A 46,655-nucleotide genomic window follows, 5' to 3' on the forward strand; every position below is an offset into this window, starting at 1 on the left:
AGTCAGAGTTAAGTCCATATCGCTTCATCTTTCGCCACAGGGTGGTGGGACTGATGCCCAGCATCACGGCGGCCCGGGCGCGATCGCCACCGGTTCTGTTGATCACCGACGCGATCAGTTTCCTCTCCTGCTTCTCCAGTAAATTCACCTCGTCACTGAGCGTGCAGGGTAGCGCCTCACGCTCAACGGCTGCCGAAGAAAGGTGGCAGAGTGACTGCAATGCATCGGCATCGACTGTGCTGCTCTTATGCAGCACCACCAGCCGCAGGATAGCGGCTTTCAGCTCACGGATATTGCCCGGCCACGCCGCATTATTGAGCAGGGCAACCGCTTCGTCGCTAAACGTCAGCGTCCGGTTCTGGCTGGCCAGCAGCGCGTCGACAATCAGCATAATGTCGCCCCGGCGCGCTCTCAGCGCCGGCAGCCGCAGCTCCAGAATATTGATGCGGTAAAAGAGATCCTGGCGGAACTGTCCTGCGGCCACCATCTGACCCAGGTCTTTGTTACTGGCAGTGATCAGGCGGAAACTGGCGGTGATGAGCCCCTCGCCCCCTACCCGGCTGAACCGTTTTTCCTGCAGAATACGCAGCAATTTGATCTGCACGGCGGGCGGGGCTTCGCTGATTTCGTCGATAAACACCGTGCCGTTCATCGCCATTTCGAAAATACCGGGTTTGCCGCCCCGCCGGGCACTGGTAAACGCCCCTTCAGCGTAGCCGAACAGTTCACTTTCCAGCAGGGACTCCGGGATTGCCGCGCAGTTAAGCGCAATAAAAGGCCCTGCGCTGCGCGCACTGGCGTGATGAATACTCTGGGCAAACAGCTCTTTGCCCGTGCCCGTCTCCCCGAGAATATTCACCGGCAGATCGTGAGCCGCATAAAGTCTGGCCTGCTCAATCACAGACACCATTTCAGGCGAGCGGCCCACGATGTCCGAAAAGGTGTAAACCGTGGTGAAGCTGCTGCCTGCAGGCTTTCTCGCCGGGACCGGAGCGCATCCCTCGTGCTGTCCCGCTCTGACGGCGGTGATGAGGGTATAAAAATTTTGCTGACCGGGGATATGTTTCACCGTCAGCCGGAGGGCGTCGCCCTTGATCTCATGTACCTCGTCGGTGATATCCCGCTCATTGATGATGCAGCTGAACAGCGTTTTAAACGCGTCGTTTTTTAAAATCTTATCCCCGATCCGGCAGGGAAAAAGCGACAAGCCCCGGGCGTTGATATTGATGACTTCACCGGACTGATCCAGCCACAGGATCCCTTCCCGCGACTGATTGAGGGCTGACCAGGCCATCGCCAGCTTCGTGCTCTCCCTGTTGATATATTTCAGCGTGCTCGCCGCGACATCGAGAGCCTGCTCGATCGCGATATTATCGGTATCCCCCATGATGACCTTCAGATCGTACTTTCTGGCCATTTCCGCGACGGTCAGGCCGCCAATCACCAGATCATAATCATTATCTGCCAGATTTTTGACGACGTTATCAATGTCGTAGTGGTTGTAGACCTGACAGATTTTGAACTCTTCATGCGTCATGTTCTGGTAATGACGAAGAACATGGCAGAACTGCGGAAACCCGACTGCGGCGATTTTTTGTGACTTCTTGCGCGCTTCCATCAGGATACGAAATATGCCGTGCAGGTCGTGGGCGATTTCAATGACCGGAACCGCCACGTTATTCCGAAGCAGTGCCGCGGTGCCACCCCGGCTGATGAGGATGCGGGTTCCTCCCTGAATCAGCTGCTGCGCTTTTTCAACCACGTCAAAATAGCGATATTCGTAAACCGGAATATCGATTTTTTTCTCAAGCAGGACATTCGAGATGCGTTGCGTGATGGTTTGTGACACCGAGAGGATCGCAATTTCGTTGTTTTTCATAGGCCATTCTGCGCCATCGTTTTACCGGAAAAGCGGCAACTTTCGTCACGCTGACAGCAACCGATGCCGCGTGACGAAACGAACAACGCCTGCGCAGGGCAATACGCAGGCAGATTTTTATGAGCGGGATTCTCAATCAGAAACGCTGGCGACGATAGACAATCTGTCCATTGCTGATGGTCGCACAGTTGTCGAGATAGTGATCGCCCGTTAAGCGTTCACCCCGGGTGTCTTCAAACACCACTTTCTCCTGCCGCAGTTTCACGATAGCGATATCGGCAAAGGCGCCGGAAGCCAGCGTGCCTGCCTCGCCCTGCATCTTCATCAGGCGTGCAGGCGTGGTGGTGACGGCGCGCACCACATCGAACAGTGACATTCCCATGTTCAGGTACTTGGACATGATAAAGGGCAGACTGAAGACCTTATCGGTGCGCAGGCTATTTCGCAGGGTGAGATCGGTGCTGATGATGTCCGGATTAAACCCCTGCTCCATCGCCTTCCGCGCTACGGCAAAGTCGAAGTGCGCCACACCATTCGAACAGTCGAAAATGACGCCGCGATCCCTGGCCGCTTTGATGTCCGGAAAGAGGTCGCCGTTATCCTGCAGGATGGCATGGCCGGTGCCGTGGAAACAGTGCGCGAAGATATCATCAGCCTGGAAATGCGTAATCAGTTCATCGGCGGGCAGACGCGAATCTGTCACATGCACGCACAGCCCGGTGTTCAGCTGACGGGCCAGTTCCACGGTGGCGAAGAAGGGATCGCCACTAAAGTGACGTCCTCTGGCGATATCCTGGCTGTAACGCAGCTTCAGACCGAGAATATTGTCGCGATGTTCATTCACCGTCCGGGCAATCTTTTCCACGTTGAAGTTGGCCGGGTTGGTATTTTCCAGATACCCGGTCGGCCCACCGCCCAGTGTGGAGAGGCCGACATTGACGACGTTCAGATAGCTTTTTATCCGCGTCTGTGCCGTGTTGATGACGTTGTTACGGAACAGCCCGTAGTTCACCCAGCCGCTGCTGCCCGCATCCACCACCCCGGTCACGCCATTGGGCAGGCCGATCACATCGGGGTTAACGCTGATAGCTGTGCCCCCATGAAAAACGTGGGCATGAAAGTCAATCAGGCCCGGCAGCACCAGGCAGCCCGCCGCGTCGATGACGGTCTCCGCCTCCGGGTTGTCAACCGACTGCAGATCGACGATACGGTTGCCTGCCACCCCAACGCTCTGGTCGAGGAAGATGGCGCGTTCCGGGTCCACTACCCGGCCATTTTTAATCAGAATATCCAGTTTCATTTTGCTTTTTCCTTTAACCAATACCGATCATTTTCCAGTAGGGGATCCCTATGAGAAAAAAGACCAGCACGTTGACCAGCACCATAGCGCTACCCAGTAACCAGAAGGTTTTTTGCGGGACATACCCACTTGAGAAGGTGAAGACACCCGCGCCGTTGCCGTAATGGGTCAGGAGTGCGCCATACCCGGCAGAGAAGGCCAGTGACAGTGCGATGTACATCGGGTGGGCCTGCGTGGTCATGCCCAGCGTGAATAACACCGGATAGAAAGAGACCACAAAGGCACTGTTAGAAACGAAGAAGTAACGCACCGCGAGGCTGATAAAAACCAGTACGCCAAGGGCACTGATTTCGGTGAGTTGCGACAGGTCCAGATAGTTTTTGATAACGTCGACCAGAAAGACATAGAAACCGCCTTTGGAGAGCGCGACCGCACAACCGTAAAACGCACCGTACCAGACAAAGGTCTGCCAGGCCGATTTTTCACTGGCTACATCGTTCCAGTTCAGTACGCCGAACAGCAGCAGACAGGCCAGGAATGCCAGCCCCACCGGAATGAAGGGGATCCCCGTTAAAGAGCCGGTCATCCAGCCGAGAATACCCAGCACAAAGAAGACCATCAGCAGTTTCTCTTCACGCTTTACCGGGCCCAGCTCGTGCAATCCCTGAACGGCAATGTCATTGACGTTATCGATGCTCTTCAGTTCAGGCGCATAGAGTTTATAGAGGATCCAGGGGGCCGCCAGCAGCACCAGGCCCGCCGGCAGGATGGCAGCCTTGAACCAGACCATCCAGCTGAGATTCACATTCATGATCTCATTCGCCAGCGAGACGGTAATCGAGTTGGTTGCCATCCCGGTCAGGAACAGGCTGGAGGTGCCCATCGAGACGACATACATCAGAATCGTGAGATAAGCGCCAATCCTGCGACTGCCCTTATCGGGCGTTGATCCCAGTGCTTCGGCGATGTTGCGGAAAATGGGATAGGTGATGCCGCCGGAACGCGACATGTTTGAGCCTGTGGCCGGTGCCAGCACCGTGTCGGTTACCATCATCAGGTAACCCAGTGTCAGCGTATTTTTGCCATAGCGCTGAAGCAGCAGGTAAGCAATACGTTTACCTAAGCCGGTGATCACGAAGGCTTTGCAGATGATAAAGGCACTGATGATAAACCAGACCATCGGGCTGCCAAATCCGGCAAACAGCGGGCCAGGCGCAATGAACAGTGACGCAAAGCCCAGAATAATCAGCATAATCACGGCGTCGGTGAACGGACGCAGAACCAGACCGCACAGCATCGCCAGATAGATGCCGACTAAGTGCCAGGTCTGGGCGGAGAGGCTTTCCGGGGGCGGGATAATCCAGAACAGAACGGGGAAAAAAAGGATGGGTAAGAGCTTCAGATAAAGCATGATGATATTACCTCTGCTTAGCAGCCGCGCACCGGAACGCCGGGACGCGGCTTTTCATTATTTTTTAGAATTAGCGGTAAACGTCGTCGATGAACTCAACGCCTTTTTCATCTAATGATTTTCTGACCCATGCCCGGTTTGCGGTGCCACGCTTCGCTGCGGCAACTTTACCGGCGTCAAAACTGGCGTATTCCGTCGCTTTTTCGAGCAGCGCCGCGGCATCGTTCAGCGGGACGACAATCACCCCGTCCGCATCGCCCACGATCAAATCCCCCGGACACACCGCGACACCGCCGACGGCGATGGGGGTATTGACCTCTCCCGGTCCCTCTTTAAACGGACCGGCGGGATTTGAACCGGTGGCGAAGATGGGGAAATCGAGCACCGAGAGGGCATCAATATCCCGGACAGGCCCATCCAGCACGATGCCGGCAATTTTGCGATCGTAGTGAGCGTAAGCGATCATGATCTCCCCCATCAGCGCACGGGACCGATCGCCTTCGTTAGAGACCACGATGACATCGTTTTCTGTTGCCATATCCAGCGCCGCATGCAGCATCAGATTGTCACCGGCGCGCGCCTTCACGGTAATGGCATAGCCCGCCATGACAGGTCTGGCCGGTGAAGAGATGCGCCTGATGCCGTTACCGAGTACAGCAATCCGGTTCATGGTGTCAGCAATGTTGGCCACAGGCAGCTGCTGATAGGCTTCAAGTAACGCCACGTCAAAAGCGGGACGCTGTGTGAAAATACGGTTACCAATAGACATACGCTTCTCCTTAAAAGCCCGGCACCGGCCAGGATGGTTTTTTGCCCGATAACACTTCATCAATGCCGATGGCGGAATGCAGCGAGGCACGGTCCGTGGCTTCTTTCGTGGCGGCACCAATATGGGGGGCAATTACGACGTTACTCAGTGCAAAAATGGGATCGGCGGGGTCGAACGGCTCTTTCTTCAGGACATCCAGCCCGGCTCCGGCAATCTGAGAGGTCGACAGCGCGTGATACAGCGCTTTTTCATCGACCAGCTTGCCGCGTGCGGTATTGATGAAGTAAGCCTCTGGCTTCATCAGTGAAAACTGCTTTTCACCGACAAAGTCAAAGGTCTCTTCTGACGCCGGGCAGTGCAGCGAAACAAAATCACTCTCCCGGAAAATCCGGTCAAAATCCTGAGTTAACTCAACACCGTCCGGCACCTGAGCAGCTGTTTTGTAGGGGTCAAAAGCAATGACTTTCATGTTGAAGCCATGCAATGCCTTCATGGCTACGCGTGAACCGATATTGCCGACGCCGATAAGGCCCAGGGTTTTCCCGTCCAGCTCTACTTTTGGCGTGCGCAGTTTTGCCCAATAATAATCTTCCAGCATTTTCTCTTCGACGAGACGGAAGTTACGTGAGCAGTGCAGCATGAAGAAAAGCGCCAGTTCAGCCACGGACATACTGTTGGCGACAGGCGCATTAAGAACCGTGACGCCGTGGCGTTTTGCCGCCTCTAAGTCAACGGTGTCATAGCCTGCGCCATGGCGTGCAACCACTTTTAATTTTTTTGCTGCGGCAAATACGCGCTCAGACATTTTTGAAAGTCGAACAATAATTCCGTCACAGTCAGGGATATCGCGAATGATATCCTCCTCTTCCATGCCGGAACCGGTAATGAGTTCGTAGCCACGACTCTCCAGATAGTCCCGCCCTTCCTTCATGATCTCCTGCGGAAGCAGAATTTTATAGCTCATTTAAGGTACTCCCTTGTGGTTTCTTTCCCCGGCTGTTGCAGAGGTCATGCCAGAATGAAAAAGACAGCCAACAGGAAATAAATAAGATCATGAAAAATAATATTTTTTTATTTTAATGTTAGCTGACACGCCGCTTTAAAAGAGTGACAACAGTCTCACCCTGCGCAATGGGAAAATAAGCACATTTCAGAGTGAAAAGAAAAAATTTCAATATGAAATAACCACTACGTTAATAGCTGGTTAATTAAGTTTTCTTGTTTTTTCTGACTGGTTAAAGGAAGGTAGATCAGATTAATGAAGGGATAAATTATAACGCTGTTAATGTTATTTCCAGATCACCGACAACAGGAAAGAAATAAAGATCTCTTTTTGCTGCAATAATGAAAAGGAAAGGTTTTTTTCGTTCCGGGTTGCGCTCAGAGGTGACAGATAAAAATTTTCATTCCGTTCAACTTTTTTGAGCGCTGATGACAGGCGCTTCATTGAAAAATTGGATGGGGCTATTTCTGCCCCACCCATCATTTTTTCAGATACAGATGAACGGTACTGGCTGGCGAGAGCGTGATAACGTCATCAATCAGGTTACGTTAACGCCAGAATGACTTAATATAAGAACGGCTGCTGAGTCTTTTAATAAAATGGTAGGGACAGGTAAAACGCTGCCCGTCCCACTCAAGATTAAACCACTGAAACTCATCATCTTTTATTTTATCTACCAGGCTCATCGCCTGCATCGGCGTCTGAAAAGCATAAGCTTTCATCACGCCCTCTTTGGTGCATAAATCAATATGAACCATGGAACCCCCTGCTGTGTAAAAAAGGCACGCTTTATAATTATGGAATAGCCTTTAAAGCATAATGCAGGATCCGCCCGCCGATTATCTGAATCTGTAATATTTACGTAAAAGATAAAACAAAGTATTTTTTTGGGCAAACCCGCCTTATTGCATCAATTAATTTGACGATGCAGACATAACAGGGCCGGATGTGAATAGACGCCCCTTGTCGCGATTGACGACAGCACAGATAACACGCTCATCCGCGCATTTTTTTGGCCTGCCGTTCCGGCTTCAGATGCGCGCCCGCTCGGGCAGAGCGTCACCGATGCTGTCGGGATGGTCAAAAACAGAGCATATCGTTACACTCTCAGCAGCCTTCTCTGCGAACCGGCACGGCTCAGACGTTCCCTTACGGCAGGCAATAAGGACTCTTATGCTGGATTACATGGTGTCGCTCTACCGTACTGTTCCTGTCTCGTCGGACTGTCTCAGCGCCTGGCTTGCCCGCTGGCTGGCCCGGGAGCAGAGTCGCTGCCACGATCATCACTTTTCCGCCGCGTTTCCCTGGCGTGAAACCGGCCTGCCCCAGCACACCTTTTTGCAGCGGGAACTGACGATAAACGGCCAGCGCTATCTCACCGGACCGCGCTATCTGGGAGGAGACCTGGCTCAGCCCTTCATTGATGTCATCGCACGTGATGGCGCGCTGGATTATGTGGCGGCTGACGCCATCATGCGGGCGTGGCAGGTGCTGAATCCGCTCAGGCTGCGGGTCCTGTTGCCTGTGACTCACGCTGAAATCGGCGTTACTGACCAGCTGCTTTTCCTCAGCGATCCCGCTTCGCTGCCGGAGCCTGTCACAGGCGAACTGTCTCTGGTCACCGCCAGCCGGCGCGATTTTCCCGCCTGTCTCGCGGCGATCCATCATGCCTATCGCGTCAGCAGGCAGACCCTGCCGCATCTCCGCGATCAGTTACAGGCTACCAGCAGGCAGGAGTTACGGGAGGATATCGCTGACGGGCACGTCCGTCTGATTGTCTGGCAGGAGAGGATGGCTGGACTGATTATTTGTGTGCCACGGCAAACGGCGTTTATTGAAGGCTTCCAGATTATGGATGAAGTTATTATCCCTGCCTGTCAGGGCCGGGGGCTTGCCGCGAGCGCGCAGCGGCTTTTGCTGCGGCAGCTTCATCTGCACCATGGCGAGCGCGCGCTGCTGACCGGCACGATTCTGCCAGGCAACCTTCCTTCTTTACGAACGGCCTGCAATGCCGGACGACGCTGCGTGCTGAAGTATCAGTTTTTTACCCCCGCCGATTTACGTACAGGCGGTCTGATCGGCTGAGGTCACCACAAGGCGAGCGCAATCAGCTTATCCTGCAGCCGGTAAACCCGCTGCTTCAGACTCAGGCTCTCTTCAGCACCGATCAGGTTAGCCTCATAAGCCGCATTGATTTTTTCCAGCGCGCTTTTGGTGCTATTTTTCAGTCCTTCATGCCAGTTCGCTTCTGAGCGGCTGGCTGCCTGCTTCTCCAGCTTTCTCACATATTCCGCGACGTTTTTGTTCGCGGAGAACAGGTTACTCACGGCCCTATCTCCCTCTTTTTGCTGCTGTAAATGTCCCTCCTGGCGGCGCCAGGTCTCTCTGTTCCGGCATGCCAGAGTGCGTCTCTGCACTGGCTATCCGGCAGGCATCCTAACCTCTTTCTGAGATTGCAGCTTTGATCTGACTGACGCGGCTTCGCTCGCATAATCCCCCGCACTGTCCTTAACTCAAATCCTGTAATCCCGTTCCACTGAGAACTCCCGGAGGACGCTTTGACAACCACATCTGAGACAACGACCAGTGACAATACCCTCACGCTCCGGCGCTGGATAACGATCGGCCTGCCCGCCACCGAGCTTTTTGCCCTGTGGCTTGAGCCGGATACCCTGCCCCGGATTATGAGCCACTTCGCCAGCGTGACACCGGTGAATAAAAGCGATGCGCACTGGCAGGTTAAAGGGCCTCTCAGCAGGCATTACCGCTGGGAAAGCCGGATTGTTGAAGCGCAGCCGGGCGAAGTCATTGCCTGGCGTTCGCTGGACGGCGCGGACATTCCTAACGAAGGTGAACTGCGTTTTCGCCCCGCGCCGGGTGAATGGGGGACCGAACTGGCCCTGACGCTGCAGTTCACCCCACCGGGCGGGGCACTGGGGAAAAAGGTGACCACGTTATTCGATCTGCTGCCGAAAGAGGTGGCCAGCAAAGCGTTACATCGCTTCAAGAGCCTGGCTGAAACCGGTGAAATTCCCACGCTGGAGGGGCAGCCTGCGGGCCGCCATGCCAGCCGTAAGGATAAGGAGAAATAGATGCGCGCACTCTGCTGGAATGGCGTCAACGATCTCAGCGTTGAAACGGTGGCCGATCCTGGTCTGATTAACCCTCATGATGCCATCATACGGGTCAGGCTTACCACGACCTGCGGCTCCGATCTCCACGTCATTGACGGTCTGATCCCGACGATGCGCGAGGGAGATATCCTGGGCCATGAATTTATGGGCGAGGTCGTCGAGGTCGGCAGCGCGGTGAAAAATATCCGCCGCGGTGACCGGGTGGTCGTACCCTCATTCATCTCCTGCGGCTCCTGCTGGTATTGCCAGCAACAACTCCCCTCCTGCTGTGACAACACACATCCGCAGTGGGAAAAAGGGGAGACGGCGCTGGGCCATCCGACCGGCGGAATTTACGCTTACAGCCATGCCTTTGGCGGCTATGCGGGCTCGCATGCGGAGTATGTCCGCGTCCCCTTTGCCGACAATGACTGCTTTGTCGTTCCCGAAGGTGTCACCGATGAGCAGGCGCTGTTCCTCTCCGATGCGACACCAACCGGCTACATGGGTGCCGATTTCTGCAACATCCATCCGGGTGACACGGTGGTGGTCTGGGGCTGTGGCGGCGTCGGCCTGATGGCTCAGCAGAGTGCCTGGCTGATGGGTGCACATCAGGTCATCGGTATTGATCGCTATCCTGAGCGGCTGGCGATGGCGCGGGACTTTGCAGGCAGCATCGCGCTGGATTACACCTCGGTCGATATCCACGAAGCCCTGCTGGAACTGACCGGCGGCCGCGGCCCGGACAGCTGTATCGATGCGGTCGGCATGGAGGCCAGGGGGGAAGGCTTAAGTCAGGTCTACGACAAGACGAAACAGATGCTGCATCTTGAAACGGATGTGGGTGCCGCCCTGCGTCAGGCACTCTACAGCTGCCGCAAAGGCGGCAACATCGCTATCCTGGGCGTGTATGGCGTGATGGATAAGTTTCCGCTGGGGCTGATGATCAACAAGAGTCTGACCATCCGCACCGCCCAGCAGCACGGGCAACGCTATATGCACAGGCTGCTGGAGCATGTTGCGCAGAATGAACTCAATCCGGCGTTTATGGCGACGCATCGCTTTCCACTGGAAGAAGCGCCGCGCGGCTATGAGATGTTTAAGCATAAAGAAGATGGCTGTGTTCGTGCCGTCTTTGTTCCCTGAGAACAGGATGCCCCTGACCGATCCGGGCGGCTGAGCCGCCCTTTTCTCTTTGTCCCCCGCGCTTACCTCAACGTCAGATTATCCGTTTATGGCAGCCCGTTCCCCCTGAGCAGAGCGGAGGCCGACCGATCAGGATGGCAGGATCATATGAATTTTTTATGAACCTGAAAGCCAAAAAACGATGTTAAATGAATAACCTGCCTGAATGTTGCCGGTACCGCCATTATTCACATTTTGTAAAAATATTAATCACACTACGTTATCGTTTCATGCATAAATTAGTGCCACCTTTCACTCATGGAGCAGGCAAATGACGCAGTTTGTAGCGATTTTTTTCTCTTCACTCTTTATGTGCAGCAACGTTTTCGCCGGGTCGGTCTCTTCCGTCTCACTCGGGGCCATTTCAACCGCCCTGAATGAACGTATGCAGGTCATGAAAGCCGTGGCAGGTTATAAAGCGCAGCATCATTTACCCGTGGAGGATCTGCCCCGGGAGCAGGTGGTACTGGAGAACATGCTGCACAATGCGCAGCAGGAAGGACTTGAGCCGGAATCGGTGGAACCTTTTATTCACGCCCTGATGAATGCCAGTAAAGCCATTCAGTATCGCTATCGGGCTGACTGGCTTTCCACGCCGGATAGCCTGCAGGCTGTTCCGGATCTGGCAGAGACCCGGCAGCAGATACAACGGCTGGATACACAGTTACTGACGGCGATCAGTCAGCGGCTGATGGCAGGCACCCTGGCTGACGCCGACAGAGCCTGGCTGCTCTCGCAGCTCGCGGCCCCCCACCTCAGTGAGGCGGACAAAAACAGCCTCGTGACCTCCCTTTCCCGCATTCAGCGCAGGCATTAGGCGGAGGGCATCACGCAGACCCTGCAGAACGTTCTGCCCCCAAGGGCGAATCTCAGGATGCGTCACCGGTCAAAAGTGAGAACGTTACAGGCAACAGCCCTGTTGTGACTTTTCACTCTGAAGAATAGCGGCAAATGCTGTTCGCGAAAGGATGCGTTTACATCAATGCAGGCATAAGAGCCTGTTGTCCGACAGGCTCTTATGCAGAGTGTTAGCAATGCCAGGATCGATGATCAGTGCAGGAGTGAATTAATAATCAAACATCCCGGCGGGGATTTTATGACTCTCTTTTGTATCAGCGTAAGTTCGCGCAGTCTGGTAATCAATCACTGGGATGGGCCAGGTGGGGGCCTTACCTTCATACATCTCGGCAACCCCCATAGCAGCCATGTAAGAAGCCCGGATGGCGGCTTCAGCCGTATTGCCTCCCACGTGCGGGGTGATGAGCACATTATCCAGTGCCGCCAGAGAGTTATCCGGATGCATCGGCTCATGAGCAATGACATCCAGTCCTGCGCCAGCGATGATGCCATTTTTACAGGCTTCAACCAGATCGTCTTCATTGACCAACCCACCGCGCGCGGTATTGATCAGAAAAGCACCCGGTTTCATCATCGCTAACTTTTCTTTGTTAATCATGTTATGCGTCACTGAGGTATCGGGGGCGTGCAGTGAGACGTAATCACTCTCCGTAAAAATTCTCTCCAGGTCTCTTACGACCTCAACCCCATCGGGAAAATCTTTAGCAGGCTTGTAAGGGTCGTAACAAAGCACGTTCATTTCCATTGCCAGACAACGTTTAGCGGTCCGGCTGCCTATGTTTCCGCACCCGATGATCCCCACGGTTTTGCCGTTTAAGGTTGTCATCGGCGTTTTTAATTTTGCCGCATAGTAGTCGACCGGCAGCATGGCACGAAGTCGGCTGACATTGCGGCTCATATAAAGCATGAGTAACAACGCCGTCTCCGCAACGGATGTACTGTTCGCAACAGGCGCATAGAGGCATTTAACACCAAAGTCCTCAGCAGCCTTCAAATCAACCGCATCAAACCCGGCACCATGCCGGACAAGAACTTTTAAATTCGGTGCTGCCGCCTCAAACACTTTGCGAGACATTTTGGTCACACGAACAATGATGGCATCCGGCTGGTGTAACTGCATGTCTGCAATCACGTCGTCGGTTTCAAAGCCACGCCCGTCAATTAACGTATGCCCCTGCCGTTCAAGCAGAAGTCGTCCATCCTGTTTCAATTCCTGGGGCAAAAGCACTTTCCATCCCATAATAAAACCTCGTTATTTATAGATTACAGTATGCCTATCAATTTCCAGTAGGGAAGACCGACAGTAAAGAGCACTAAAGAAATAAGGATGAGTATTATCGTGCCTTTTGTATACCAGTCCTTTTGGCTGACATAGCCGTTCCCGTATAAATAAATACTTGCCCCGTTTCCGTAATTACAAAGCAGAGCACCGTATGCGCCAAAGAAGACCAGCATTAACGACAGGGCCATCATATTGACCTGGGTCGCTTTGGCTAAGGTCAGCACCACTGGATAAATGGAAACGATATAAGCGGAGTTCGAAACAAAAAAATATTTCACGACCAGACTGAGTAATACCAGAATCACCAGAACCAGAGAGCCGCTAATCGCGTTAAGATTCAGATACAGCTGAAGCTGTGACGCAATCCAGGTATAGAATCCGCCATCATTTAACGCCACGGTCAGACTGTAAAAAGCACCAAACCAGGTAAACATGTTCCAGGCGCCTTTTTCAGCCATCAGGTCATCCCAGTTTAACAATCCAAACACCAGCTCCAGCGCTAACCAGATAAAGGCAACAATATAGAGTCCCATGCCAATCTTATAGCCAATACTCCATCCCAGAATGGCACAGATAAAAAGCACAAACATGATCTTTTCATCCCGCTTCATGGGGCCCATTTCCGCAATCTTTTGCAGAACGATGGGTTTTATATTTCCCAGGTCACGCATTTCGGGAGGGAATAACTTGTAGACCACAATGGGGCTGAGAAAAAGAATCAGTAAACCGGGGACCAGAGCGGCTTTGAACCACAGCGCCCACGTTAACTCAATCCCAACGACATTGTTTATCGTCGATGCAATCACGGCATTGGATGCCATTCCGGTTAAAAACAGCGCCGCTGTTGACATGGTAACGACGTGCTGTAAGAGCTCAAGATATGCGCCCAGTTTTCGGGGATTTTTGTCGGGATGGGAATCCAGCGCTTCCGATAAGCCCCTGAAAATCGGAAATACAATCGCAGACCGTGATGTATTAGATCCCGTTGCCGGGCTCAATATCAGATCGCATATCAGCATGACATAACCCAGGCCAAGCGACGAACGGCCAAAGGAGGTGTTGCCGAATTTAGAAAGTAAAATGTATGCCATACGTTTACCCAGCCCATTTTTCCTAAATGCGCTGCAAGCCAGTAACACGGCCAGGATAAACCAGACGTTCTGTTGTCCCCATCCGTAAAAAAGCGCGTTGGGATCTTTCACGAAAAAAGCCCCAAGCCCTACGATAATCAGGCTGATAATGGGCTCGGAAAACGGTTTCAGAATGAGTCCACACATCAGCGCAAGGCATAAGCCCGCCATATGCCATGTATTAATATCCAGTCCGTCAGGACAGGGTAGCGTCCAGAATAACGCAGGGAAAATAACGACCGGAATAAGCTTTGCTATCTTGCTTTTCATTTTTCGTTCTTCCTGGTTTTATTTTATTACTCATAGTGATTATCAATAATCTCTACATTCTTTCTTTCCATTAAATCGTCTACCCATTGACGATTAACCGTACCGGCTGCGGAATTGACGGCTTTTTCTTTATCTTTCTCAGATAATATTTTTGATTTTTCCAGAACAGAGTAAGCATCGTCCTTCGGAATGACGATGACGCCATCCCTGTCACCCAGAATGATATCGCCAGGATTGACCATGATACCGCCACAGGAAATCGGGACATTAACTTCTCCGGGGCCCTCTTTGTAAGGTCCCGAGGGGGTGGTTCCGGTTGCATAGAGAGGTAATGTTCCCTGAGAGAGAATATCTATGTCTCTGACCGGGCCATCGATAACAATCCCCTCTATTTTTTTGAAGCCCTGTAAATAATTAAACATGATTTCACCCATGATAGCCCGGCTCCGTTCCCCCTCATTGGAAACCACAATGACATCGCCAGGTTGTGAAATATTCATCGCTTTATGGAGCATCATGTTGTCACCCGCTCGGGCTTTGACCGTCAATGCAACCCCGCACATAATTCTGCCGGAGGGGTTCGACATCAGTCTGATTTGCGGGTTCATTCCGCATAATCTCCCCATGCAATCCGCCACATTTGCGGCTGCAATTTTACTGAAAGCTTTAACCAGTTCAGGATCCGGCAATTTTCTCCTGGTGAAAACGCGATTACCCACTGACATGAGCGACTCCTTATTAATATGATCTGTTTCTGACGTTTTATTTTTCAGTAAGACAAATATCTGTTCCGGCATGAACAAAATGGACATCAGCATCCATCATGTCTGCATAGAATAAAATCATCCCCTCAATGCCCTGAGGGATAACTTTGGATTGTCCTGAATGCGCGACGACCAATGCCGTAACTGCTTCCGGAAGTCGGTATTTATGGGTGTAATACCCACTTAAAAAGCCATGCTGATAAAGCTTACCCGTTTGACTTTTTTTACTGGTGCCCGGCCCACCCGCCCCCATCTCCATCTCTTCCAGCTTGCATACGTCATGCAGTACAGCGGAAACAATCAGAATATCGGTGTCAACTTCATACCCGAATTTTTTCTGGATATTCCGGGCAATAAGCAGGACATTGTCCGTGACATTCTCGGTGTGCTTAACCAAAGAAACATCTGGTGCTCTGATCGCAAACTGTGCATCTTCAATGTTCTCCCATGCACTGTTCCGAAATGCCTCAACCCAGATTTCACATGCAGCATCCGCAAGCCTTCTGTTTTTGACTGCTGCTAACTGAGGGAAAAACTCTTTTATCTTTTCAATGGTGATTTCGCGCATTTCCTGCCTCACAAAGTCCTGTCAGATAATAAAGAAGAACCTTCACCCTATCGGAAACCGGGTGAATATGATGACCTTGCGGGCATTCTATTTTTTAATACGCACCAACAGAAACAATATTTTATTTATTTCCGACAAAGAAATGTTGTTTATGCATTATTTAAAGTTAATTTAACTATCCTGCAATAAGGCCTTCGTTAATTACTCTTAAGCCGTCAACTTAAAACGGTGAGATTTGCAATTAACCTCACAGAAATTCCGGAGTCTGGTTCATAATAAAACCGTCAACTCCGTTACTGGAAGGCTTATCACCACGCGGGTTGCGTCAGCGATGCCGTGAAAAAGGTCCGGGCGTACCAAATAGCGCCGTTGTCCGGGAGATGAAGTCACGCGCATAGCGTGATAGATAGCGGTTTTTGTGGTAAATAATGCTCAGCGGACTGAAAACATAGTCATTCTGAAGAAGAACGGGCAGAAACACACCTTCCGGATAGCGTTCCTGTAAGGAGGGTATTCTTATTTCAGTCAGAAAAAAGACACCAAATTCAAACAGGGCAAGCATAACATCGATAGAGTCAACCTCAAATATTCTCCGCGGTTCAAATCCCGCCTCCTCAAAGCATGCGTTAACAATTTTGTGCAGCCGGTAATCCGATTTAAAACAGATAAAGGGAAAGTCTTTGAATTTATCAAGCGTCGTGCCCTGCTGGCATCCTGCGATAAAATTATCCGTGTCACTGCCAAAATGCTCAATCAGCAGATTTTTATTTACGGCAAGATAGAGCCTGTCGTTCATCAATGGGATGGTTTTTAACAGGGGATCATCCCCTTGTTTTATCCCGACAAAAAAATCCAGCTCTCCGGACATCAGCATCTGTTCCATCCTGGCTGATTTTTCGTTTGTCAGGTTTATCGTAATGTTGGGCCATTTTTTAATATAGTCCGGCAGAACCATAGGAAGCCAGTAACTTCCTCTGTAGGGCGTCGCCCCGATATATAACGTGCCAATGTGATGATGTTTAATATCGCTTAATCGCGATGAGATATTGTCACTCTCCATCAGTATCTTTATCGCAGAATCATACAGCGCGCTGCCAGCCTGAGTGAGTTTAATCTGCGGTTTTCTGTGGAAGAGAATCGTATCATAATAATCCTCTAATTTTTTAATGTGTACACTGAGATTTTGCTGAGAGGTTGAAAGATTTTGTGCAGCCCTGGTGAAATTTAAATTTTCAGCCAGCTCAACAAAGTATCGCATGCTGATTAAGTTCATTATGACCCCCTGTAAGCCTGTAACCAGCGCGTTTTACTCGCCTGATTTACGGCAATCTGCGTGTATTGAAATGCTGAAGATAATGATTAAAAATTCAAAGTTGCTAAAAGAGATGATGATTTTATATTTGCAAGTAAATGAGGTTAAACGTCGTTAACTTTTTTGCATCATCTTCTTTGAATTATCGATTGCCATTATATTTTTTCTCGCGCGCTGTGTCCCCCGACAACCTGAGCTGAAGCGATGGTTTTTTTAATACGTGTGAGCGATGGCTCGTTATGCATTACCCGATACCGGCTGTACCCTTATCCGGTGCCGCAGTCTCAGGGTGAATGCACAGTACAATACGCACCTTAAGAGGACGCCGTATCGTTATAACGATACGGCGAAAATGATCTGGCGGGGGGGGCTAAATGACGTTGTATGCTTCAGTGATGCAGAGAACAGCGAACTCAGGCGCTGGATCTGACCCGCATCCGTTAACCGCGCAGCCGCAGTGTGGCCGGCAAGACCAGCTGGCTCTCGGTGGGGTCGTCTCCCCGGATCAGGGTGGTCAGCATGGAGAAACAGGCCTGCGCCAGCGCCGGGACATTCTGCTCTACCGTATCGATCGGAATGGAGAGCGAATCATACAGATAGTGATCGTCAAAACTGGCGATGCGGATATCGCGGGTCAGCAGGTGATGCTCGCTCATGTAGCGCAGCACCCCTTCCAGCAGACCACAGGCGGCGGTGAACATCGCTTTAGGAGGACGTCCCAGCCGGTCACACAAGGCCGAAAACATCTCATAGCCGCTGCCGGGATGGTAGTTACCCTGAATAATCCACTCCGGCTGCAGGGTCACCCCCGCGCGTGCCAGCCCCTGCCGGAATCCCGACAGACGATCCTGAGTGGGCGACAGCGCAGACTGTCCGCCAAGGAAGTAGATCTCTTCCGGACAGGCGCGCGCCAGTTTTTCAACGAGATCGGCGGTAGGGGTGACCGAGTCGGTGATCACCCAGGGAAGCGCGGTGTTGTTCATGTGGCGATCAAACAGCAGTACCGGTAACTGTTCGCTGAGGCTGACATAGTCACTGTCATCCAGCATGCTGGAGGCGACAATCAGCCCATCGACCTGACGGGCAACCAGGTTATTCACGACCACCCTCTCCTGAGCACCATTTTCATCGGTACAGGAGATCAGCAGCTGGAGACCGGCTGCCCGGCAGAGGTTTTCCAGCGCATGCGAAAAGGCCGCGAAACCATGGTTAGTGATCTCCGGCACCACCAGCCCCAGCGTGTGGCTGCGGGCATCATGCAGCATCCGGGCATGGATGCTGGGCTGATAATGGTGTTCACGGGCCAGCGTCAGAACCCGCTCACGCGTCTCCTTTGCCACCCGTAACTCTTCGCCACGGCCGTTAAGCACCAGGCTGGCAGTGGCTTTTGAAACGCCAGCCAGCCCGGCAATGTCACTGATGGTAACGCGTTTGGTTTTTCTCACGGCAGGACACGGTTGATGGAACAGGCCGTTATTCTACCATGCAGCGACGCAACGACCAGTAGCGGGCCGTCAGTTCTGCGCCTCCGCGCAGGGTGAGCTTCGCCGGCGTGTCCGGAAAATAGCGGCTGCTCATCACGCCCTCCCCCTCATTGATGAAAATCTCCACGCTGGAGTGGTCGCAGAGGATCTGCAACCGGCAGGCTGCCCCTGTCCAGTAGCGGAAGATCCACTCGCCCGACACCAGACTGCGACGGGCAAGCCGCAGTTCATCCTGCTGCCACGACAGGATCAGCGTATCGGCAAAATTGAGTTCGATATCTCCCTGACTCTCCAGCATCAGCTCCAGTCGCGCGGCGGCGATCGGTGGCATGTCATCAGCGCGACCCTGATAGTGCTGCTCCGCTTCGCGCAGCGCCTGCAGTTCAGCAACCGGCTGCTGACAGAGCCGCCCGTTGCGTGAGCTCAGTTCACGCAGGCAGGTCATCTGGTGGATCCAGCGATGCGCGACCGTCGGCTGGGCCATCTCTTCGCCATCCGGCGTACCCATCCAGCCCACCAGCAGACGCCGTCCGTCCGCAGTAAGCGTGGTCTGCGGCGCATAGAATTCAAACCCGGCATCCATTTCATTCAGCGGGCCGTGGGTGTATTCAGCCCGCTCATAATCCAGAGAGCCGCTCAGCCAGGCGCAGGCGTGGCTGTTCAGGTAGCGTTTTTCTTCCGGCGCCACGCCCTGCGGACAGCAGATCAGATAGGTGCTGTCGCCCAGCGTGAACATATCCGGGCATTCCCACATGTAGCCCGCAGCACCCAGTCCCCCCCGCTCGCTGCCCGCTATTTCGCCGAGAGAGTGCCACGCGCGCAGATCGTCAGAACGCAGTAACAGCACCCTGCCCTGCCGCTTCGTGGTCTGCGCCGCCAGAACCATGTACCAGTGGTTTTCGTGCCGCCACACTTTCGGATCGCGGACGTGGCCGGTGTAGCCCTCCGGCACGGCAATGACCGGGCCGAGTTTGTCGAATCCCCCTGCGCTGTTCTGCTGCGCCAGGCATTGCCACGCGGTGCGCGAGCCATCCTCAAATTTGACGTTACCGGTGTAGATCAGCGTCAGCACGCCGTTCTCCTCCACTGCGCTGCCGGAGTAGCAACCGCTGCGGTCATACTCCTCATCAGGCATCAGGGCAATGGGCTGATGCTGCCAGTGCAGCAGATCCGCTGAGCGCCAGTGACCCCAGCACTTATGCTGATGTGCACACCCCAGCGGGTTCCACTGGTAAAAGAGATGATAGTGTCCGTCAAAATGGATAAAGCCGTTAGGATCGTTGAGCAGCCCGGTCACCGGTGCCAGATGCCAGCCGGGATAGTGGCGGTCGCTGAGCGCCGCGGGCATACCCTGCATGACCGCCTGCAGGATGGCGGCCAGACGTGTTGATGCGCTCATTATTCCGCGTCCGTTTTATATTTGAGCAGGTAAGAGATCACAAACGCCGAAATGAAGGCGATGGCGATACCGATAATATAGTTCAGCAGCGATCCGGCCTGCACGATGGCCATGCCCGGCAGACCGGTCAGGCCGACGGCGGTCATGTAGACGTGCACCGAAACCACCCAGGCTCCCCCCAGCGCGCCCCCGACCAGGCCGGCAATGAAAGGTTTCATAAACCGCAGGTTAATACCAAAGATCGCGGCTTCCGTGATCCCCAGCAGCGCAGAGAACGCGGAGGGCAGCGAAATCGCTTTGATTTTTGCATCGCGGGTTTTAAACCACACCGCCAGGCAGGCACCGCCCTGAGCGACATTCGCCATCGCCCAGACAGGCAGCAGGAAGTTCACCCCGATGGAGGGGTTACCCAGCAGCCCCGCCTCGATAGCGTGAAAGCTGTGATGCACACCGGTAATAACGATCACGGAATAGAGTCCGCCGAACACCAGGCCTGCCAGCCAGCCTGCGTGTGCGATCAGGGTGCTGAGCACAAAGGAGATGCCATCACCCAGCATACGGCCGGCCGGACCGATGATCAGCAGCGCAATAAAGCCGGACAGAATCACCGTCAGAAACGGGGTCAGGATCAGATCGAGGGCATCCGGAATAACCCGGCGCAGCTGCTTTTCCAGCATGCTCATAAACCACACTGCCAGCAGCACCGGGAATACCGTCCCCTGATAGCCGATCATCGCCACTTCAAAACCAAAGAAGTTCATGGTGTGGAAACCCGACGCGACCCCCCAGGCGTTAGTCAGGGCCGGATGCGTCAGGATGCCGCCGAGGGTCGCGCCGAGAAAGGGGTTACCGCCAAACTCGCGCGCCGCCGTAAAGCCAATCAGGATCGGCAGGATAATAAAGGCCGCCGAGCTGCACATATCGAGCATGATATAGAGCGCATTCTCCGGGTTAACCCAGCCGTAGGTTTTGACCATCCCCAGCAGGCCCATCAGCAGCCCCGACGCCACAATGGCCGGAATGATCGGCACAAAGATGTTCGACAACAGACGGGCGATTCGCTGGAAAGAGTTGAGCTTACGGGCCGCAATATCCGCCGCCTCCGACTTGCTCGATTCGCTGATGCCCGCCTCGGCGATGAACGCCGCATACACCTTGTTCACCACGCCTGTGCCAAAGATCACCTGAAGCTGTCCCGCATTGCGGAAGCACCCCTTTACCCCCTCAATCCGGCCAATGGCAGCGGTGTCCGCCAGCGCATCATCGGCCAGCACCAGCCTCAGCCGGGTAGCGCAGTGTGCGGCACTGGCGATATTCGCTTTGCCACCCAGCAGGGGCAGGAGTGCCCGGGAAATCTTCACATAGTCCATACATACCTCTGTCTTGTTATGTTTTTATCCGCGTGACTATCCGGCCCCGGATGCGGGGCCAGCCGGTCAGAACCAGGTTTCCATCTGAACGCCGAAGTTCCATTCGCCACCGGCATCAAACCCTTTACTGCCGAAGGCATCGTCACTGGCATAGTTATCCAGCCGGTGATCCCAGTCCATCCAGGTAGCAAAGAGCCGGATTTCCGGGCGCTTGAGGAAGTCACCGACATCACCGGCTTTCAGCGTGGGCGCCACGGTGAGCTTGGTGAAGCTGCCGCTGACCGCGTTGCGATTGTTATACCCCTGCGGACGCAGATCCATGTACTGATAGGAGCCCTCATACTGCATCTCAAAGTTCTGCGTGATTTCCTGGATCAGCCGCAGGTTGACCGTCGCCCAGTCGTAGCTGTCCCCTTTGACGTAACGGTCGTCACTGCGCTGCGCCAGTAAAGCAGGCGCAATGTGCCAGCCTCCGCCCAGCGGCGTGATGCCGTAACTTGCCAGACGCCAGGTGCTGGCCTCCGGCAGCAGTGCGCCGTCAGAGCCAATGGATTTCACCTCCGCCCCCAGTCCGTGACCGTAAAGCAGTGCAGTTTTCGACGAACCGTCTGTCAGCCCATAGAAGCTGTCGTTGTGCAGGCCCAGCAGCGCGTGGACGCCGGTATTGGCTGCATCGCTTTTGACTTTGTTACCGTCAATATCCCGGCGGTCATCGTTATCCTTTGCCCGCAGGCCGCTGACCATCATCTGCACCGGACCGACAAAGTTGTTCAGTGACAGGATGTAGTTCTGCGCGGTGTTTTCGTTGTTTTCAATGTCGCCAAAAGTACGGCCATAGAGAGAGAGGTTGCTGCGCGCCTGATCGCTCCATTTCATGTCGTAGATACCGGCACCGGTTCCGGCAAGGAACACCACATCGGAGTCGATCCAGTGGATATCAAAGTTATCACGGTCAAAACGCTTACCGGCCCAGACGGTGGCGTTGTCGAAGGCGCCGGTAAAAGTAGGCAGCTGGCCCAGTTCGACAAACGCCTGACGCAGATTGAGGTCGCTGCTGGCGGCCGTCCAGTCGTTATAGGTTCGCTGCCCGTCGGCCAGCATCGCTTTAAAACGGGTTGTGGCCCCGCTGGCCAGCGTCTGCTTATGCTCCAGATTCAGCTCAACGTAGGTGTCCGGTTCATTACCCAGACGACCAACGTGACCGCCGGTCTCCCCGGCGGGGGTTACGGTCGGACCGCCCTGGGTTTTCGCGGCTGAACTGTTCATCAGCAGGCCGGATCGGGCATAGCCGTGAAATTCAAAGCCGCCTTCATCGGCTGAATGCTGCTCCAGCTTCGCAGTGCGCTGTTCGACCTGAGCGGCAGAGGCCTGGTTCTGCTGCTGAACCGCCGCCAGCTGCTGAGCCTGCTTCTCAGCAGCCCGTGCGCGGGTTTCGGCGGCATCCGCCCGCTGCTCGGCCGCCTGAAGCCGCTGCTCCATGGCTGCCAGACGGGCTTCGATACTGCTCATGCTGGAATCGGCCCAGACGGGAGAGGAAAGCAACAGGGTAGAAAGGGTCACTGCAATGGTGCTTTTTTTCATTTTTTTATGTCCCTGAGAGGAGGCTATCATCACCGGCTTTTTGCTAAACCGGTTTAGGCCAAATCATAGCCACGGGTAATTTCCCTTCGCAATGAAAATAGCTAAACCGGTTTAGTGATTGTGAGATAGTTCGCAAAACAGGGGTAAAAAGCAGGGATTACTCCGTCAGTTCGTGAAGCTGGTGGAGCCAGGGGAGTGCAGTCATGGCACCTTTAGCCGTGGTGGCGAGTGCACCGCAGCGCTGGGCACTCGCCAGCGCGCGGGCCAGCTGTGATTCATTCGCGGGCAGACCCGACTTTGCGAGTTCCCACAATAACCCCGCCACGAAGGCATCGCCTGCGCCCGTCGTATCGACACTGACCACAGGGGAGGTGCTGTAGTGCGCAACCCGGCCCTGATAACAGGCCAGCACCCCTTCCCTGCCCCGCGTCACCAGCAACAAATTGATCTGATAACGCGACGCCAGTTGCAGCATGCGTCCGGCCGCTTCACCCTCCGGACAGAGAAAATCAAGCTCTTCATCTGACAGTTTAACGACGTCGGCGTGACTGAGCGCCTCGCTCACCACCGCCTGCAGCAGTGCCGGATCGGGCCAGAGGTCATGGCGCAGATTCAAATCAAAACTGACATGCCCGCCTGCGGCCCGGATCTGTTCCATCGCCTTCAGCGTGGTGGTACGCGAAGGCTCTGCCGCTAAGGCGATGGAACAGCAGTGCAGCCACTCCCCGCGGCCGAACGCAGGCAGGTCGCCCGGTTCAAGAAACAGGTCGGCGCTTGGCCGCACCATAAAGGTAAAGGAGCGTTCGCCCTGTTCATCCAGCCCGACCACCACCGTCGAGGTGCGGTGCCGGGGATCGTTTATCATGGCCCCGGTGTCAACCTGCTCTTCCTGCAGCGTCTGCCGCATGAACTCTCCAAAGGGATCCGCGCCAACCCGGCCGATAAACGCGCTGTTTCCCCCCAGACGCGCGACGCCCACTGCGACATTGGCGGGCGCCCCGCCCGGACACTGCATTAACCGACCCGGCATTTCGGGAAGTAAATCCACCACGGCATCGCCGAGGCACCACACGCGAACTGACATACATACTCCTTTAATCAGACCTGAACGCTAAACCGTTTTAGCTATAGCGGGAAACGATGCCGACTTCAAGTGTTCTTCTGCTGGAGTGATACCTCGCTGACAGCCGCGAGCAGGTCATTGAGGTAAAGAAGCGATATAAAAAAACCGGCCTGAGCCGGTTTCGTTTTCGCTGAAGCGAGGAGGGTTACTTCATGGTGGCGAGAATCTGCCGGATCGATGCGTCTATCTGCTCAGCGATCTCTTTCGGCAGACGACTGAATTCATACTGTACGGTGCGTTTCTCGTCATTGGTTTTACGGCGCGCATAGGTGTTTGCCGTGGTAAAGGTGGCCAGTTTTTCCGTCACCGTTTTGCTGACTGGCGCGGGCTTTTTTAACTGGCGACGGGCGCTTTTAAAGGCATTGAGAATGGCACTTTTTTTCTCATCTGCATTTGCGCTCAGCAGTGAACCCTCAGCCTCCAGCTGCTGCTCAATCCCGCTGACCAGTTCCGTGACGTCTGCGGCCTCCGCCTTTGCTTCCTCCCAGACGTCGAGCAGTAACTGATAGTCCTGCAATGTCAGTTCCGACACCACCGGGAAGAGGCCGATAAATTCGGCAGGTACGGCAGCCGCCTGGAACGCGCGGGAGACTTTGGCGTTAGAGATGCCTTCGGCTTTAGCAATCTCTGATTTGCTCATGCCGTTCTCGTTCATCAGCATAAAGCGCAGTCCCAGCTCGCGCAGGTTATGCTCTTTTGCTGTCTGAATATCCGCGGCCAGCTGACGCGCATCCGCGAGGCTCAGCGCATCGGCGGTTACCAGGACTTCCAGACTGGCACCCGACAGAATGCAGGCGGCGCGGCGGCGGGAACCGTCCATGATCTCAATTTTGTCACCGTTCACGCGACCAATGGCCGGGAAAAACTGCTGCAGGGTAATGGTCCGGGTGATCTCCTGCAGCGACTCCGGTGTCAGGCTGCTCTGGTCCCTTCCGTTAATGGCCGGGTCGACGCTGGTCCGGGTTTCGATATCGTCATGCGGGATCAGCTGACGCACAAAGGTCGCCTTCGCGCCTGATTTCAGCGTAAAAGTCCGCGACTGGCTGCTGCTGTCGATCATGCTTGCTATCGCGGAGTCGCCAAATTTGCGGCCAATGCGCTGTATAGGTTTGCTCACAGGGTGCTCCTGATATATTCGATGCGATCAAATACCGCCCTTGAGAACTGCTCAGCTTCATATTTCGCTTTACGCAGGGCATCGGCACTGCCCGGATACGAGGAGGGGTTGGCGCTGATCACTGTGTCAAAAGATTCACCGCAGCGTTCAAATCCATCCAGGCGCGGTAAGCTGCAGTCCAGCATCGATTTCGTAAAGACTTCCCGCGCATAGCTTTGTGAAGTCAGGTGATCGTGTTTAGAGGTCATTTTTGACATGAAGCCGATATTTGCCTTCAGTCGCGGTTCAACGCCTTCAGATTCTATACGCTCCAGCATTTCCGGCAGGCGGGTCAGATACTTCATCGTGGAGTGGAAGTCGACCTGGGCCGGTGGCGTAGGTGTCAGCAGCACATCACTGGCTGCGATCGCGTTTAGCATAAAGGAATCCAGATGCGGACCGGTGTCCAGGAAGATAAAATCGTAATCACCTGCCAGACGATCGATGACGTTACGACGCAATACTTCGGATGGCGCTACCCCCGGCAGGTGTTCGGCAACCAGCTCTTCCCAGTCGCTGGCCACAAAGCCATCGTCAATTGACGCCGGGATAACATCCACGCCAGGCATGACGGTAGGTTTGATGAACTGTTCGCGAAGCTGGTCTGCATCGAGATCGTTGAGCATCGCCTGAGCGGCCGTTTCCAGAACGGAACCCACGCTGTTGGTATGACTCAGGAACATGGTGCTTGATGCCTGCGGGTCCAGGTCGATAACCAGGATGCGCAGATCGTTATGCAGCATGGAGGGGTGCGCGCGCATACCGTGGGCGAGCGTAACGGTGCTGACCGTTTTAGAGACCCCACCCTTGAGGCTGACAACAAAGACGACAAAGGGGCCGTCGTGGCGGTCGCGATATTTCGGCACTTTACGGTGCTGATAAATGTCGACGACATTCTGAATGGTCAGTGCATACTGCGAGGTACTGCCCGTCTGTTTTTTGCCAAACTGGTAGCCTGCAGCTTCCATATCCCCGATAGCCGCGACGACCGCGTGCTTGCTCAGCAAAGGCATATTGGCAACGGCATTACGTGAGAAGGTCTGGTAAAAACCGGTCTGGTTAAACTCCTGACGCTGCTGCTCAATATGGTTACTCAGTCCATGTAACATGGAATTGGCGCGCGTGGCCATTTCCAGCACTCCACCATAATCACGCTTCATAAGCCCCTCTGATTTAATGTTTTTTGGCATACTACACAAAAAGCGCATATCTGCCAATTTTTTAGAAAAATGCCAAAAACCTGGATTTTTCACTGCAGACGATAAGAAATCGTCGGGAAATCAGGCAGGGTGTTGAAGGGAGCAGGGTGATGGTGCGGGCGTTTTCTGTAAGATACAGCCAGCTCTGAGCGTCTTTATGATGTGGCGTTCTGATGCAGGCAACGCTGTGAGAAGGGTGTTTTCATCATGAAAATCGTAAAATAGTTATTATTTATCAATAAGTAAAATGTGAAATCGCCTGGTGAAAAGTGCAGTTGCGCATGGTCAGACAGGGTGTTTTTTCATTCTGCTGTTCAGACCGGCAATGAATTCTGAACCACGCTTACTGAAAGGCGACTCTCACAGCTCTATTCAGCGGCGTAATCGTTTATATAAATCTTTTTCTCAGTTAAACCAGCCTGACAGAGTAGCAAGAAGGCGGGGGAGTAAGACGTCGTTTTGTGAGCCGTTGTGTCCGGCGTCAGCCAGGTCACTGCCAGAGGCGCAGAAGCTGTAAGCACAGTGCATGCGATGCGATAAGGCGCCTGGTTTCGGGGATGATCATCAGTCTTAACCTTTCTCTTTTTTATGGCATAAACCAGCCCGTCGTATATCTGCTACAGATGAATTCAACGAAGCATTTTACCTTCGGGCTTTGCAACCGGCGTGGACGTCTTTAAAGGCGATCTGCTCGATATCGATTCCCTGCGGAAAGTCTTCTCTGGCGTCGACACGCTTTTTCTTCTGAATGCTGTCACCGGGGATGAATTCACTCAGGCCCTGATCACGCTAAATTTAGCCCGGGAAGCCGGCATTGACCGGGTCGTTTTACCTGTCGGTGTTTGATGCTGATAAGGCCGTAAACGTGCCTCACTTTGCTGTAAAGTTCGGCGCAGAGCGATGCCTGAAACGCTGGGCTTCAGCGCCACCATCCTGCGGCCGGCCTACTTCATCGATAATGAGACAATGATTGCAGACATGGTCAGAAAGCATAACGTTTATCCGATGCCCATCGGTTCCAAATGTGTGGCTATGGTTGAAGCCTGTGATATTGCTGAAATAGCTGCCATTGAACTGATTCGTCGCGATCGGGCATCGGGGAAGTTGTCTGTTGAGACAATCAATATAGTCGGGACCGACATCCTCACCGGCGCTGATGTGGCTGCGATCTGGACTGAGGTGCTGGGTCGCCCCATTGCTTATGGGGGCGATGATCCGGGAGGCTTTGAGGCCAGTATGGCGAATTTCATACCTGAGTGGATGGCATATGAAATGCGCATTATGGCCGAACTGTTACGTCAGCGACGGCATGATCCCTCCGGAGGGCGACCGCGAGCGTCTGGTTAAGATGCCAGGCCGTAATTTGCATTCTTACCGCGAAACGGCTCTGGCTCTGGCCGGATGAAAAAGGGGAGAGTTTAACCGGAAGGCGGGATAAGGATCAGGGCGGTTAAAACCGTCCTCTATGAGATCCCACACTTCATTTTCTTAGCTGAATGTATTCAATAGCAGATGATATGCAGATAAATTCCCGCCTTTTTATCCAGACCCGAATTGACTACTGCGCTCTGAATCGGATTCTTTTCTGTTAAGCCTGAACTTCTCTTCTTATGGCTATCATTCTGCTCTCGCATTCTGGCTCTTACTTTACTGGTGTGTAATTTCCCTTTACCGGCAAAAGTTTTTCACTGTATGTCAGTTGAATATCGCAATAATGCACGGTGTTTTCATCATGAAAAAATCCAGATAAAAATATATAAATCAATTGCTTAGGTAAGATTTCTTCAGGGTGAGTTTACGTTTTTTCTCTTCAGAAAAAGTTGATGGCTGATCGACAACTTAAGCGCACTACTCACCTGGAAACCCCGCTGACGATAATTTTTGTTTTTCGGTGAGTCTGTTTAAACCCTCCTGTATCAGGCTTTGGATCTGGTCATGTTTGCTGAAACGGCTTAACGCCGAATCACGGCAGAAAAGCAGTTTCATTTGAGACGGGAATAGCGTCTGGTTTGGGTCTTTTTATCCCCGTTATCCACAGGCCAGATCCAATTGGTCGATCCTCAATAGATCAAATTGAGATCCTAAACAGATCCCCGCAGCGGCCAGACCCTTGTGACACAAGGCCTGAGAGGGGATCAATAACCACTATAGCGAGAAAAACAACCACTGCGGAGAGTATAACAACCACTATGGCGAGAGAAGTAACCGCGCTGGTGAGTAGTGAACAACCACTGTAGCGAGCAGATGGCCCTGATAACGGTGGATAAACGGCAGTGCTATCAGCTACAGCCTGCTTTCAGGCTGGCTCTGAAGATATGGGTCTGGTCGGCTGGTCTGATTTTCTGAAAATGAACGTTTAACCACCCGTTTTTACACCTTTATCCACCGATTCGATCCAGTAACCGATCCTCATAAGATCATTAATAGTTCCTGAAAGATCCCTGCAGCACGCCAGGCCCCGACAGCGCTGGCTTAAGGCCCTGTCAGCAACCACTGTAGCGAGTAAGATAACCACTGTGGTGAGAGAAATAACCACTGCGGTAAGTAGATTAACCGCTATAGTGAGTGATAGTATCCACTGTATCGAGTAACAGCGGCTGTTGCCTGTTCATAACACGGATCTGCCTAATGCCAAGAAAAGAACCCGATATCCTGAACATAGCGGATGCATTTAGCGAAACAGACAAACGCACTGGCGAGGTTGTTACTCTCACGCCTAACAGCAACAACACCGTTCAGCCGGTCGCGCTGATGCGACTTGGCTTGTTTGTTCCGACGCTGAAATCCACGGCGCGCAGTCAGAAAAACCAGATGAATGCCATGGATGTGACACAGGATCTTAAACAGTTATCCCTGGTCCGCTCGGAAGGGTATGACAACATCAAGATTCTGGGTGCCCGCCTGGATATGGATAACGATTTCAAAACCTGGGTGGGGATCATCCGTGCCTTCGCCACGCATGAGTGTCTGGGAGACACGGTAACGCTCTCTTTCGTTGAATTCGCCAAACTGTGTGGCATACCCTCTGTGCGTCTCTCCTCGAAGCTCAGAAGCCGTCTGGATGCTTCCCTGACCCGTATTGCCTCCAATACGCTGACATTTACCAGCAAGGGTGGCGAGAACTACACCACGCATCTGGTGCAGTCTGCCAAATACAGCATCAAAAAGGACACGGTCACCTTACAGGCCGATCCCAAAATCTTTGAGCTCTACCAGTTCGACAGGAAAGTCCTGCTGCAGCTGAAAGCCATCAATGAGCTGGCACGTAAAGAGTCGGCCCAGGCGCTCTACACCTTCATTGAGAGTCTTCCGCCTAAACCGGCGCCGATATCCATGGCCCGGCTGCGTGCCAGACTTAACCTCACTTCGCGTGTGATCACCCAGAACGCCACCGTCAGAAAGGCCATGGAGCAGCTGAAAGAGATTGGATACCTTGACTACACGGAAACCCGGCGCGGCTCATCGGTTTACTTCTGGGTCCATTACCGTCACCCCAAGCTGCGCCCGGCCGAGCTGCCGCTCAGCAAGTCTGGTCTGATCGATGACGAAATGGATGAGTTCGACGATCTCTATAACGATCCGACTGTTATTGATGTGGGCCAGCCTGAAGCCGTGATGGAAGAGGAGAGCAGCGAGCTGGTGATGGTGTCACGTGAGGAGAAAGAGCTGCTGAACAAAATCAGGAAGCAAAAAAAGCAATAACTTTCAGACGTTAGCACGCCTCGTTCCCTGTGATAGCCCTTTCCGCTCGCGGCCTGAGAGTAGGGATGTCAGGAAGGCCTGACCCAACCACTGTAGCGAGTTACGTTACTCTCTACAGTGGTTATCCACCCGCTGCCCGCTCAAAGATCCCGCTCAATCGCTGTGGCCTCCACCTAATCTGCCTTGTGTCGTTTTTAACCGACGCAGCCAGTGTTAACTCGCTACAGTGGTTGCTCTTCTGTTAAAAGTGATGATGAGTACGGCTGACACAGAGATTTCTCTGCTTTACTCGCTACAGTGGTTATCCGGCTGAACGTCTTCCTGCCTCAGAAGAAGCGGGGCAGGGCAGGTATTTATCGCGCAGCGCGCGCTTCACTTACTCGCTATAGTGGTTACCCTTTCTGTTTTCGAAGCTAATCGGGCCATTCTCATGCTCTTCCTCTTCTGTGAGCTACTCGTTACAGTGGTTATCAGGTTGTTTTATCGCTAAAGCGGTGAGTTAATGATCAGATAATAGCGTTTTAAGGGGTAAACACACTCGCTACAGTGGTTGCCAAACGGAAACAGGCAGGTGAGGTTTACTCACTATAGTGGTTGTTACTGTTTCTGCCCGACCACCCCTTTTAGCGGCTTACCTTGTATGTGAGCGCTTACTATTGTTATATCCCCTGTCAGATAAGACCTCAAGAAAAATACCAAGACGATGCTCTGCCTCAGTCATCACTTGCTATAGTGGTTCTCTTAAGACTGACCGCCACAGAACTGACCTGCATGACAGGCCCGATGCACCCAAAATGGCTCTCAGAGCGAGTGATTTCACGAAAAGAGTGTCGCCCGCATTCCTGCAACAGCAAACACGCCTCCTGTCTGAGAAGTCTTCTCGCTATAGTGGTTGCTCGCCTGTTTCCCGTCGCTGAACCGCCTGAGTGGCAACACTCACTGGCACCATTACTCGCTACAGTGGTTACTGATGCTGAGCTGAGCAGCGATTCACTCGCTATAGTGGATATCTGGCACATTACGCCTTTGCCGGTGTGCAAATATGCAACAAATTGCCTTTCCGCAGGCAGCAGGGAAGTAACATTACTCGCTATAGTGGTTATCCCTCATTCCTGTGCCTGACTGGTCAGAAATATGCTGTCAAAACGGGAAGCTGTAAAAGCTCATACAGCAGGTCAGGGGCAGGAGACGGGGCAGGGAAGTGAATCAGTGAACTGCGTGAGGATTGTCAGGAGTGAAGCAACAAAACGGCCGGCGCGCCAGCCGCTCTGTTGCTGTTCAGGCAGGTTGCGTTACATCGCCTCCCGGTATTCCGGCCAGGCGACCGATTCAGCCTGGTAGCGGCCAGCGGCAGCAAACAGGGTGCCCTGGAAGTTGATCACACCAGCCGCCTCCAGCCACATCCACTCCTCGGCCTGGACGATACCGGCTGCGATTACGGTGATTTCCAGTGCAGAACAGCATTTGATAATTGCCTGAACCACCGCCTGTTTGGGGCCGCTGCGGTGAACGTCGCGGGTGATCCCGGCGTCGATACGAATACGGTCCGGCTGAATGTGGGTCAGCAGCGAAAGCCCGGCGGAGCCGTCTCCAAAATTGTCGATAGAGAGGCTGATCCCGGCAGCTTTCAACGCACGAACCGCTTCAGAGAAGGCGGCCAGCTGCGAGATAACTGCCGTTTCGCTCACGCCGATGACCACCTGCTCCGGCACCAGTCCCGCCTGCTGAATGGCGGCCACAATCTGCGTGACGGCATCGGGGATCACCACCAGCGTCATCGGCAGCAGGCTGACGTAGAGCGTCATGCCGTCAGGGCAGACCTGACCCGCATGGGCGAATGTCTTTTTCAGGGTCTCCAGATCGTCAGCGTGAAGCTGGGCGTCTGAGGCTGCATCGGAGGGCGCCGCTCTGACAATAGTGGCTTCAATCGCGGTAACCTTGCGAGCCAGCGGATCGACGACCGGGCGGAAACTGACGCCTTCTGTTTCAGGGCGGGAATCCGGCACCTCGTTATGCTCTGAAATGAATTCCCAGTAACCGGGCGGAAGGACTTCGTAATAATTCTCTTTCTCGCGTGACTCAACAAAGGTCCGCAGGAATTGCAGTGCCCGATCATCATAGGTCAGTTGATATTTCGAGGTCCCTTTGTCCAGCACCGCCTGGAGCAGCGACGAGCGGTCATGTTCACGCAGGTCAAACAGCGACATACCCGCATTACCAAACCGGCGGGAAGGTGCGTAGTCGCGCATCAGCTCCACGACATTATGATGCCGGCGATCGGCACAGATGCGCTGATAGACTGCCTGAACGCCCGCTTCCGGCCCCTCAAGCAACTGAAAAAAGTGTGTGCCGTTGAATAACAGGATGCCTGTTACGTCGTGCGCAGTGTTGATTTCGCTGGCGTGATCGACCATCTCAGGCAGGGTTCTGACCGGAAAATCATCGGAAATATGGCTGCGGTATATAATGGTAGTCAGCATGTGCAGCTCCGCTTTAGGTGAATATAGCGCACACGCTAACACTGTTTAAAAAATGTTTCATCTTTCCTTACTGACTGTAGCACGGCGTGCACACGGGCAGGCAGCACTAAGCGCAGCGGCTGTCGGGTGACGTTCCGGATCACAGCTCCGGTACGTGCAGACGGTCACTCAGCAGGGCTCTCCGCGCAGCTTCCAGTTGAGCCAGTGATCCAGTGCTTCTTCGTTCAGCGGTCTGGAATAGAAGTAACCCTGTGCCTGGTCACAACCATACTCTGTCAGCGAGGTCACCGCATCGGGACACTCGACCCCCTCAGCCAGCACGGTGTAGTCCAGCTCTTTCAGCATGGCGATGATGCTGCGGGCTATGATGCGTGAGGCAGTATCGGAAGAGAGCTCGCTGATCAGGGAGCGATCCAGCTTGATAACATCCAGCGGCATCCGGCGCAGATAACTGATATTGCTGTAGCCGGAGCCAAAATCATCCAGCGAAATCGTAAATCCACACTCTCTGAGTCTCTCCAGCCCGCGCAGGGCATCAGGGCTTTCAAGGATACGTTCAGTTTCCAGACACTCAATGCCCAGCAGTGAGGTGGGGAGCTTAGCCCTGACCAGCTTGCTTTCCAGTGCTGAAGCAAAGCCTTCCTGCGAGAAGTCGTTCACGTTGACGTTAATCGTTAACGGCAGCTGGATGCAGCTATTCCTGAGTCGTCTCAGCCGCGCTACCGCCTGATCGATAATCCAAGCGGTCAGCATAGAGAGCAGTTCGGTCTGTTCAGCCTGCGGGATAAAGGCACCTGGCGAGAGTTCACCCCGGGTAGGATGCTGCCAGCGGATCAGCGCTTCCAGCCCCACCGGTCTGCCACTCTGCAGGCAGATTTTCGGCTGGTAAACCATATAGAGCCCGACGTTGTCGCGCAGCGCAGCTTTAAGATCGTTCATCAGCAGTAAATCGTCAGCATGCTGCGTCTGCGCCTCGGCGTCATAGCGCTGCGAGGGCAGCCCCAGTCCGACCGCATCGTTCAGGGCACTGACGGCGCGACGTAATACCTCAGGTGCCGACAGTTGACTGGCCACAAAGCCCGCTTCGCCGGTGTGCGGTGTCAGCGCGACCGACAGTCCATCATCCACATCTGCACTGATACCCTCCAGACGACCGGCCACCCAGGCGGCACTCAGGCGGCTGTCTGCCCGGGTCAGGATGGCAAACCGCCCGGTGGCCACGGTATAGAGCATTTCGCCCACCGCCGGACGCAGCCGCAGTGGCAGCAGGGTGGCCATATCTTTCAGCAGGCTTTCAACCGGACCCATTCCCATCGTGCGGGCCAGTTCATAGGCTCGTGACATATCAATGCAATCAATCAGGACCAGGCGGCGGGGTGTGATGTCGCCCGCCACGGCCAGATACTGCAAATCCCGGATCAGACGCTGGCGGTTAGGCAGTCCGGTTACGGGATCGACAAACCCGGCCGCATGCCAGGCTTCCAGAAAAGACATGACCAGCGTGGAGAGCAGGGTCAGCGTGATGACCTGGTCAGAGGTGAACACATGCGGCTCGGTGTCGGTCACACACAGCGTACCCAGAATAATGTTATCGCGCGTTTTCAGCGGCACGCCGGCATAGAAGCGAATAAAGGGTGCGCCGGTGATCAGGGGATGCCTGACAAAACGCGGGTCGTGCCAGGTGTCGGGCACGACCATAGGCGTGTTACTGTCGACCACGTGGCGACAGAGTGAATCCTCACGCGTGGAGCGCTGAAGATTGAATGTGTGCGAGGCCTGTACGGTCTGATACTCATCATCCAGAACAGAGATAAAGCTGCCCGGAATGCCCAGTGCCTGACTCGCCAGACGGACAAATTTCCGCAGGACGTCATCGCGACTTTCATCAGGACTGCGCAACGCCTGTATAGCACGGCTTCTGCGTTCATCATCGCCGTTTAAATTCTTAAGCATGTGTGTATACCCCGCACCGGTTGATTACGGAGCGAAAAAGAAAACTGTCCGGTTTGAAATGTCGATCAGGCGGCAGTAAATATAGCGTATTTTTTATTTTCCGCTGAATGATAGGTGACTCTGCGGCAGCTGTCTCTGAATATTTTCTTTAACGCATTAAAAGCGTGTTTACGATTCGAAAATTTAATCGAAGAGAGGCGTTAATATTTACATGTTGTTGTCATTTTCAGAAAACGCGTGATTTCAGACTTTTTAATATTTATTTCAGGGCAGCAGAACAATATGCATTCAGGAGCGTGAATGGTTTTGCTAAGTCAGTCTGAACCCTGCAGCCGCGACAGGCTGCGGAACCGCGTCGCTGAGAAGAGACGGGTGAGAAAGATAACCTGTTAATATGACTGGTAAAAGCAGAAAACCGGGTTACTCCGGCAGAGATAACCTGTCGCCATTGTGATGGCTGAGGCAGGCCAATCCGCCGCCGGGCTGCCACTGACGCAGCACGTCAGGCAGTAATCAGGTTAACGTTTGATGCCGTTGCGGGACTGTAACGGACGCCGGGGTGGCGGGTTTTGCTCCAGCCACGCACGCACCTGTTCGGTCAGCGATCCCTGTTCGCGAATCGCACGCGTCAGCCTCTCCTGAGTCGTCTTCAGCTCCTGGGTCCAGTAGGTGATTTGCCACTGTTCACGGATCTCTACACGTGACAGATCGTCGGGTGAGCGACGCTGGATAGGATTTTTCATTTATTATCCTCCTCGTATTTTTGATGGTGCCCGCTGAGCAGCATCCTCAGGCTAAACAGCTATCGTGATGAAGAGTGAGGCATTGAGGTAGCGGATTAATCCCTGAATCGCGCTTAAGTCAAATATCAGGACTATTCCTGGCTGGCGCAATAAGGCACTCTAAAAAAATAGAAAAGTCGCCGGCGGGGCAGAATTACGCGTTTCGTTTACAAAGAAATCCTGCCGGAATGCAGAATCCGGAATTTGACATTTATTTAAAATGGTCAATTATTCTCAGGTCAATTCGCAGGGCCACTTCCGGGTCGCTTCGCTTTATACAGGCGAAGCGCTGCGCCTTTGCGGTTTCATCATGTTGAAGGAGTCCTTTTTGGTTAATCGTCCCCCTCAGCCGCCTGTGGCTGTTCAGAGTAATGTGCGTGAACTTCGTTTGGCCGCCGGGCTGTCACAGCAGAGCGCCGCAGAGCGTTTCGACCTCAGTCTGCGCGTCTGGCAGACGAAAGAAGCTGCAGCCAATCCTGCGTTATTGAGTCAGGGTGAATATGAGTTGCTGCTGCTGCTGGCCGGCCGTCATCCTCATTTCGTTCTTGCACCGCAGAATAAAAAATAGCGGCAGCCCGCTATCCTGATTTGACTCCCGGTGATAACAGGATCCGGAGAAGCGGAAAAAAATCTATTTCCCGGCTTGAAAATGTAGCGCTAATCCCTATTTTGAAGGTGATCGGGAATCTGAAACCGGTCAGATGAACTTTTGGATGAACCTGTTCAGGAGATTATCACGATGTCACTACAACCCTTTTCAGTTTTGCCTTCGCTGGCTGATTCCGTTTTTTCAGACCGCTTCAGCCGCATCGATAAATTGTTCAGTCAGCTGACGGGTGACAGCCCGGTCACCTCAGTTCCCGCTTATGATCTGCAGCGCGTGGAGGATAACCACTATGCGCTGACCGTCAGCACGCCTGGCTGGAAAGAGCATGAGCTGGAGATCGAGTTACGTGGCGGGCGTCTTTCCATCGCCGGTCACAGGGAAAAAGCGTCGCAGGAATCGACAGGCGAGGCCCGGGAAGAGAGCGGCGGCTGGATCCATCGCGGGATAGCGCGCCACGACTTCCAGCTGAACTTTTCCATTCCGGAGCATATGAAGGTCACCGGAGCCAGTCTGGCTGAGGGATTACTCCGTATCGATCTGATTCAGGAGATACCGGAGAGCGAGAAACCGCGTCGCATTCCGATTGCCATCGGCGGTCCGCGTACGCTTGAGCATCACTGATAGCTGCAGGGCGGAAATGGCAAAGGCTGTTTCCGCCTTTTTGATGGCGGGCAGGCAAAAGAAGTCATGGAATCAGGCGCTGGCGGAGAGGGTGTTTTCAGGCAGTTTCACGCGGGTGTCTGTTCCGGTCAGCATGACGGGATCGCCTGCCTCAAGACTGGACTGAAAAATTGCCTTCATGGATGGCGTAATTCCGTCGCCACACCACATCAGATGGTGCTCAAAGCGGTGATTCGCCACGGCAGGCACGCCTGACGCCTCGGCGGCCACTTCAACCCGGAATCCCTGTCCGTTGAGCCGTATCGCTTCCATCCAGATCTCTGTCTCATCCGTCACGCTGACCGCTTCAAGGAACAGCGGGATGGTGCTGCGTCGTCTGGCGGCCTGCGCCAGGCGTTCCCACTGACCCACCACGGCGGTGTGAAAACGCTCAAGACGCTGCGCTGCCCCTTCGCTGACGTCAGTACGCAGCCAGAGATTAAGCGGGCGCAGGTAGCAGTTCACATAATCATCGCCACAGTAGTCAATGTTCATCATCCGCAACTCGCGATGAATATCCTCGTCTGAGCTCTGAGAGAGCAGCTGCAGCATATCCTCTTCCCGGCAGGCCCAGCCGCCGGGCAGCGTAACACTGGGCCAGTTAAGCGCTGCATGGATATCGAAAAGCGTATGGCCGCCTGACGTCATATCCCGCACATAGAGGGCACGCGTAAGCTGATTATCTGAATAACCGCCAGCATCCGGTGGCGTAATCAACCCGGCGCGGCGCCAGCGTCTCAGCGTTTCAGGAAGAACACCGACAAGCGCACATATCGTGTCGGTAGAGTGTTGAGGCATGATTGGTATCCGTAAGGTTTTGGGCTCCCATCACCAGGGAAGTCAGCGTAGTATGCGCGCCAGCGATGAATAAAGAAACAATCATTTCCATAATGTATCGGGTGTTGCACGGCGGGGCGGGTCGTTAACATCTGTGAGAGAAAAGGGCAGGCACCGGGCGCGTAAACGCCCGGCGGGAAAAGGGGATTACCAGTGATACTTGTTGGAATCTTCCCACTCTTTCACTTCCTGCTCGGCACGATCTTTCTCGTAGCCGTAACGTTCCTGAATTTTACCGACCAGCTGATCGCGCTTCCCTTCCACAACGGTCATATCGTCATCCGTGAGATCGCCCCATTTTTCCTTAACCTTACCTTTGAACTGCTTCCAGTTACCGCCAATGCGATCTTCGTTCATGGTGATTCTCCCAACTCGGTGATTATCCAGGGATCTGATGAATATCTGTTGGCCAGATGGCTGTCAGATGGATCAAGCATGGCACAGCTTTTGCTCTTTGCAGCGAAGCGGTGTGAGCCGCATCAAATTATGAGCAAAACGGCAGCGTGCAAGCGGAAGTCAGGCGGAATTACGCCGGGCGTCGTGAGGGCCAGCTGACGGCAGGCAGGGCGTTGAGGGCAGGGCGCGCAAACAGAAAACCCTGGTAATAGCGAACCCCGGCACCTTCAAGCCAGAGCCACTCTTCAATTTTTTCAACGCCTTCTGCGATGACCGTGATTTCCAGCGCCTGACAGCATTTCAGGATGGCCAGCACAATCGCCTGACGCGGGCCGCTGCGGTGAATATCAGTGATCAGCTTGCGATCGATTTTAACTTTGTCGGGCTGAAAATCGGCTAACAGAGACAGGCCAGCAAAACCGGCGCCAAAATCGTCGAGCGCCAGGCTGATGCCGGCCGCTTTCAGCTGGCGCACTGCGGACTGAAAGGCGTCAAAGCGTGAGATGACCTCATCTTCAGTGACTTCTACCACGACCTGCTCCGGTCGCAATCCCTGCAGCCGGATTTGCTGAAGAAGATGATCGACCGCCCCCTCGATCATCACCAGTGACATAGGCAACAGGTTAACGGAGAGGGTCTGATCGCCCAGGCCAAGCTGTCCGGCCAGCCGGAAAGCATAGGTCTTGGAGTGAAGATCGGCCTGATAACGCTGGCTTTCCGGTAGCTGAGAAAAATAGTCGGCGGGTGAAGCGCCATGCTGACCGCGGATCAGGGCTTCACAGGAAACAATCTGGCGATTTGTGGCATCCACAATCGGCTGCAGCGCAAACGCACAGCGCTGATCGGCGGCGGGCGGGCAGGAAAGCGGTACAGCGGAGGAGGAGGGAGTGGTCAGTGTCCACTGACTGGCTGGTTCAATCTCAATAAAGGTCTCTTTATCCCGTCCTTCAACAAACGAACGCAGGAATTTGACGACCCGATCATGCCGGATACGCTCCTCATTAAGCGTGACCCGGCCAAGCAGAGCCTCCACCACGGTATGCTTCTGATAGTCTCGCAAATCAAACAGGGCCATGCCGGCGTGACCAAATCGCCGTGCCGGGGCGTAGTCACGCATCAGCTCGATCAGATTAAAATGCCGATCGTCCTGACTGATTCGCTGAAAAACCGTGTGGACATTCTCAACGCTCCCCTCCAGCACCTGAAAAAAGTGCTGCCCGTCATAAAGCAGGATCCCGGTGACCTCGGCCGCGGCGTTTTTAACACTGGCACGCTCCACCAGCGCCTGCAGTTTCTCCGGCGAGACAGAACCCGCAAGCTGGCTGCGGTAGATAAGGGTGGAGAGCATAAGCGGACTCGCATGGCAGTTGAGACTTATTAACCATATCACAGATATTTCGGGGGTTAAGGGCACAACTGAAATGATTATGCTGTTCTGCTTTCGGTATTAATATCGCTGTGAATCCCGCCCGGGTTAAGAGGCATTAATCGCCATTTTCCCGGGAGAGCGATCAGGCAATTGTAATAAAGCAGAAAAGCCCCCCCGTTAAAGCGGGGGCGAACAGAAGATATAGCGCATTATTATAATGACACAGCATCCCTGGTGAGGCGCTGGTTAATCGGATGTTTACAGGTTGCTTTCACCAGCCCTTTTACGCTGGCCGGTGAAACGTGATCTCTGCTACTGCACTCTCTGAAAAAGTGCCCCCTGTTTAAGGGGGCAAGGGTAGGAGTCAGATCACTCTGTAAAGGAAGTGGATTTCGTTACAGAGCCATTTAAAGATAGGGCAAAAGCGATCTGAATGCCGCTGCGGTTAACCGTTTTTTAGTTTGATATCAGATGATTAGAATGATCACTTTAATGCATTTTCAGGTTAATCAATGTGTTAAACGTTAATGAAAACGTTTTCTAAGATTTGGATTAAAGTCCCGTTTCGCTGGCGGACACGGATAAAAATGGCAGGGCAGGGCGTCCTCCGCAGCCGAAAACCAGACAGGCTTGACCGACTCCGGGAATAATTATACTGTTTATATATACAGTCAATGGTGGTGAGATGTTGCGGGGGCAATGCAATGCAACAGGATGATGCGGTCTGGATCGCATTCAGAGAGGCGATGAGGCGGGATAGCGAGGGGCTGTGTACGATCAGCACCCGGGACTTTGTCACGCAGCTGGACCTGCACAACACACCTCACACCATGCGAGCGGCGAATGTCTGGATAGAGATCCATATCACGACATTCCGTGATATCTCCACCGAACCGGGTGAGTGCCGACTGTTTCAGGTTCCTGCGGCGCGCAATTAGCGCGCACCGCAGCACCATCAGGCATTCAGCCTGCCTGCAGAGACAGGCTGAGGCTGCAATCAGGCCCTGACGCTGCTTTGACGCAACCCGGCGCGGTCCTGGTAGTTCGGCCTGGCAGAATAGCTCTTCTCGCAGCCCGTGCGGGCCCTATTCAGAGCAACTTTGCGCTTTTTCAGCTTAATTTTCGGTAACCACTCTTTAAACTGTGCCGTCAGCGAGGCCGCCTGCTGTTCGTTTGCAACGCGGCAGATAAACAGCTTGCTCTTGGTCTGACGGGTGACATCAATGGCGTAGATCTCAACGCCACTGCTGCATGCTTCATATTCAACATCCGTAAACTGCATGTGTGGCCAAAGACCGGTTCTGGTTTCAAATGTGGCTAAATCCATGATGACTACCTTTTTTATTGTAAGCGTTAGTGCTGTCCGGCAGGTTAAAACCTGGTCGGGCCAGTGAGCATAGACCAGAATCAGCATTCCGCCAGTCAATTCACTAATTTAATCTGGCCCTGCCACAAATGGCTAAAATCCGAGTTGCAGATGCTCCCGCCACAACCAGGTTTGCCCCGCCCTGAGGCTGCTGAGCGCGCTGACAGGGCAGGATTTCGCTGTCGTGTTCTGCCGCTGACAGCCGCCGCGTACCCTTTCCTGCAGAAGAGCAGGCTTAGCGTTGCCGATTACCTGAGCACTGCTGTTAAATCAGCCACGTTATTATCAGATCGCCACAACTGACATTCAGTGCTTATATCCGGCATTGTTGCTGCATATAACGATAAAGAGTTAAGGGAGGAAAGTGAGCATGGATGGCGGGATGTAAATAATATGTTAACGCTAAAAGAGAATAAGAATCAGCCTCTTTGCGTTGTTAGTTCACTCTGCGTCAGGCGCAAGAAAAAATAAAAAAATATATCTACTGCGATCAATTAAAGCGCCGCTGAAAAAAGCCGATAAGAACGATCCAGCATTAACATTTGTTCAAATTATTCTTTCTCCCCAGGGGTTCTTTATGACTATTACACAGCGTCTGGTAATGATTTTCTCACTGCTTGCAATGTCACTGATTGCACTGGTGATTATCTCGTTATCTGTGATTTCGGGTTTTCAGTCCCGTTTTGAATATGTGCAGGTGAACGCGATACCCAGTATTCGCGATCTGAATAAATCGATCAGCGTAACCAATCAATTAGGCATTGCTCTTTACCGCTATCACAGCACCAGCGATGAGACAAAGTTCCCCGCTGCAGAAGAGCGCATTAATAATCTGCTGCAGCAGATTAAATCGCTGAACGATTATTACATGGCCAATGACATCTCCAGCGATGAAGACAAGGCGATGACTGAACAGGCCAACAGGAATCTGGATGCAGTGCGCAGTGCGCTGCCGGCTTTCCTTGCCGCATCGCGCGCTCATGATGACGCGGTCACCCTGCCACTGTTGCAGAGTGAAAATGGTGTGGGCGCTGCAACCCGTAAAATGGAAGCGGACTTCACCCGTCAGATTCAGCTGAACATCGACATCGGCGAACAGCTGCGTGCTGAAAACAAACGCGTCTACACCCAGACCCTGTGGGCGATGTCGGGGGGATCATTACTGGTGATTCTGATTCTGGCTGCCTTCTCCGTTAAGGTGATCATGGGCATCAAAAGAAGCCTCTCTGGCATCGTCAATACCATGACCCAGGTCAGCCACACGCTTGATCTGACGCATACTGCGGATGTCAGCCGCAAGGATGAGATCGGCCAGACGGCCATGGCGTTTAATCAGCTGCTGGCGCGCGTCTCTGGCACGCTGCTCTCGGTGAATCATGCTGCGCAATCGGTCAGTACGGGTTCAACGCAGATCGCAGCAGGTAACGAAGATCTCTCTGCCCGCACCGAGGAGCAGGCTGCTTCACTGGAGCAGACCTCAGCGAGCATGGCCACGCTGAGTGAAACGGTGCGGCAGAACTCCGAAGGCGCGCATCAGGCCAGCAGTCTGGCGAATAACGCCAACCATATGTCGATCCAGAACGGAACGGCTGTGAAGCAGATGCTCACCACGATGGATGATATTCGCGCCAGCTCGGCCAAAATCTCGGAAATCACCGGGCTGATTGAAGGCATCGCCTTCCAGACGAATATTCTGGCGCTGAATGCGGCGGTGGAAGCAGCACGTGCCGGTGAACATGGTCGCGGTTTTGCCGTGGTTGCGTCGGAAGTGCGTAACCTGGCACAACGCTCCTCGTCGGCTGCCCGCGAAATCAAAGACCTTATTTCCACGTCCGTTTCGCAGGTTGAGCACGGCTTAGAGCAGGCCAATAGCGTCGGTTCAAACAGCGAAAACGTGCGTCACGCGATCCAGCAGGTCGCCGATCTGGTCAATGAGATTGCCGCGGCTACCTCTGAGCAGAGCAAAGGCATTGAGCAGGTTCATCAGGCGATTGGCCAGATGGACGAAGTGACGCAGCAGAACGCCGCGCTGGTGGAAGAAGCCTCATCTGCCTCGAAATCACTTCAGGAACAGGCCGAAACGCTGTCGGCGCTGGTCTCGACCTTTACCGTTGAAAGCTCAGGCCGTGTTGCACCGCAGCTGCAGCCACAGACCGCTTCTGCCTTCCGTCCGGCTAAAAAGAGCCGTCAGCCTGAACCGCAGAGTGTTGACCTGAGCAAAGCAAACTGGGAAAGCTTTTAAGCTTTAAGCCGTTCCCGAAAAGCCTCCACATTGTGGGGGCTTTTTTTTTGCCTTTATTTCATTTTTATTTCAATGCATCACGCTTCTTTAAATTAAATGAAAACGATTTCATTTATTATATTTTCAGGGCCTGCCCGGTAATAACGGTTTGAATATTAATTGCCCGGGAAGGATAAATTAATCTCTTATCCGTAATGATAATTATTCCTGAAAAAAGACGGCAGCTAGTATCGGCTGATTCCGGGCTAACTTTAATTTCTTTATTTTCCAGATGTTGATGCTGAAGTCTGGCTTAAGGCTTTACAGGTGATATTTATCAGGCAGTGTTCATAACATTGATATCTATCGTTATTTTTCAGTTTGGCTTAAGTGAAAGTGGCTGTAACTATCGTCTGTTTATTCACTGTAAAATAACCTGGCGCAATCTATACTCTCTCTTGCTGTTATCCAGCCCTTTATTTAACTAAGTAAATTTCATTGCCTTCAGGCGGCTTTGTGCTACGCGCAAACCGCTATGGGCTGCATATGAAGAATTCGTAAAAATAAAATTACATTACCCATTTTGGGTATGACATCACCTGCATGCTTAACACATCAGAGCGGAAAAGAATGAAAAAAGTACTCGACCGGATTAATTTGCCAGCAAAATTCCTTTTACTGGGAGCCTTTGCACTGGTGCTGTTTGTTTTACCCACTTTTCTCTTTATTCAGACGGGCAACCAGCTCATTGACACCAAGAAAGTTGAACTCACCGGTATTCCGGTTGAGAAAAAAGTACTGCAGCTGCTGAGCCTGCTGCAGCGTCATCGGGCAGAAAGCGCCATCGCCATTGGCCAGAACAGAATGGATAACCCACCGCGTCTGGCGTTAGTGACCCAGATCAACAGCGTATCTGAAAGCATTGCTGCCGATCTGCGTCAAAGCAGTGAGCAGGCGCAGCCATTAACGCGTCTGGACCAGGTTAATCAGGAGTGGCGTCAGCTGCAGGAGGATCTGGTTGGCGGACGACTGACGCTGGCGACCAGCCTGGCACGGCACACGCATCTGATCCAGGTTCTGCTGGAAACGAATCAGGATGTACTGGATTACTACCAGCTCTCACTGGATGCTGATTTGAATACCTACCAGCTGATCGTCAGTGTTTTTAGCCGACTGCCGCTGCTGACCGAGACGCTGGGTCAGATCCGTGGCGGGGGGGCTTCACTGATCGCCAGCGGTAACATCTCTGATGCCGATCGCAGTCGCCTGGCCTTCCAGATCGATAATGGCAAAACGGCGCTGTCACAGTTCAGCAGTAACATGGATAAGGTGTTCACCATTGAACCGGATCTCAAAGCGATGTTCGGCGAGCTGGCGCAGAATGCCAGACAGCAGGCTCTGAATGCCCTGCAGCAGGCTGAAGGGGCGATTGTGACCGGGAATGTCACGATTACGCCGGTTGAATATGTCCGTATCTTAACCGAAGCGATTAATCGCTATGGCATGCTGGGCAGTCAGAGCAGCAACCAGCTGCAGATACTCCTGCAGTCACAAATCGATGAGCGCCGACATGCACAGTATCTGTTGCTGTCCGGCCTTCTGGCGATTGCCCTGCTGGCGATCCTGCTGGCCGTGATGATCACCCGTTCGGTCACGCGGCCGGTCAGAGAGGCCGTGGAAGTCGCCAGTCGCGTCGCCGCCGGTGATCTGACGGCAGAGCTGACCGTGTCCGGCAGCAACGAAATGGCTGAGCTGCTGAATGCCCTGATGCAGATGCAGCAGCGTCTTGCCCAGCTGGTGTCCGATATCAAAGGCAACGCCGCGACCATCGCCAGCTCGTCGGAAGAGATTGCCCGCGGCAACGGCGACCTCTCGTCACGCACTGAAGAGCAGGCGGCGTCCCTGGCGGAAACGGCTGCCAGCATGGAGCAACTGGCGTCCATCATGCAGCAGAATGCTGAGAACACCCGCTTTGCCTCTGAACGCGCGGATTCTGCGACGCAGGCGGCCCTCTCCAGTGGCTCGGCCATGGATTCGGTGATGGAAACCATGCACAAAATCCGCGGCAGCTCGGGACAAATTGAAGAGATCACGTCGGTAATCGACAGCATTGCTTTCCAGACCAACATTCTGGCACTGAATGCGGCGGTTGAAGCGGCGCGTGCCGGAGAGCAGGGTAAAGGCTTTGCCGTTGTTGCCTCAGAGGTGCGGGCGCTGGCACAGCGTTCAGCGACAGCAGCCAAAGAGATCAAGAGTCTGATTGAGCAGTCGGTGCTTCATGCGCAGGAAGGGATCACGATGGCCCGGAACGCAGGCGACAGAGTGAAGCAGAGCGTCAGCGCGATTGAACAGACTTCTCAGCTGATGCGCGATATCTCCTCCTCCACGGAAGAGCAGACCAGCGGCATTTCGCAGGTCAATATTGCGGTCAATCAGATGGATCAGGTCACCCAGCAGAACGCCGTGCTGGTTGAAGAGTCCGCTTCTTCTGCGGATGAACTTGCCGGGCGGGCCGTGCAGTTGCGTACCTTAGTCGCGCTGTTTAAAACGGCCTGATAAGACCGGAACAGCCGTCGCCTGAAGGGGCGGCTGTTCGGTTACTGTGTCACGCCTGATGATCCTGCAGACAGGCGAGATACTTCTCTCCCGATCGCATCACCTTCTCTTTCGCCTGCTGAAGGATATCCTGACCTTCAAAGGCGCCATAAAGCTGTCCGAATGTCACACCCGTGAGCCGCTGCAGAATATCGCCAACCGTCGCCGCAGAGAGCGGCAGCATGTTCGGATAGCTCCACATAAACGACACGCCATGCGCACCCGGCGTCACCTGCAGAATATCACCCGCCAGAATGATCCCGTCGCCTTCGTCCCGGTGCAGCACGCAGCCACCCGGGAAATGCCCCCCCAGCCGTAACAGCGTCACACCCGGCATCAGCGTCAGCGAGTCGCCCTGCCAGAGCCGGATATGCGGGCTCTCCCGGACGATCCACTGCCGATCACGGGCATGCAGATGAATGGGCGCGTTAAACGCCTCCGCCCACTCCTGCATCGTGGTGTAGTAGTGCGGATGTGAAATCGCGATGGCATCAATGCCGCCCAGCGCCGCGATCAGCGTAAAGGTGGCATCATCAAGGTTGGCAAGGCAGTCCCACAGCACGTTGCCCTGCGGCGTCCGCAGCAGAAAAGCGCGCTGGCCGATGGCAAACGCGGGCACGGTTTTAAAACTTAACAGCGCCTCACTGTGTGCCGTCCATTTATTGGCGTGGCTGGCGCGCAGCTGGTCGAACGGGATCCAGCCCTGGCCGGAAGCCGGGACATACTGACGCTCATCCTCACAGATTTTACAGTGCTGATGCGTAGCCGAAGCAGGATAGGCGGTGCCACAGGCGGTACATAACAGGGTCATGAGGTTCTCCTTTGTCTCGATCGGGATGATGCGCACCTGGCGGCGCCTTTATCGCCTCAGGGCTGACGGCGCAGGGTAATCCGGGTCAGCTCCGAGGGGCGGCCCAGCCTGATCGCCATGCCAGGCCAGAGCGCCGTGCCGTTGTTGACATAAAGCTGCATTCCGCCGACCTGATAAAGCCCGGAAACAAAACCGGCGTTGGGTTTTGCAAACAGGCGATCCAGCCCGACAATCAGACCTCCGTGCGTATGGCCGGAGAGCTGCACATCGACACCCTGTGCGGCGTTCTCGCGGGCATGACGTGGCTGGTGGTCCAGCAGAATAATGGGGGCGTTTTCGGGAACCTGCTCCAGCGCACGGGCCAGATCGGGGCCGGTCGCCTGTCGGCGCGGTGCGGAGGCGTCGGGCAGACCCGCAATGACCAGGCTGGCTTCACCGCGCTGAATCACCGTATGGCTGTTAAGCAGCGGCTGCAGCCCCAGCGAAGCCAGATGCGCCGTCCAGATCGCCTGATGAAAGAAATATTCGTGATTGCCGGTGATGGCCCAGACGCCGTCGGGCGCAGCCAGACCGCGCAGTGGCGCAACATCATGCCGCCGGTGTTCCAGGCTGCCATCGATCACATCCCCCGTCACCACAATAAGGTCGGGCCGGAGGGACATCGCCCGCTCCACCATGGCGCGGGTCCAGGCAGCATTAAACAGTCGCGTGATATGCAGG

Annotated in this window: 39 protein-coding genes (1 of these 39 only partly in view); 11 read left to right on the forward strand and 28 right to left on the reverse strand. The window is 53.9% G+C overall.

The window, feature by feature from the left end; all coding sequences use genetic code 11:
- The 6 genes from S7A_RS20175 to S7A_RS20200 all read right to left on the reverse strand — a co-directional run.
- Positions 1-1,879, reverse strand: partial view of a sigma-54-dependent Fis family transcriptional regulator gene (locus tag S7A_RS20175; protein WP_009093229.1) — the 5' portion only. The gene continues 2 nt to the left of window position 1, outside the view; 1,879 of the gene's 1,881 nt are visible here — the first part of the coding sequence; the start codon lies at positions 1,877-1,879; its stop codon straddles the left edge of the window (only 1 of its three bases is visible, at position 1).
- Between the two features lie 136 nt (positions 1,880-2,015).
- On the reverse strand, positions 2,016-3,179 hold the full coding sequence (locus tag S7A_RS20180) for a metallo-dependent hydrolase (protein ID WP_009093230.1): 1,164 nt from the start codon (positions 3,177-3,179) through the stop codon (positions 2,016-2,018).
- A gap of 13 nt (positions 3,180-3,192) precedes the next feature.
- Complete coding sequence (locus S7A_RS20185) at positions 3,193-4,590, reverse strand: DASS family sodium-coupled anion symporter (RefSeq protein ID WP_009093231.1); 1,398 nt, start codon at positions 4,588-4,590, stop codon at positions 3,193-3,195.
- Between the two features lie 70 nt (positions 4,591-4,660).
- Positions 4,661-5,359 (reverse strand): RraA family protein, encoded by a 699-nt coding sequence (locus S7A_RS20190; protein WP_009093232.1) that lies wholly within the window; start codon positions 5,357-5,359, stop codon positions 4,661-4,663.
- A 10-nt stretch (positions 5,360-5,369) separates the two neighbouring features.
- Positions 5,370-6,323 (reverse strand): hydroxyacid dehydrogenase, encoded by a 954-nt coding sequence (locus S7A_RS20195; RefSeq protein WP_009093233.1) that lies wholly within the window; start codon positions 6,321-6,323, stop codon positions 5,370-5,372.
- 587 nt (positions 6,324-6,910) lie between these two features.
- Positions 6,911-7,120, reverse strand: coding sequence for a hypothetical protein (locus tag S7A_RS20200; RefSeq protein ID WP_009093234.1), 210 nt, complete (start codon positions 7,118-7,120; stop codon positions 6,911-6,913).
- A gap of 415 nt (positions 7,121-7,535) precedes the next feature.
- Between S7A_RS20200 and S7A_RS20205 the strand changes: the two genes are divergently transcribed.
- Positions 7,536-8,447 carry a hypothetical protein gene (locus S7A_RS20205; RefSeq protein WP_009093235.1) on the forward strand — a complete coding sequence of 304 codons (912 nt, stop codon included), beginning with the start codon at positions 7,536-7,538 and terminating at the stop codon, positions 8,445-8,447.
- Between the two features lie 2 nt (positions 8,448-8,449).
- On the opposite strand, the gene S7A_RS20210 is transcribed toward S7A_RS20205, so the two are convergent.
- Positions 8,450-8,689, reverse strand: coding sequence for a hypothetical protein (locus S7A_RS20210; RefSeq protein WP_009093236.1), 240 nt, complete (start codon positions 8,687-8,689; stop codon positions 8,450-8,452).
- 231 nt (positions 8,690-8,920) lie between these two features.
- On the opposite strand from S7A_RS20210, the gene S7A_RS20215 reads away from it, so the two are divergent.
- From S7A_RS20215 to S7A_RS20225, 3 genes are all read left to right on the forward strand, one after another.
- On the forward strand, positions 8,921-9,454 hold the full coding sequence (locus S7A_RS20215) for an SRPBCC family protein (RefSeq protein WP_009093237.1): 534 nt from the start codon (positions 8,921-8,923) through the stop codon (positions 9,452-9,454).
- Complete coding sequence (locus S7A_RS20220; protein WP_009093238.1) at positions 9,455-10,621, forward strand: zinc-dependent alcohol dehydrogenase; 1,167 nt, start codon at positions 9,455-9,457, stop codon at positions 10,619-10,621.
- 310 nt (positions 10,622-10,931) lie between these two features.
- Positions 10,932-11,477, forward strand: a complete 546-nt coding sequence (locus tag S7A_RS20225) for a chorismate mutase (protein ID WP_009093240.1) — start codon at positions 10,932-10,934, stop codon at positions 11,475-11,477.
- A 249-nt stretch (positions 11,478-11,726) separates the two neighbouring features.
- Here S7A_RS20225 and S7A_RS20230 read toward each other — a convergent pair whose 3' ends face one another.
- The 12 genes from S7A_RS20230 to S7A_RS20285 form a co-directional block, all read right to left on the reverse strand.
- On the reverse strand, positions 11,727-12,758 hold the full coding sequence (locus S7A_RS20230) for a hydroxyacid dehydrogenase (RefSeq protein WP_009093241.1): 1,032 nt from the start codon (positions 12,756-12,758) through the stop codon (positions 11,727-11,729).
- Between the two features lie 23 nt (positions 12,759-12,781).
- Positions 12,782-14,200 (reverse strand): DASS family sodium-coupled anion symporter, encoded by a 1,419-nt coding sequence (locus tag S7A_RS20235; protein WP_009093242.1) that lies wholly within the window; start codon positions 14,198-14,200, stop codon positions 12,782-12,784.
- Between the two features lie 26 nt (positions 14,201-14,226).
- Positions 14,227-14,925 carry an RraA family protein gene (locus S7A_RS20240; RefSeq protein WP_009093243.1) on the reverse strand — a complete coding sequence of 233 codons (699 nt, stop codon included), beginning with the start codon at positions 14,923-14,925 and terminating at the stop codon, positions 14,227-14,229.
- Between the two features lie 37 nt (positions 14,926-14,962).
- Complete coding sequence (locus S7A_RS20245) at positions 14,963-15,532, reverse strand: HD domain-containing protein (protein WP_009093244.1); 570 nt, start codon at positions 15,530-15,532, stop codon at positions 14,963-14,965.
- Positions 15,533-15,857: 325 nt separating this feature from the next.
- Positions 15,858-16,805 carry a LysR family transcriptional regulator gene (locus tag S7A_RS20250; RefSeq protein ID WP_009093245.1) on the reverse strand — a complete coding sequence of 316 codons (948 nt, stop codon included), beginning with the start codon at positions 16,803-16,805 and terminating at the stop codon, positions 15,858-15,860.
- A gap of 479 nt (positions 16,806-17,284) precedes the next feature.
- Complete coding sequence (locus S7A_RS20255) at positions 17,285-18,289, reverse strand: substrate-binding domain-containing protein (RefSeq protein WP_009093246.1); 1,005 nt, start codon at positions 18,287-18,289, stop codon at positions 17,285-17,287.
- A gap of 28 nt (positions 18,290-18,317) precedes the next feature.
- Positions 18,318-19,727, reverse strand: coding sequence for a sucrose-6-phosphate hydrolase (locus S7A_RS20260; protein ID WP_009093247.1), 1,410 nt, complete (start codon positions 19,725-19,727; stop codon positions 18,318-18,320).
- The gene (locus tag S7A_RS20265; protein ID WP_009093248.1) at positions 19,727-21,097 is read right to left on the reverse strand and encodes a sucrose-specific PTS transporter subunit IIBC; all 1,371 of its coding nucleotides are present in this window, start codon (positions 21,095-21,097) and stop codon (positions 19,727-19,729) included. Before S7A_RS20265 ends, S7A_RS20260 begins: the two co-directional genes overlap by 1 nt.
- 66 nt (positions 21,098-21,163) lie before the next feature.
- Complete coding sequence (locus tag S7A_RS20270) at positions 21,164-22,678, reverse strand: carbohydrate porin (protein WP_009093249.1); 1,515 nt, start codon at positions 22,676-22,678, stop codon at positions 21,164-21,166.
- A 157-nt stretch (positions 22,679-22,835) separates the two neighbouring features.
- Positions 22,836-23,762, reverse strand: a complete 927-nt coding sequence (locus tag S7A_RS20275; protein WP_009093250.1) for an aminoimidazole riboside kinase — start codon at positions 23,760-23,762, stop codon at positions 22,836-22,838.
- Between the two features lie 184 nt (positions 23,763-23,946).
- Positions 23,947-24,918 carry a ParB family protein gene (locus S7A_RS20280; protein WP_009093251.1) on the reverse strand — a complete coding sequence of 324 codons (972 nt, stop codon included), beginning with the start codon at positions 24,916-24,918 and terminating at the stop codon, positions 23,947-23,949.
- The gene (locus tag S7A_RS20285) at positions 24,915-26,117 is read right to left on the reverse strand and encodes an AAA family ATPase (RefSeq protein ID WP_009093252.1); all 1,203 of its coding nucleotides are present in this window, start codon (positions 26,115-26,117) and stop codon (positions 24,915-24,917) included. The genes S7A_RS20280 and S7A_RS20285 overlap by 4 nt, the downstream gene beginning before the upstream one ends.
- Before the next feature lie 939 nt (positions 26,118-27,056).
- On the opposite strand from S7A_RS20285, the gene S7A_RS21705 reads away from it, so the two are divergent.
- Together S7A_RS21705 and S7A_RS20295 are read left to right on the forward strand one after the other, a co-directional pair.
- Positions 27,057-27,503 (forward strand): hypothetical protein, encoded by a 447-nt coding sequence (locus S7A_RS21705; RefSeq protein WP_237712335.1) that lies wholly within the window; start codon positions 27,057-27,059, stop codon positions 27,501-27,503.
- Between the two features lie 1,281 nt (positions 27,504-28,784).
- The gene (locus S7A_RS20295; protein ID WP_009093253.1) at positions 28,785-29,858 is read left to right on the forward strand and encodes a RepB family plasmid replication initiator protein; all 1,074 of its coding nucleotides are present in this window, start codon (positions 28,785-28,787) and stop codon (positions 29,856-29,858) included.
- A gap of 1,292 nt (positions 29,859-31,150) precedes the next feature.
- On the opposite strand, the gene S7A_RS20300 is transcribed toward S7A_RS20295, so the two are convergent.
- The 3 genes from S7A_RS20300 to S7A_RS20310 all read right to left on the reverse strand — a co-directional run bounded on the left by S7A_RS20300 (position 31,151) and on the right by S7A_RS20310 (position 35,034).
- The gene (locus S7A_RS20300; protein WP_009093254.1) at positions 31,151-32,338 is read right to left on the reverse strand and encodes a diguanylate phosphodiesterase; all 1,188 of its coding nucleotides are present in this window, start codon (positions 32,336-32,338) and stop codon (positions 31,151-31,153) included.
- Positions 32,339-32,506: 168 nt separating this feature from the next.
- Positions 32,507-34,291 (reverse strand): EAL domain-containing protein, encoded by a 1,785-nt coding sequence (locus S7A_RS20305; protein WP_009093255.1) that lies wholly within the window; start codon positions 34,289-34,291, stop codon positions 32,507-32,509.
- A gap of 518 nt (positions 34,292-34,809) precedes the next feature.
- Positions 34,810-35,034: a DUF3606 domain-containing protein gene (locus S7A_RS20310; RefSeq protein ID WP_009093256.1), complete on the reverse strand. Its 225-nt coding sequence runs from the start codon at positions 35,032-35,034 to the stop codon at positions 34,810-34,812.
- 367 nt (positions 35,035-35,401) lie between these two features.
- Here S7A_RS20310 and S7A_RS20315 point away from each other — a divergent pair, with 367 nt between their 5' ends.
- A complete protein-coding gene (locus tag S7A_RS20315) occupies positions 35,402-35,641 on the forward strand; it encodes a hypothetical protein (protein ID WP_009093257.1) in 240 nt (79 codons plus the stop codon).
- Positions 35,642-35,812: 171 nt separating this feature from the next.
- Entirely contained in the window at positions 35,813-36,301 is a 489-nt protein-coding gene (locus S7A_RS20320; protein ID WP_009093258.1) for an Hsp20 family protein, read from the forward strand.
- A gap of 72 nt (positions 36,302-36,373) precedes the next feature.
- Here S7A_RS20320 and S7A_RS20325 read toward each other — a convergent pair whose 3' ends face one another.
- From S7A_RS20325 to S7A_RS20335, 3 genes are all read right to left on the reverse strand, one after another.
- A complete protein-coding gene (locus tag S7A_RS20325) occupies positions 36,374-37,138 on the reverse strand; it encodes a MerR family transcriptional regulator (protein WP_033736893.1) in 765 nt (254 codons plus the stop codon).
- A gap of 186 nt (positions 37,139-37,324) precedes the next feature.
- A complete protein-coding gene (locus S7A_RS20330; protein ID WP_009093260.1) occupies positions 37,325-37,534 on the reverse strand; it encodes a CsbD family protein in 210 nt (69 codons plus the stop codon).
- Positions 37,535-37,703: 169 nt separating this feature from the next.
- Positions 37,704-38,921, reverse strand: coding sequence for a diguanylate phosphodiesterase (locus S7A_RS20335; protein WP_009093262.1), 1,218 nt, complete (start codon positions 38,919-38,921; stop codon positions 37,704-37,706).
- 725 nt (positions 38,922-39,646) lie between these two features.
- On the opposite strand from S7A_RS20335, the gene S7A_RS20340 reads away from it, so the two are divergent.
- Complete coding sequence (locus S7A_RS20340) at positions 39,647-39,880, forward strand: hypothetical protein (RefSeq protein ID WP_009093263.1); 234 nt, start codon at positions 39,647-39,649, stop codon at positions 39,878-39,880.
- 59 nt (positions 39,881-39,939) lie between these two features.
- Here the strand turns inward: S7A_RS20340 and S7A_RS20345 are convergent, their stop codons facing one another.
- Positions 39,940-40,356, reverse strand: coding sequence for a hypothetical protein (locus S7A_RS20345; protein ID WP_237712336.1), 417 nt, complete (start codon positions 40,354-40,356; stop codon positions 39,940-39,942).
- A 529-nt stretch (positions 40,357-40,885) separates the two neighbouring features.
- On the opposite strand from S7A_RS20345, the gene S7A_RS20350 reads away from it, so the two are divergent.
- Positions 40,886-42,550, forward strand: a complete 1,665-nt coding sequence (locus S7A_RS20350) for a methyl-accepting chemotaxis protein (protein ID WP_009093265.1) — start codon at positions 40,886-40,888, stop codon at positions 42,548-42,550.
- Positions 42,551-43,159: 609 nt separating this feature from the next.
- Positions 43,160-45,085: a methyl-accepting chemotaxis protein gene (locus S7A_RS20355; protein WP_009093266.1), complete on the forward strand. Its 1,926-nt coding sequence runs from the start codon at positions 43,160-43,162 to the stop codon at positions 45,083-45,085.
- A 49-nt stretch (positions 45,086-45,134) separates the two neighbouring features.
- Here the strand turns inward: S7A_RS20355 and S7A_RS20360 are convergent, their stop codons facing one another.
- Together S7A_RS20360 and S7A_RS20365 are read right to left on the reverse strand one after the other, a co-directional pair.
- On the reverse strand, positions 45,135-45,935 hold the full coding sequence (locus tag S7A_RS20360) for an MBL fold metallo-hydrolase (protein WP_009093267.1): 801 nt from the start codon (positions 45,933-45,935) through the stop codon (positions 45,135-45,137).
- A gap of 56 nt (positions 45,936-45,991) precedes the next feature.
- Positions 45,992-46,655, reverse strand: a 664-nt coding sequence (locus S7A_RS20365) for a metallophosphoesterase (RefSeq protein ID WP_033736894.1), incomplete at its 5' end; no start/stop codon positions are given.

This window comes from Pantoea sp. Sc1 (assembly GCF_000255315.1).
In the GTDB taxonomy this organism is placed as follows: domain Bacteria; phylum Pseudomonadota; class Gammaproteobacteria; order Enterobacterales; family Enterobacteriaceae; genus Pantoea; species Pantoea anthophila.

Bases quoted from the DNA above. Each gene is read 5' to 3' on its own strand.
- S7A_RS20345 (WP_237712336.1), bottom strand. From the start codon at position 40,356: ATGCTGATTCTGGTCTATGCTCACTGGCCCGACCAGGTTTTAACCTGC.
- S7A_RS20320 (WP_009093258.1), top strand. From the start codon at position 35,813: ATGTCACTACAACCCTTTTCAGTTTTGCCTTCGCTGGCTGATTCCGTT.
- S7A_RS20270 (WP_009093249.1), bottom strand. From the start codon at position 22,678: ATGAAAAAAAGCACCATTGCAGTGACCCTTTCTACCCTGTTGCTTTCC.
- S7A_RS20360 (WP_009093267.1), bottom strand. From the start codon at position 45,935: ATGACCCTGTTATGTACCGCCTGTGGCACCGCCTATCCTGCTTCGGCT.
- S7A_RS20265 (WP_009093248.1), bottom strand. From the start codon at position 21,097: ATGGACTATGTGAAGATTTCCCGGGCACTCCTGCCCCTGCTGGGTGGC.
- S7A_RS20180 (WP_009093230.1), bottom strand. From the start codon at position 3,179: ATGAAACTGGATATTCTGATTAAAAATGGCCGGGTAGTGGACCCGGAA.
- S7A_RS20335 (WP_009093262.1), bottom strand. From the start codon at position 38,921: ATGCTCTCCACCCTTATCTACCGCAGCCAGCTTGCGGGTTCTGTCTCG.
- S7A_RS20275 (WP_009093250.1), bottom strand. From the start codon at position 23,762: ATGTCAGTTCGCGTGTGGTGCCTCGGCGATGCCGTGGTGGATTTACTT.
- S7A_RS20260 (WP_009093247.1), bottom strand. From the start codon at position 19,727: ATGAGCGCATCAACACGTCTGGCCGCCATCCTGCAGGCGGTCATGCAG.
- S7A_RS20325 (WP_033736893.1), bottom strand. From the start codon at position 37,138: ATGCCTCAACACTCTACCGACACGATATGTGCGCTTGTCGGTGTTCTT.
- S7A_RS20195 (WP_009093233.1), bottom strand. From the start codon at position 6,323: ATGAGCTATAAAATTCTGCTTCCGCAGGAGATCATGAAGGAAGGGCGG.
- S7A_RS20245 (WP_009093244.1), bottom strand. From the start codon at position 15,532: ATGCGCGAAATCACCATTGAAAAGATAAAAGAGTTTTTCCCTCAGTTA.
- S7A_RS20225 (WP_009093240.1), top strand. From the start codon at position 10,932: ATGACGCAGTTTGTAGCGATTTTTTTCTCTTCACTCTTTATGTGCAGC.
- S7A_RS21705 (WP_237712335.1), top strand. From the start codon at position 27,057: ATGCCTGAAACGCTGGGCTTCAGCGCCACCATCCTGCGGCCGGCCTAC.
- S7A_RS20250 (WP_009093245.1), bottom strand. From the start codon at position 16,805: ATGAACTTAATCAGCATGCGATACTTTGTTGAGCTGGCTGAAAATTTA.
- S7A_RS20300 (WP_009093254.1), bottom strand. From the start codon at position 32,338: ATGCTGACTACCATTATATACCGCAGCCATATTTCCGATGATTTTCCG.
- S7A_RS20285 (WP_009093252.1), bottom strand. From the start codon at position 26,117: ATGAAGCGTGATTATGGTGGAGTGCTGGAAATGGCCACGCGCGCCAAT.
- S7A_RS20220 (WP_009093238.1), top strand. From the start codon at position 9,455: ATGCGCGCACTCTGCTGGAATGGCGTCAACGATCTCAGCGTTGAAACG.
- S7A_RS20235 (WP_009093242.1), bottom strand. From the start codon at position 14,200: ATGAAAAGCAAGATAGCAAAGCTTATTCCGGTCGTTATTTTCCCTGCG.
- S7A_RS20295 (WP_009093253.1), top strand. From the start codon at position 28,785: ATGCCAAGAAAAGAACCCGATATCCTGAACATAGCGGATGCATTTAGC.
- S7A_RS20305 (WP_009093255.1), bottom strand. From the start codon at position 34,291: ATGCTTAAGAATTTAAACGGCGATGATGAACGCAGAAGCCGTGCTATA.
- S7A_RS20355 (WP_009093266.1), top strand. From the start codon at position 43,160: ATGAAAAAAGTACTCGACCGGATTAATTTGCCAGCAAAATTCCTTTTA.
- S7A_RS20310 (WP_009093256.1), bottom strand. From the start codon at position 35,034: ATGAAAAATCCTATCCAGCGTCGCTCACCCGACGATCTGTCACGTGTA.
- S7A_RS20340 (WP_009093263.1), top strand. From the start codon at position 39,647: ATGCAACAGGATGATGCGGTCTGGATCGCATTCAGAGAGGCGATGAGG.
- S7A_RS20190 (WP_009093232.1), bottom strand. From the start codon at position 5,359: ATGTCTATTGGTAACCGTATTTTCACACAGCGTCCCGCTTTTGACGTG.
- S7A_RS20240 (WP_009093243.1), bottom strand. From the start codon at position 14,925: ATGTCAGTGGGTAATCGCGTTTTCACCAGGAGAAAATTGCCGGATCCT.
- S7A_RS20230 (WP_009093241.1), bottom strand. From the start codon at position 12,758: ATGGGATGGAAAGTGCTTTTGCCCCAGGAATTGAAACAGGATGGACGA.
- S7A_RS20200 (WP_009093234.1), bottom strand. From the start codon at position 7,120: ATGGTTCATATTGATTTATGCACCAAAGAGGGCGTGATGAAAGCTTAT.
- S7A_RS20330 (WP_009093260.1), bottom strand. From the start codon at position 37,534: ATGAACGAAGATCGCATTGGCGGTAACTGGAAGCAGTTCAAAGGTAAG.
- S7A_RS20185 (WP_009093231.1), bottom strand. From the start codon at position 4,590: ATGCTTTATCTGAAGCTCTTACCCATCCTTTTTTTCCCCGTTCTGTTC.
- S7A_RS20205 (WP_009093235.1), top strand. From the start codon at position 7,536: ATGCTGGATTACATGGTGTCGCTCTACCGTACTGTTCCTGTCTCGTCG.
- S7A_RS20350 (WP_009093265.1), top strand. From the start codon at position 40,886: ATGACTATTACACAGCGTCTGGTAATGATTTTCTCACTGCTTGCAATG.